Here is a 57,296-nt window from a genome sequence, read left to right on the forward strand (position 1 = left end):
GTAAATTGAACTACATCTCCACTATTAAAATAGAAATCGCTTAACGTTGATGCATACGCTCCAAAAGTAATATCCTGATCTTGTATCTGTGAACCATTGCTGGCCGATGGAATCGAAAAGGTGCGATTATACTGGCCGGTGTTGATGTCGGCGCAGCCCTTCGATGTAGCCGCCGCCGCAAAAGCGGGCATCAAGGCGAACATAAAAGCAAAAAGCGCGATTAAAGGGCGGCTTGGATGCCCTGCGGCGCGTCGTCGGCCGAGTTCGCGCATGCGATTGCGATGAGCAAAGGTACCAAGTGCAGATCGCATGCATCCGGCGAAGGCACGAAATCGCCCCCGCTCAGTCCGAAACTGCCCCATTATTTCCCCCGCCCGCGAATCGCTTACTTTGAGAAGATCTTAGCTGATTTTTGTAATATGTAATAATAAAGAAATTGCTTCAGGACAGATGCTTGCGTGTCCTGGAGATCGATCGTGTTTTTAGATGGTGATGCCCCTGATCGATAACCGGCGTTCTGCATTAAGGTAGGATCGCGATATACGCCGAGGGCGATGATCGCTCCCTGTTCAAGATGCCAAATGAAATCACGCGTGCGGGTTCGCCCAGATCGTCAGGCGAAATCTGTATATTATTTCACATGCGGCGTAATGATTGCGCGCTTTGATACGGCCCACGCCCTCTTTCGCGCTTCGGCACAAAAGCGCGGTGAGAGGGTGTTCATCGAGAATGGCAGCGTCGCTCGAACAGGTGACCACAAGCGGGCGTTGAAAGATCGGACATTGCCGACCTTTCCCACTGCGCCGAGCCGGACCGACGACGCTCCAGGCGGGCTTTGATCCGTCGCCGGAGTGTAGATTTCTAAGTGGTGATGGCGGCCGGCTGCGGTGTGCAGATCGCGAGAAAGCCACCAGCCATAAAGGTCGCCATATACTCCTTTACCGACACAAAGTCGTCCGACCGGCTGATGCCACCCGATAGCTTGTCGATCCGCCCGGTGCGCGCGAGCGTCAGCATCAGCGCGCCGGTGACGAAATGATAACCCCAGAAAATCTTGCTTTCCTCGCACTCGGGGAGCGCTTGCTTGAGCAGTCCGATCAGCCGCAGAACGACCGGGTCGAAATGCGTGTCCATCAGCTCGGCCCCCCATTCCGGCGTGTTGGCGACCTGCGCGCCGAGTTTCGCATAGTTACGCCAGCCCTCGCCGCCATCGATATAGAGGTCGAGATCGGTATCCAGAAATGCGCGCAGCGCGCCCTCGACGGTCGGCTTGCCCGCGGCGGCGGACTCGTAATCGTCAAGCGCCTTCATCCGGCGCTCGCTGGTTACCACCGCACGGCGCGCGAATACTGCGTCGAACAACGCCTTCTTGTCGGCGAAATAATAATTGAGCAGCGTGTGATGGACGCCGACTCGCTTGGCGACCTCCTTCAGTGTCACGCCGTGCAGGCCGTGTTTGGAGAATAGCTCTTCGGCCGTATCGAGGATCAACTCCATCGTTTCGGCGCGTTGCTCGGCCCGGCGCGGGCGACGCTGTACGGGTATATCCTGGGTCACGACAATGTCCTTCCCGACTCCCGACGCGAGCGTCAAGCAGCGATCGCCGCTTGTTGATCATTCACACACGAGAGAGTGACTTATTGACAGGAGAGCCGCTGATCCGCATCATCGCGACAACGACGAAAACACGTCGACGGAGAGGGTTTATGGAAGTTCCGGCCTCGGATGCCGCGACGCGGGCGATCGGTTGGCCGGGCGGGGCGTTCAGGCGCGGATTGGTCCTGTTCGTGCTGACCTTTGTCTATGTCCTGAACTTCCTCGATCGGCAGTTGATCGGAATCCTTGCCAAGCCGATCCAGGATTCGCTGCAGATCACCGACGGCCAGCTTGGATTGCTCGGCGGTTTGTATTTCGCTCTTTTCTATTGCTTCATTGCGATCCCCGTCGGTTGGTTCGCGGACCGCACCAACCGCGTCACCGTGGTGTCACTGGCCTGCGCAATCTGGAGCGGTGCTACGATTGCCTGTGGATTGGCGGTGACCTTCCCGCAGCTGGTGTTGGCGCGCATGACAGTGGGATTCGGCGAGGCCGGCGGAGTGCCGCCGTCTTATGCGATAATTACCGACACCTTTCCAAAGGGACGGCGCGCGACGGCGCTCAGCATCTATAACCTCGGTCCACCGATCGGCGCGGCGATCGGCATCGCATTCGGTGCGTCGGTCGCTGCAGCGTTTGATTGGCGCGATGCGTTTATCGCGATCGGCGCGATCGGCATTGTCACCGCGATCGCTGTGCGGTTGCTGATCCGCGAGCCGACGCGGGGGGCGCTCGACGATGCGCTGCCCGGGGGGCATGTCACGGTGCCGTTCTGGGGAACGGTCGGTGCGTTCTTCGCCAACCCGGTGCTGCTGCTTGTCTCCATCGGGAGCGGGGCAACGCAGTTTGTCACTTATGGTCTTGGCAACTTCGCGGTGCTGTTCCTGATCCGCGAAAAGGGCATGACACTGGGGGAGGTCGCGCTGTGGTACGCCATCGCAGTGGCGATCGGCATGGGCGGCGGCATGCTGGCCTCCGGGCGCGTGATCGATCGCCTGCTGCCACGCTCGCGCCAAGTCTATGCGATCGGGCCGGCTGTTTCGCTGGCGATCGCATTGCCCTTCTATGTCGCGTTCCTCTGGACACCGGGCTGGCCAGTGGCGTTGGTGCTGCTGACTGTGGTGATGCTGCTCAACTATTTCTACCTCTCGGCTGCGGTCGCACTGGTGCAGGAAGAGGTGCGCCCCGACCAACGCGTGCTGTCCGGAGCACTGTTGCTGCTGGTGATGAATTTCATCGGGCTGGGGCTCGGTCCTACCTATGTCGGCGCGGCGAGCGACTGGTTTACCGCACACGGCTCCGCGCATGGATTGCAGGCGGCGCTCTACACCCTCGCGCCCGCCTATCTCGTCGCAATCGCCCTGTTCCTGTGGCTCGCCCGCGTGTTGCGTGTGCGTGGCAGCCTACCCAGAAAGGACATAGCATGAAGCTGCTGATCCATTCGCTCGCGCTGCTCGGCGTGGCCGGTGCCTCCGCGTCTGCGGCGCAAGCCCCTTCCACCCCGATCGTCACCGCGCCTGCCGGGAAGCTGCAGGGCGTCGTGGAGGACGGGGTTCAGGTGTTCAAGGGCATCCCCTATGCCGCTCCGCCGGTGCAGGCGCTGCGCTGGCACCCCCCTGTGCCGCTGCCGCGGTGGAGCGGCGTGCGCGCTGCCGATGCTTTCGGCCCAGCCTGTGTCCAGCCACAGGCGAAGACTGCGTCCATCTACAGCGGCGACCCAATGCCCGTCAGTGAAGATTGTCTGACGCTTAATATTTGGGCCCCCGCTAACGCCAGCGATGCGCCCGTGTTTTTCTGGATCCATGGCGGCGCATTGGTGGCCGGGTCAGGGCGCGAGCCGCTCTATGATGGCAAGCGGATGGCCGAGCGCGGGGTGATCGTGGTGTCGATCAACTATCGTCTCGGCGTGCTCGGCTGGCTGGCGCATCCCGCGCTCAGCCACGAATCGGCCGCTCACGTCTCGGGCAATTACGGACTGCTTGACCAGATCGCAGCGCTCAAATGGGTGCGTGCCAATATCGCTGCGTTCGGTGGCGATCCCGCCAAGGTTACGATCGCGGGCGAATCCGCAGGTGGGCTGAGTGCGATGTACCTGCTCGAATCGCCCCTCGCGCGGGGGTTGTTCGCGCGAGCGATCGTCGAAAGCGGCTATATGATCTCGATGCCGCAGCTCAAGAAGGCGGTTTACGGTGCGCCTTCGGCCGAAGGGGCAGGGGAGCTGCTTGCCGCCGCGCTGCAGGCACCCGATCTTGCGACACTACGCGGAATGGACGCGCAGACTCTGACCAACAGCGCCGCTGCAATGGGATACGGCCCCTGGGGAACCGTCGACGGACTGGTGCTGCCCGAGCAGATGGTCTCAACGTTCGCTGCAGGGAAGCAGGCACCCGTTCCCGTGCTCGCTGGCTTCAACCAGGGCGAGATCCGCTCGCTGACGGTGCTCGCGCCCAAAGCCCCTGCGACCGCCGCCGACTATGAGAAGGGCATCCGGGAGCGCTATGGCGATCTCGCCGACACGTTCCTCACCTTGTACCCGGCCGCCACCTATAAGGAGAGTATCCTGGCGACGACTCGCGATGCGCTCTATGGCTGGACTGCCGAGCGGCTCGCGCGGATGCAGACTGCGCTCGGCCAGCCGGCTTATCTCTATCTGTTCGATCACGGCTATCCCGCTGCAGATCAAGCCGGGCTCCACGCCTTTCATGCGAGCGAATTGCCGTTCGTATTCGGCACCTTCGACCGCACCCCGCCACGCTGGCCGCGCGTGCCGGAGACACCGGCAGAGCGCGCCGTGTCCGACGCATTGCTCGATTACTGGACAAGCTTCACGCGTGACGGCCGACCCGTGGCCGCGAACGGGCCGATATGGCAACCCTTTGGCACCGGCCAAGCCTATCTCCACGTCGCCGACGTGCCGCGCGCCGAGGCGAAACCGATGCCGGGCATGTACGCGTTCAACGAGACCGTGATGTGCCGCCGCAAAGCGACGGGCACGATTGGCTGGAACTGGAATGTCGGGCTGGCCGCACCGAAGCTGCCGGCCGCAGGGGCGGGGTGCCCCTGACGGTGAGCAGCGCCAAATGGGAGATGCGCCGGAGGGCGGGTGAAAGGGGGCAATTACCGCCCGACGTGAGTCGTGCTGATCTGCCCCGCAGCAAAGTCCGCGCTTAGCCGGAGCTTGTCGATCTTGCCCGTTGCGGCGAGCGGCATCGCCTCGACCTCGGCGACCTGGTCGGGGATCCAGAAATCGGCGACCTTGCCGCGCAACATTCCGATCAGGCTGTCGGGGGTTCCGCTCGCGTCGGCAGTTTCGACAACCAGCAGCGGACGCTCGCCCCATCTGGCGTCAGGTCGCGCGATCACTGCAACGTGACGCACGGCCGGATGTCCGCCGACAATCGCCTCAATCTCGGTCGGGTTGATCCATTCGCCGCCCGACTTGATCAGATCCTTGGCACGCCCGCAGATGGTGAGGTTGCCGTCGGCGTCGATCATCGCCAGGTCGCCGGTATCGAAAAATCCCTCTTCGTCCAACGCGTCGCTCTCGGCTCGAAAATAGCGGTCGAGAACGCTTGCGCCGCGGACCTTGAGATGTCCCATCGCCTCGCGCTGCGAAGGAAGGGCCGCACCATCGGCATCGGTCAATTTGAGATCGACCCCAAGCGGCGGTCGCCCCGATGCACCGCGGCCTTGCCCGGTGGGATAGGGCGGCGCGATCGTCCCGGTCGGCGACAGTTCGGTCATTCCCCAACTCGTCTGGACATAGACCCCGAGCCGCTGCTCGATGCGATTGATCAGCGCATCGGGACAATTCGAGCCGCCGATCAGAATGCGCTTGAGATCGGGTAACTCGCCACCGGTGCGTTCGAGATGGTCGACAAGCCCGAGCCAGACGGTCTGCACCCCGACCGCGATTGTCACGCCCTCGTCGCGCATCAGGGTCGCCAGGCTCGCTCCGTCGATCGCTCGCCCGGGCAAGACCAGCTTGGTGCCCGCCGCAGGCGCGGCAAACGGTAGGCCCCAGCCATTGGCATGAAACATCGGCACGCAGAGCAGCAGCACATCCTGCGCGGTTAGCGCGATCGAATCTGCCTGGAGGGTGCGCAGCGTGTGGAGGTAGTTGGAGCGATGCGTGTAGAGGACGCCCTTCGGCCGCCCGGTCGTGCCGGAAGTATAGCACAGCCCGGCCGCAACGTTCTCGTCAAAGTCCCCCCATGCGCTCGCGGCACCATGTTGGTCGAGGAGACGTTCATAGTCCCACAGCTGTGCCCGATGGTCGCCGAGCGTCTCGCCCGGCAGCAGCGCAGCGTCGATTGCCACGACGTGTTCGATCGCCGGGCACAACTGCAGTAATGCTCGTGACAGCGGCAGCAGATCCGCTGCAACGACAAGGACCCGGTCCTCGGCTTCCTCGATCATCGTGGCAAGGTGCTGTACGGTCAGCCGCGGATTGAGCGTATGGCACACCAGCCCCGCGCCCATCGCTGCGTAATAGACCTCAAAATGTGCCTGGGTGTTCCACGCGAGCGTGGCGATGCGGTCGCCGAACCGCAAGCCGAGCGAGGCCAGCGCGCCCGACATGCGGTTGCTGCGCGCGCGCAGATCGGCGTAGCCGGTCCGGCGCGACACGCGCCCGGCATCGGCTTCCACCACTTCGCGCGTGCCAAACCACTTTGCGGCATGATCCAGGAATTTGTCGACTGTCAGGCCGTAGCTTTGCATGATGCCTTCGTGGTTGGCGGGATGGGCAACGGCCACCGCCCGCGCGGGCGGTGGCCGCCGTTGCGTCAGAAGGTTTTCAGCACCTTGACGCCATACTGACGCGGCGGTCCGGCGAAATCGAGCCCGCTGTTGAGCGCTGCAACATAGTGTTGATCGGTCAAATTGGTGCCGTAAGCCGTTACCGTCCAGGTCTTGTGCTGCCATGCCACCTGCGCGCCGAGAATGTTGCGCGCGTCGAGCCGGTCGCCCTGCGCGGCGTTCTCGAACAGCGTCGCCCATTGCGCCGCGATATGCCCGAAATTGACGCGCGGAGTGAGCGTGTCGCCGTTGGCGAAACGATGCTCGTACGACGCACCGAGATTGAAGGTGAGGTTGGGCGCATAGGTCTGCTCGCGCCCCTTGAGGTTAAGGCAGGTTGCAGTGGCGGGTCCGGTGGTCGGCGAACACGGCGCAAACGACCCGCCGGTGCGCGTGTCGAGCGCATAAAACTGCGCCAGCTCGCTGTGCAGGGCGTTGATCCCGGCGTCGAAGGTAAAGTTGCCCGCCTTCAGATCGGCCTCGGCCTCGAACCCGTAGATCTTGGTCGTGCCCGGCACGTTGATCTCGAAACCGAACACCGGTAGCGTCGGATAGCCGACGATCACCTGGAAATTCTGGTAATCGTTGTAGAATCCGTCGATCGTCGTGTGGATGCGGCCGCCTGCGAAATTGGCCTTCCAGCCGGCTTCGTACGAGCGCACCTTTTCGGGTTGGAAGGGCGGGGTGGCGAGGCCCGAGCCGACCGGCACGTTGATTCCGCCCGGGCGGAAGCCGGTCGCGACGAAGCCGTAGAGATAGTTGTTGCGGTCGATCACCCAGCCGAGCGACGCCTTGTACGAGAAATTGTCCGATGTGATGTGCTGGTCGTCGCGGAGCCGTAGCCCGTTCTGGTTGATGTCGACATGATTGGTCGACTGGCTGGCGGTGTAGCGTCCGCCGAGATCCAGCGTCAGCCGTGGGGTGATCTTGAAGCCGACTTGCCCGAACACCGCGAGCGAGCGCTCAGGGTTACGCCCCTGCAGCGTGTATTGCGCGGCGGTCGTGCCGAGCGGCTGCCCCGCCGCCGGAGCGTCGATCACGAACTGGTAGGGCGGCAGCCAGAAATAGGTGTTCCACAGCCCGAAGGCACCGATCAGCCAGGTCAGGCGCTGGTTATCGGGTGAGATGAGGTTGAATTCCTGGCTGAACTGCGTTTCGGTGGTGGTGTCGAAGAAGATGTAATTCTTCCGTGCCGGCGCGGTTGGCGTGGCGGCGACGTTGGCGGTCGCATTGGTGCCGTCGAGATCTGCGCGGTATAGCGTGTTGCCGTTCTGGAAGCCGGTGATCGAGCGGAATTTGATGCCGCCGACGAATTCATAGTCGATCTTGAGCACGGTGCGGACGAACTTGTCGCGTGCTTCCTGCGGCATGTTGGCGCTGATGTCGAACAGGTCGCGGTAGTTGGGATTGGCGACGGTGCCGCCGGCCAGCGTCAGCGTCTTGAAGCGATTGGTGAAGGGGTCGGCCGGATAGGCCCCCATGTCGAGATAATCGAGATCGGTCTTGGACAGGATCGACAGTCGATCGGTCGGTTTCCACAGGAAGCTTATCCGCCCTGCGATCGAGCGTACGCTGCCGTTATTGCCGGTATAGGGTGCCCCGCCCGGCCCGGTGATGTGATAGAACCCGTCGCGCCGTTCGCCCGAAAAGGCGACGCGCGCGGCAAAGGTGTCGCTGATCGGCAGGTTGACCGCCCCCTGTCCGCTCAGGTCGTTATAGTTGCCGTAGCTCGCGGCGAAATAACCGTGCGTACCGCCGCCGATGATCGGATCGTTGGTGTTGGCGAAGACCGCGCCGCCCGTTGCGTTTTGGCCAACCGACGTCCCCTGCGGCCCGCGCAGGATCTGGATATTGGCGATGTCGAAATACGGCTCTTCCTGGAAATAGCCAGGGAAGGTGGGCACGCCGTCGCGATAGGTGATGACGCCGGTGGTGGTTTGCGAATTGTGCTCGGCCTTGCCGATGCCGCGCACATTGAACTCGAGGCCCTGCCCGAAATTGTTGACGACCACGCTCGGCACCGCGAACTGCAGTGCGTCGATGTTGACGACGCCCTTGTTGGCGAGGTCGCTGCCGCTCAGGACCGAAGCCGCGATTGGAGTCTGCGATAGCTTGTCGTTGCGACGGAGCGCGGTGACGACGATGTCCTGGCTGCTGTCGGTCGCCGCCGCTGGCTGGACGTCGCCCGTCTGCGTGGTGGCGGTCTGGGCGATCGCCGCACTTCCCGATGTGAATGCTAACGCCGATGCGCTTAGCAACAATGCAAAGCTCTTCATAAACCTCCCCATCCTCACCCACACACGCTCTCCGGCGCGATGGGGTCTGGATGCCCCAGTTTTCGATCCGAATCAACACTCATTCTCTACAGAGTGAATTAAAGATCTGGTCCAGTCGGAGATCGCAGGGCAGCCCTTCCCACTTGACGCGGCTGCATCCGGCATGGGGCGCGTGGAGGGTGAGCGGCCGCAGCGAGCGCCGTGCCGGACACTGCGACCGCGTCAGAGGATAACCCGGGGGGCATTCCCCTGTGCTGGCTCTGCTTTTTGTAGGGAGGGCGGTGGCGACCGCCGGGGTTCGTCGCGATGGCACTCGATTTCGGAGCGCCCGAAAAGCGGCAGATACTCGAACTAAGCGCGCTCCATCACACCGCGACGTCGGCCTTGATCGGACCGTGCGGCATATACCCTTCGACCTGAAAATCCTCGATCCGATAGCTGTCGATATCAGCGGGTTTGCGGAGGAGGCGCATGGTCGGGAACGGGCGCGGATCGCGGGATATCTGTTCGCGCGCCTGATCCAGATGGTTCAGATACAGATGGACGTCACCGCCCATCCAGACGAGCTCTCCCGGGCGGAGATCGGCCTGTTGGGCAAGCATCAGCTGCAGCGCGGCGGCACCCGTGAAATTGAAGGCGGCCCCCAGCAACAGGTCGCACGACCTTTGGTAAAGGCCGCAGTTCAGCCGCCCGTCGGAGGTTACGTGGAATTGATAGACCATGTGGCACGGCGGCAACGCCATCTGATCGAGCTCCGCCACGTTCCAGGCATGAAACAGCATCCTGCGGCTGGCCGGATTGTGCTTCAGCGTCTCGACAAGGCTGGCGATCTGATCATGCACGCGCCCGTCCGCGCCTTGCCAACGGCGCCATTGCTTCCCGTAAATCGGGCCCAGGTCTCCCCATTGCGCGGCAAAGGCATCGTCGTTCAGTACACGCTGCTCAAACTCGGTCTGAGAAATGTCGTGTCCGGTGGAGCGCCGGTACTGCGCGAGCGGCCAATCGGTCCATATCTTCACATTCTCGCGCAGCAACGACTGCAGGCTGGTATCCCCGGTCAGGAACCACAGCATCTCCTTCACCGCCGTCTTCCAGTAGACGCGTTTGGTGGTGAGGATCGGCACGCTTCCGTCGGAAAGATCGAACCGGATCATCGCGCCGAACAGCGAGCGCGTCCCGACCCCGGTCCGGTCGACGCGCTGGTCGCCATGGTCGAGAATCTGCTGAAGCAAGTCGAGATATTGGTGTTCGGGGTGCCGCATGCTCATGCCTTCATACCCGCAAGTTGGTTCATCGTGTCGTTCGCTGTTGCAGCGTCTTTTCGATCGGGTCGAGCGGGTTTTGCATCAGGCTCGGTGTAGCGCGCCGCCGGGTGATGCGGTAGCGCGAAGTAGGCTGGCATAACGGCGGATCAGGTCATCCGGCAGGGTTTGATCGCCGCCGGTTCGGGGCGAGGCCCCTCCGCCCGGAACGCGGCGAGATACCCGCCCGCCGAGGGCATGTCGTAGCGTGCGACCTGGGTGTAGCCGACTGCAGCAAATTCGCATTTGAGCAAGGCAGGCGGCGTGCCGTGGTTTTGCGTCAGGCGATTGGCATCGACCACGATGACCAGCCCATCGCTCTTGAGCGACGGGCGCATCCGCCACAGAAATTCATAAGGTTGCGCGATCTCATGGTACATATGCACCATCAGCACACGGTCGAAACTGGCGTCGGGCAAGCGTGGATCGTCGGGCGCGCCGAGCCGCACGCTGACATTCTCCAGCCGCTCGCGCGACACGCGCAGCGCCAGCGTATCGCGCACCTCGGCCACGATGTCCTCGGCCAGCACGCGCCCTGTCTTGCCGACGCGGTTGGCGGCGCGGATCGTGTAATAGCCTTCGCCCGCGCCGATATCGGCGACGGTCATGCCGGGCTTGATCCCGGCCTTGGTCATCACGTCGCCGGCCTCGTTCAGCCGGTCGCGATCCTCTTCGGTCGACCAGCGCGGCGAGCTGATCTTGGCGACCGGGCGATCGGCGGCGGGGAAGGGGCCTGCCTCCTGCGTATGATCGGGCACGCGGGGCTTGCCGCCGTCGCACGCGGCGAGCAGCAGGACGGTGGCCAGGGTCAGCGCGCGGGCACCGTGCAGACGCACTAGTCCACGTCCTCCACCTCGACCGTCTCACCCGTTACGCGCTGCGAGAGCGCGGCGGCCATGAACGCATCGAGATCGCCATCGAGCACGTCGGACGGGCTCGATGAGGTCACGCCGGTGCGCAGGTCCTTCACCATCTGGTATGGCTGCAGCACGTACGAACGGATCTGGTGGCCCCAGCCGATATCGGTCTTGCCTGCATTCTCGGCATTGGCGGCGGCTTCGCGAATCGCGAGTTCGCGCTCGTACAGCCGGGCGCGGAGCTGGTTATAGGCTTCGGCCTTGTTCTTGTGCTGGCTGCGCTGGTTCTGGCACTGCACGACGATGCCCGTCGGGATGTGCGTGATGCGCACCGCCGAATCGGTGGTGTTGATGTGCTGCCCGCCAGCGCCCGATGCACGGTAGGTGTCGATGCGCAGGTCGCTTTCGTTATACTCGACCTCGATATTGTCATCGACCACCGGATACACCCACACGCTCGCAAAGGAGGTGTGGCGGCGGGCGGCGCTGTCATAGGGGCTGATGCGCACCAGGCGGTGGACGCCGCTTTCGGTCTTGGCATAGCCGTACGCGTTCTCGCCTTTCAGCAGCAGCGTCGCCGACTTGATTCCGGCCTGTTCGCCCGAATGCTGGTCGATCAGTTCGACCTTCAGCCCGTGGCGCTCGCCCCAGCGCGAATACATGCGGCTGAGCATCCCGGCCCAATCCTGGCTTTCGGTCCCGCCCGCGCCCGCATTGACCTCGATATAGGTGTCGTTGCCATCGGCTTCGCCCGCCAGCAGCGCCTTGATCTTGTCGCTTTCGGCCCGGCGCGCGAGATCGGCGAGCGCGGCGAGGCCGTCAGTCTCCATCTCGGTATCGCCCTCGGCCTCGGCCATTTCGATCAACTCCGCCGTATCGTCGAGCTCGCTCTGGATCGCGCGCGTGGCGGTGATCGCTTCATCTAAACGACGCCGCTCGCGCATAACCGCCTGCGCCGCCTTGGGATCGTTCCACAAAGTTTGATCCTCGACGCGCGCGTTGAGTTCATCGAGCCGACGCAGCGCGCGGTCCCAGTCGAGGAAGCGGCGGAGCAGCGCGAGCGCGTCCTTGATCGAGTCGATATGAGCCTGCGCTTCAGCGCGCATGGGAGAACCTTCCAGAAAAATATCGTGCCGTGTCTCCCATGTGCGGGAGAACGATAGTGTGCCTGCCGTATATGAGGTTGGCGCGCCGCTAGTAAATACCGCCCTGTCGTTGCAGGAAATCGCTGTCGCGGCGCGTGTCCTTCGGTGCCTGGGCGTCGGCGCGTGCTTTGGCGGCAGCGGCGGCGGCCGCAGCGGCCGGGTCGGGAACGATCACGTCGCGGTGGACGACGCGGCGTGGCTCGCTTTCGGGTTTGAAGGCTTCCCAGATGACCGACGCCTTGGGATCGTCGGTCGGCCAGGTGCCGAACACAGGCTTGCCGCTCGCGCGGTCGATGCGGACCATGCGGATGCCGGCGGGGGCGCGGAACGGAATTTTGGGCAGCCCCTCATAGGCCTTGACCGCGAACGCCTTGAAAATCGGCGCGGCGAGCGTGCCGCCCTGCGCCGCGCCGCCCAGCGAATGCGGCTGGTCGTAGCCGATATACAGGCCGCCGATCATTTGCGGGGTGCCGCCGATGAACCATACGTCGGTTGGCCCGGTATTGGTGCCGGTCTTGCCGAACATCGGCCGGTCGAGGTCGCGCAGCACGGTGGCAGTGCCGCGCTGGATGACGCCCTCGGCGATATGGACCATCTGATACGCGCTCATCGCATCGACGATCTGCTTGCCGCGCGAGACCGGGCGCGGCATCGGCTTGCCGTTCCAGTCGGGCGCGTTGCAGCGGTCGCACGGGTGCCAGTTTTCGGGGAAGATCACCTTGCCGTGGCGGTCCTGCACGAAATCGATCAGCGTCGCGGGGTGCGAGCGGCCCTGATTGGCGAGGATGGCATAAGCGTTGACCATGCGCGACACGGTCGTCACCCCTGCGCCGAGCGAATAGGACAGATACGGTTCGTATTTGCCGACGCCGATCCGGTCCATCAGCGACACGATCCGCGGCATCCCCGTCGTGGCGGCGGCGCGCACCGTCATCAGGTTGCGCGACTGCTCGACGCCCCAGCGCATGGTATGCGCGCCCGACCCGCCGACATTGCCGAAATTCTTGAAGCATTTCTGGCCCAGCCGCGCGCCCTGATAAACGCAGAACGGGCCGTCGACGATGATCGAGGCAGGGGTCATCCCGCCCTCCAGCGCCGCAGCATAGACGATCGGCTTGATCGTCGATCCCGGCTGCCGCATCGCCTGCGTCGCGCGATTGAAGGCCTGCGCCCGGAAATCGAACCCGCCCTGCATGGCCAGCACGCGCCCGGTCTGCGGTTCCTCGACCACGAACGCGCCCGAGATTTTGGGCACCGAGCGCAAAGCAAACGCCCCACCTTCGGGCGCAACCGCGATAATGTCGCCGGGTTTCAGCGCGGCGAAAGCGGTGCCGCCCTCGCCCCGCACCGGCATTTGCGCGGCGTCTCGGGGCAAGACGCCGGTGCTGCCGTCGGAAAAGCCGATCGTCGCCTCGCTTGCGCCGACTGCAGTCACGATCGCCGCGCGCCAATTGTCGTAATCGAGCCCGATATTGGTGTTGAGCAGCGTTGTCTGCCAGGTGTCGCCCACAATGTCCTTATGGTCGATCGGTCCGGACCAGCCGCGGCCATGATCGAAGCGCAGCAAGCCCTCACGCAATGCGGTCTGCGCATAGTCCTGCAGGCGGTTGTCGAGCGAGGTGCGCACCCACAGGCCACCGGCATAGATGCTGTACGGGCCGTCTTTTTCGTCCTCGCCGAACTTGTCCTTCAACTGGCGGCGGACTTCCTCGACGAAATAGCCGCTGCCTGCGGTTTCGGTCTTGGGCGTCTGGCGCGGCACGGTGCCGAGCGGTTCGGCCATCGCTTCGTCATGCTGCGCCTGGGTGATGAAACCGTTCTTGAGCATTTCGCGCAGCACATAAGCGCGGCGGCCCAGTGCGCGGTCGGCATGGCGGACCGGGTCGTAATTGGACGGTCCCTTGGGCAAGATCGCCAGATACGCCATTTGCGCGAGATCGAGCTGGTTCAGATCCTTGCCGAAATAGGCATAACTCGCCGCCTCGACGCCGAACGCGTTGCGACCGAGCGCGATCTGGTTGAGGTACAGTTCGAGGATCTGTTTCTTGGTGAGCGTGTCCTCGATCCGGTACGCGAGGATCGCTTCCTTGATCTTGCGGCTGTAGCTGGTCTCGTTGCCGATCAGCAGGTTCTTGGCGACTTGCTGCGTGATGGTCGAGGCCCCGGCCGGGCGCTTGTGGCTGCTCAGATTGTTGACCGCGGCGCTCGCGATGCCGAGATAATCGACGCCGTGATGCTCGAAAAAGGTCTTGTCCTCGGCGGCCAGAAACGCGCGCACCAGCAGCGGCGGATATTCGTCGTAACTGAGTTCGACCCGGCGTTCGCGCGCATAACTGTGGATCGGCGTGCCATCGACGCCGCGCACATTGGTCGGCAGTGGCGGCTCATAGGTGCGCAATTTGTCGACCGAGGGCAGATCGGCGGCGAACAGGAAGTAAAACACCGTATAGGCGATGACGAACAGCACGCCCAATGCGGCGAGCGCCTTGACCCACCACCGGCCCCAGGCATTTCGAAGGTATCCCCGGAAGCCGCCAATGTCGCGGCGGATGCGGAAATTCACGGTGGAATCAGAAGCGGCCATATGGGTGTCAGGCTCTAGCAACTTTCCCGCGCGTTGCCAGCCGCCTTAACTGCGCGCGGTGCGAGGCCGGGAAAGGTCAGTTCGACGCCATCCGCCGTGCGAAGTGCACCTCGACCGCGCGTTCGATGCTTTGCGCGATCTTGCGGCGGCCGTCGGCGCTGTCGATAAAGTCGGCGTCGCGCGGGTTGGAGATATAGCCGGTCTCGAACAGGATCGAGGGCATGTCGGGCGCTTTCAGCACCATCAGCGAGGCCATGCGGTGGAAATTGGGTTTCACCGGGATCAGCGGCTGCGCCTCGCGGCCGAGCAGCCGCGCGAAATTGGCCGAGGAGTTCATCGTCTCGCGCTGGGTGAGGTCGATCAGGATCGAGGAGATGTCGGCGGACGTGGCCGCGAGATTGACCCCGGCGATGACGTCGGCCTTGTTCTCGCGCGCCGCCAGCTTGGCCGATTCCTTGTCGGACGCGACTTCGGACAGGGTGTAGACCGATGCCCCGCTGGCGCTGCCGGAGCCGACGCTGTCGCAATGGATCGAGATGAACAGGTCGCCGCGCAATTTGCGCGCGATGCCATAGCGTTCCTGCAACACGAGGAAACGGTCGTCCTCACGCGTCAGCGCCACACGGACCCGGCCCGATTTGACCAGTTCGTCGCGGATCGCCTTGGCGATTTTCAGCGTCACGTCCTTCTCGCGGCGACCGTCGATCGGCGAAATCGCACCCGGATCGACTCCGCCGTGTCCGGCGTCGATCACCACCAGCGGACGGCTGTCATCCTCGCCATAGATGCGCGGCAATCCGGGCGTGCGCGGCGCAGGCGGGATCGGCACCGATACGGCATAGGTTGCGGGGGCTTGGACGATCCCCATGTTGAACGGCGGCAGGAAATGCAGTCGGCGTTCGCCCGCCGCGCGCGCAAAGGTGACGTCATCGACGGTCTGCAGTTCGAGCGTCAGTTCGCGTCCGTCGCGACCGAACACGCCTTCGGTGACGAGGGCCGGGCGTGCAAGGTCGAACACGACGCGCGTGCCGTTGGCACCGTGCGCGCCCTGGCGCACGCTGGACACAGGCCCGCCTGCGGCGATCTTGCCGCCGGGGGTCGCGCCCTGCAGATCAAGCGCGATCCGCTGCGGTGCGGCCAGCACGAAGCTCGACGCATCGGCGATCGGCTGATCGAACCGCACAACGATCCGGTCGTGCTGGACCTCGACGCGCTCGACCGACGCCGCCCAACCGGGAGCGCCGACGAACCAGCAGGCCAGCAAGGCGAAAACGAACGACACGCGTCCGTAATGCCGTCGCGACCGCGGCGCGGTAAAGCGAAAAGGGGCTGCCAAAGGGCGGGAGGTCGCGCTCATTCGTCTGGACTAGGCCGGAGACGACAAAACAGCCTTTCGGGGTGCGGTTAATTTCGTCGTAGGCATAGAATTGCCGGTCGGGCGGCAAAAACGTGCCGGTTGCTGCGCGCGAGCGGGGGTGCTAGGCATCAAACAGTTCCTGATCGCGGCCTAGTATCGACCGCGGCGAGGGCCATCTGGCCGCCCCTCATGTTCCTTGGGCGCGGCTTATCCAGGTTGACGTTCGCATGATGTATGTATTCCGCCCCTCGCACCGCCCGGTTTCCACCGGCGGGATCGCGAGCGCGCGGAATGCCCAAGGCCGGAAGGCGGGGCGTGCAGGGCGAGCAGAGGCAGTTTTCGTAAACCACCATGTGATCGAGCCAGGCGATACTCTCGCCGGATCGGCCACTTTCATTGATCGCGCGCGGCCAGCGCCACGGCGCCCAGCGCCCTTTGGCTCTGCGCCGCGCGACCGGAGAATAATACATGACCACGCGTATGCTGATCGACGCACGGCACCGGGAGGAAACCCGCGTTGCTGTCGTCAAGGGAAACCGAATCGAAGAGTTTGATTTCGAGTCCGCCGAGCGCAAGCAGCTCAAAGGCAATATCTATCTGGCCAAGGTGACGCGCGTTGAGCCGTCGCTGCAGGCGGCGTTCATCGATTACGGCGGCAATCGCCACGGCTTTTTGGCGTTCAGCGAAATCCACCCCGATTATTACCAGATCCCCAAGGAAGACCGCGACGCGCTGTTGCGCGAAGAGGCCGAGCATGCGGCGGAAGAAGCCGCGTTGCGCGCCCAGCAGGAGGCCGAGGACGATCTTCACGACGACGAGCATGAAGACGACGGCTTCGAACGCGATTCGGTCGCCGACGATGCCTCGATCGAGCGTTTCGAGGATGATGGCGGTGCCGAACCCGACGTAGAAGTCGTCGCCGAGGGCGAAAGCCGTGGTGGGGAAGGGCGCGGCCGTCGTCGCAAGCGCACCGCATCGGACGATGCCGCCGACGATCTGCGCGAGCGCCGCACCAATTTGCGGCATCGCTACAAGATCCAGGACGTCATCCGCCGCCGCCAGGTGTTGCTCGTTCAGGTCGTCAAGGAAGAGCGCGGCAATAAGGGCGCGGCGCTGACGACGTATCTGTCGCTTGCTGGCCGCTATTGCGTGTTGATGCCCAACACGTCGCATGGCGGCGGGATCAGCCGCAAGATTTCGAATGCGGGCGACCGCAAGCGGCTGAAGTCGATCATGGCCGACATGAAGCTGCCCCCCTCAATGGGGTGCATCGTGCGCACCGCCGGGCTGCAGCGCACTCGCGTTGAGATCAAGCGCGACTTCGATTATCTGGCGCGGCTGTGGGACGGGATTCGCGAGACGACGCTGTCCTCCTCGGCCCCCGCTTTGGTCTATGGCGACAGCGACCTGATGAAGCGCGCGATCCGCGACATCTACAATCGTGACATCGACGAAGTGATCGTCGAGGGCGAGGAAGGCTATCGCCACGCCAAGGACTTCATGAAGCTGCTGATGCCGAGCCATGCGCGCAAGGTGAAGCATTACAGCGACCCCGTGCCGCTGTTCCAGCGTGCGGGCGTCGAGGAGCAATTGTCGGCGATGTACCACCCGGTGGTGCAGCTCAAATCGGGCGGGTATCTCGTCATCAACCCGACCGAAGCCTTGGTGTCGATCGACATCAACTCGGGACGGTCGACGCGCGAACATTCGATCGAGCAAACCGCGACCGCGACCAATCTCGAGGCCGCCGCCGAAATCGCGCGCCAGTTGCGCTTGCGCGACATGGCCGGACTGGTCGTGATCGATTTTATCGACATGGACAACGGCTCGAACGTCCGCAAGGTCGAGAAGGCGATGAAGGAAGCGCTCAAGAACGATCGCGCGCGCATCCAGATCGGTCGCATTTCGTCCTTCGGCCTGATGGAAATGAGCCGCCAGCGTTTGCGCACCGGCGTGCTCGAAGCGTCGACCCGGCCATGCCCGCATTGCGAGGGAACCGGCTTCGTCCGCACCGCCTCCTCTTCGGGTCTGTCGGCATTGCGCCTGCTGGAAGATGAAGCCGCACAGGGGCGCGGATCGCAGCTGCTGCTGCGCGCCAGCCAGGAAGCGGCCTTCTATCTGCTGAACCGCAAGCGCGCGGAACTGGCCGAGATCGAGGAACGCTATGGCGTGATGATCGAAGTCGCGCCCGACGGTGAGCAGGAAGGCGCGCGCATGTCGGTCGAAGTGTCCGGCCCGCCGCCTGCTTACACGCCGCGCTTCGAAGCGCCGATCCAGGAGATCGAGGAAGATTTCGTCGAGGACGAGATCGAAGACGAAATCGAGGACGAGGTCGAGGAAGAGGAGCAGCCGCGCGCTGCCCGCGAACCGCGCGAGCGCGGCGAACGGCCCGAGCGTAGCGAAGAAGACGGTGGCTCGCGTCGCCGTCGGCGCCGTCGCGGCCGTCGCGGTCGCAACCGGCCCGAGGGTGAGGGTGCCGCCGAGGGCGAAGCCGTCGTCGACGGCGGTGGTGACGAGGACGCGTCGGAGCAGGATGCCGAGCGCGAAGACGCCGAGACCCCGGCCGCAGTGTCGTCCGAAGAGGGCGAAGGCAGCGAAGGCGGCCGTCGTCGCCGTGGCCGTCGCGGTCGCCGTGGCGGTCGTCGCAGCGAGGGCGAGCAGGCGGTTGTCGAAGCGGCCGATGGCGAGGCTCCCGTAGTCGACGCTGCGCTGGTCGAAGCCGAGCCGGTCGCGGTCGAAGCGGAAGCCGAGCCCGAGGTTGAGGCCCCGAAGAAGGGACGTCGTCGTCCGCGTGCGCGCGATGCCGCGCCAAAGGCGGCTCCGGTAGCCGAAGCGGTGGTGGAAGCCGAACCGGCTGTCGAAGCTGCAAGCGAGGTCGAACCGGCCGCGAAACCGAAGCGCGCCCGGCGTGCCAAGGCCAAGGCGGTTGAGGCGGCCGAACCGGCGGAAGCCGCACCCGTCGTGGAAGCTCCGGTGGAGGACACCCCCAAGCCAAAGGCAAAGCGTACCCGCAAGGCCAAGGCCGCAGCCGTGGAAGCGGTTGAAGTGGAAACGCCCCCGGTAGAAGAAGCCCCGGTAGCGCAGAGCGTCGCACCAGTGGCGGAGCCTGCTGCTCCGGCACCCGATGCACCGCAGGACGAGGCTTCGTCTGCGGCGGCAGCGAGCGACGCGGCACCGCGCGCGATCGATCCCGATCCGGGCGAAGCCGGCAGCCCGCGTCGTGGCTGGTGGCAGCGTACCTTCGGGGCGTGACCAACGACCGGCCCCTCGCCTGTGGGCGAGGGGCCGGTTGGTTTGCCTTACCGCTCCGCCCTTTCACCGCACCGCAAGGCCGGTTGCCCCGGCCGGAAAACTCGGCGATAGGTCGGGCATGAAGCGGCTCTTCGCGGGACTCGCGGCCTCCCTCCTGATCTGGGCCCAACCGGCTGCGGCGCAGTCGATCCTGCGCGATGCCGAAACCGAAGCGATGTTCAACGACATGTCGCGCCCGCTGATCCTGGCGGCGGGCCTGTCGCCCAACAATGTGCGGGTCGTGCTGATCAACGACGATTCGATCAACGCCTTCACCGCCGGCGGTCAAACAATTTACGTCAATTCCGGGCTGATCCAGGCGGCGGACAACGCCAATCAAGTGCAGGGCGTGATTGCGCATGAACTGGGCCATGTCGCCGATGGCCATGTCGTATTGATCGATGCGGGCGCGCGTCCTGCAATGGGCATTTCGATCCTCAGCATGGTGCTCGGCATCGCGGCGATCGCGGCGGGTGCGCCCGAGGCGGGGGCGGGCATTCTGTCGGCAGGCACCACTGCCGCCGAAGGAAAATTCCTGGCCTTCTCGCGCGTGCAGGAATCGACCGCCGATGCGACGGGGGCAAAATTCCTGCGGGAATCGGGCATCAGCGGCAAGGGGATGCTGAGCTTCTTCAAGAAGCTGGCCAATGAAGAATATGCCTATGGGTTGAAGAACATCGATCCGTTCGCGCAGAGCCACCCCTTGTCGGGCGAGCGCATCGCCAACTTGACGGCGGACGTGACGTCGTCGCCCTTCTACAACGCCAAGCCCGACCTTGCGCTGGACGATCGTTTCAAGCGCGTGAAGGCCAAATTGCTTGGCTATGTCGCCGACCCCAAGACCACGCTGAACGTCTATCCCGAGCAAGACCAGAGTGTGTACGCCCATTATGCGCGCGCTTACGCCTGGCATAAAGCGGGCTATCCCGAAAAGGCCGACGCGGAGGCAGCGGCATTGCTGAAGGCGGATCCGCACGACCCCTATTTCCTGGAAATTCAGGGGCAGATCCTGCTCGAAGCGGGCAAGCCCCGGCAAGCGCTGGCCCCGTTGCGCGAGGCAACCGACCTGTCGCGCAACGCCCCGCTGATCGCGACCACCTTCGGCCATGCGCTAATCGCGACCGAGGACAGGGCCAATTATCCCGAGGCGATCAAGGTGCTGCGCCAGGCGGTGGCGCGCGACGACGACAATCCCTTCGCCTGGTATCAATTGGGCACGGCGTATGAGGCCTCGGGCGATCAGCCGCGCGCCTTGCTCGCCACTGCCGAGCAAGCGAGCCTGACCGGCGATCACCGGACCGCTGCCTATAGCGCGCGCGGCGCAATGCAGGGGCTGCCGCCCAATAGCGTCGACTGGATCCGCGCGCAGGACATTGCCCTCTCGGCGCAGAACGAGATGGACGACAACCCCAAGAAATATAAGAAGCGACGCTGATGCGCCTGAGCTGGACTGTTTTTGCGACCGCGCTGATCGCGGCGCTCCTTGGCGCGGCGGCGTTTGCCGGGATCGAACGGCTGGCCCCCGCAGCGGCCGGGGAGCGCGCGCGCGTCGAAGGCGTGGTGCATGACTATGTTCTGGCGCATCCCGAAATCATTCCCGAAGCGCTCGACCGGCTGCGCGACCGCGCCCATGCTGACACCATCGCCAGCAATCACGATGCGATCCTCAAACCGTTTGGCAGCGCCTGGGCGGGCAATCCGGCGGGCGATGTCACCCTGGTCGAATATTTCGATTATAATTGCGGCTATTGCCGGGCGAGCCTGCCCGCGATTGCGGCGTTGCTGAAGAGCGATCCCAAGATTCGCATCGTCTACCGCGAATTTCCCATCCTGGCGCAAAGCAGCGTCGACGCCGCGCGGATGAGCCTGGCGGCCGCAGACCAGGGCAAGTTCCAGCAATTCCACGATGCGCTCTATGCCGGTGGGCAAGTGTCGCCACAGACCATCGCGGCAGCGGCGAAGACCGCTGGCGTCGATCAGGCGCGCGCGGCCGCCTTTGCCCCCAAGGCGGACGCCGAAATCGCGCAAAATCAAACGATCGCGCGCTCGCTCGGGCTGACGGGCACGCCAAGCTGGGTGATCGGCAGCAAGGTCGTGTCCTCCGCCTTGCCGCTGGAGGAATTGCAGAAAGCGGTCGCCGAGGCGCGCGCGGGGAAATAACCGCCGACCGCTTGTTGCAGCGCAGCGGGCCCCCTACCTAGCGCGCAGGAACGGGGGCTTCATGGACGTTGTTTTATCGGTTGCCGGGGTCTCGAAGGTCTATGCCTCGGGCCAGCGCGCGCTCGAGCCAGTCAATCTCGATATTCGGCGTGGCGAAATCTTCGCATTGCTCGGGCCAAACGGTGCGGGCAAGACGACGCTGATCTCGATCATCTGCGGCATCGTCACGCCGTCCACCGGCACGGTTACCGTGCTCGGGCACGATGCGCAGAAGGACTTCCGCAGCGCACGCCGCGCGATCGGGCTGGTGCCGCAGGAATTGTCGGTCGACATGTTCGAGACGGTGCTCGCCACCGTCAAGTTCAGCCGCCGCCTGTTCGGCCGCGCGCCCGACAATGCCTATGTCGAGCAAGTGCTGCGCGACTTGTCGCTATGGGACAAGCGCGACGCCAAAATCCGCGAGCTGTCGGGCGGCATGAAGCGGCGCGTGCTGATCGCCAAGGCGCTGAGCCACGAACCCGACATCCTGTTCCTCGACGAGCCCACCGCCGGGGTCGACGTCGCATTGCGCCGCGACATGTGGAAGCTCGTCCACCGCCTGCGCGCCAAGGGCACCACCATCATCCTGACCACGCATTATATCGAAGAGGCCGAGGAAATGGCCGACCGCGTCGGCGTGATCGACAAGGGCCGTATCATCCTGGTCGAGGACAAGGCCGCGCTGATGAAGAAGCTCGGCAAGCGCCGTATGGCGATCACGCTGCAAACGCCGATGGTGTCGTTGCCGTCCGGGCTGGATGGCTGGTCGGTCGCGCTCGACGACGAGGGGAAGACGCTGGTCTACACTTTCGATTCCGAAAACGAGCATATTCCGATCCTGCTCGCCAAGCTGGGTGAGCTTGGCATCGGCTATAGCGATCTCGAAACGCATAAGAGCTCGCTCGAGGACATTTTCGTCGACCTCGTCGAGCGGAAGGACGCGGCATGAGCGACCAAACACACCTTGTTTCCGGTCTTGCTGAGCCTCTCGAAGCACCGCTCGCCACCAGCGCGACGGTCGTTGCGGGCAATGCTTCGACAAGCTCAGCACGAACGGTTGTGGGGAGGGTAGGCGCGTGAGCAATTTGAGCGCCGCCGCAAGCAAGGCTCCCGCGATCAACCTCCACGGCATCTGGGCAATCTACCGCTTCGAGATGGCGCGCGCGTTGCGCACGCTGTGGCAGAGCCTGGTCACCCCGGTCATCACCACCTCGCTCTATTTCGTCGTGTTCGGCGGCGCGATCGGCTCCAAGATCAGCACCGTCGGGGGCGTCGGTTATGGCAGCTTCATCGTGCCCGGCCTCATCATGCTGTCGCTGCTGACGCAGAGCATCTCCAATGCCTCGATCGGCATCTATTTTCCGAAATTCACCGGCACGGTGTTCGAATTGCTGTCCGCGCCCGTATCGGCGATGGAGATGGTGGTCGGCTATGTCGGCGCGGCGGCGACCAAGTCGATCGTGCTCGGGCTCATCATTCTGGCGACTGCGGCGTTGTTCGTGCCGCTGCAGATCGTCCACCCCTTTGCGATGCTCGCCTTTCTGGTGTTGACCAGTGTGGCATTCAGCCTGTTCGGCTTCATCATCGGGGTGTGGGCCAAGGGATTCGAACAGCTATCGTTCGTACCCGCCTTGCTCATCACCCCGCTCACCTTCCTCGGCGGGGCGTTCTACTCGATCGACATGCTGCCACAGCCATGGCGCACGGTCAGCCTGTTCAACCCGGTCGTCTATCTGGTCAGCGGCTTTCGCTGGGCGTTTTTCGACAAAGGCGATGTGTCGGTGGGCGTAAGCCTCGGCGTGACGGCGGTGTTCCTGGTCGCGTGCCTCGGCGTGATCTCGTGGATCTTCAAGACCGGCTGGCGGATGAAGAACTGACCGCGCGGACGATTGCGGACGGAACAATGCGGCGCGCGCTGCGCTAACGCCGCATCGGGCGCGCTTGCCGTGCCTGTTTCCAAATCTTTCGGAGACAATGATGACCAAGACGGCATTGGTAGTGGGCGCGAGCGGGATTGTCGGCAGCGCGACGGCGACCTTGCTGGTCGATCGTGGCTGGCGCGTACACGGCCTCGCGCGGCGGCCCACGCAGCAGGACGGTGTGCTGCCCGTCGCCGCCGACCTGCAGGATGCCGCCGCGACGCAAGCCGCGCTGGCCGATCTGCGCCCGGATGCGGTGTTCATCACCACCTGGCTGCGGCAGGATAGCGAAGCCGAGAACATCCGCGTCAACGCCGCGATGGTGCGCCATCTGCTGGACGCGCTGCGCGGTGCCACCGGGCCGCGCCACGTCGCCTTGGTCACCGGGCTCAAACATTATCTCGGGCCGTTCGAGGCCTATGGCAAAGGCGCGCTGCCGCAAACGCCGTTCCGCGAGGAGCAAGGGCGGCTCGACGTCGACAATTTCTATTATGCGCAGGAAGACGAAGTGTTCGCCGCCGCCGCGCGCGACGGCTTCACCTGGAGCGTGCACCGCCCGCATACCGTGATCGGCAAGGCCGTCGGCAATGCCATGAACATGGGCACGACGCTGGCGGTCTATGCGACGCTGTGCCGCGAACTTGGGCGGCCGTTCCGCTTTCCGGGCTCCGCTGCGCAATGGAACTCGCTGACCGACATGACCGACGCGCGCCAGCTCGCGCGGCAATTGCTGTGGGCGGCGGAGACCCCCGCGGCGGCCGATCAGGACTTCAACATCGTCAATGGCGACGTCTTCCGCTGGAGCTGGATGTGGGGACGGATCGCCGAATGGTTCGGTCTCGAACCCGCACCGTTCGACGGCACCGTGCTGCCGCTGGAACAGCAAATGGCGGACGATGCAGCGGTGTGGCGCAGCATTGCGGAGCGCGATGGGCTGGCCGAACCCGATCTGGCGCGGCTGGCCTCGCCCTGGCATACCGATGCCGATCTCGGGCGGCCGATCGAAGTGGTCACCGACATGTCGAAGAGTCGACGGATGGGGTTTCTGGCCTATCAGCCGACCGACGATGCGTTTTTCGACTTGTTCCGCGAGTTGCGAGCCGCGCGGTTGATTCCGTGAGGATAGGGGCGGGCGGTAGCGGTCGCGAAGGGGATCAGGCAGCCCGGTTCTTTGGAAACATCGTCCGATCGCCGCGCCCGGCCAGCAAGCCCGCGATCGAAATATCCTCGTCCAGCCTTTCCCAATGCAGGCCGTATTGGCTGATCTGAACCTCACCGAGATCGGCGGGGCTGGCACCCAACAGGCACGGAAACCAGGCGAGCGGGACGCCGAGCGTGCGACCGTCCTCAAGCTCGACCCACATCTGGTCGGCATCGAAGCGAACTTGGGTGGCCTTAGGCGAAATAGTCATGCCATACGCTTTCGATCTCGGCGCTGCGTTCGGCGACGATGCGGCTGAGCATCGCCAGCGTCCGCGCGTTGAAGCCGCTATTGTACGCCACATTCACTTCGGGCTGAAGCCAGAACTTGGCTTCAGCCCCGTCCTTGAAGACGTGGACATGAACCGGCTCGAGCGGATCGCCTTCGTTGGAGTAGAAGAAGAACCGGTAGCCGTTGTGGCGGAAAACGACGGGCATCGAATGATCTAAGGCCCCGGTGAGACGATGTGATAGGTACCCTCTCACCCTTAAATCCCAACTTCGAAGTTATTCTATCCGCCTTTTTTCGGTGGCGGGGGCGGCATTGTCGGGGCTGCCGACTTCGTTACCGAACTGTGCATCGCGTCTCCGAAATTGGGACGCGGCGGCGGTGGGGGAGGAGGTGGCGGTGGGGGAGGAGGTGGCGGTGGCGGAGGCGGAGGAGGGGGCGGTGGTGGCGGATTTGGCATGGCTTTTCACTCCTGCTTCATCGACGGCAAAAATGCCCAACATTATCAGTGCTAACGCAAAAGTACCGAACGAAGCAAACTGGCATCCCCTAACCCAGTAATTTGCCTTCGGTTCGGCGAAAGTGATTATTTGCTTTGTGTAAAATTTTTCAACGAGGTCCAGCTGAGCCTTGTACGCCATTGACGAGAAAATATTTTCCAAAAGCCCACATACCAAAGCCAAGATAAATAATATAATAGCAGCGGCTAATATAGGAATCAGATTGGGCTCGATTGCGACGCTCGTTTGTACTAAGAATCCCGCGATAAGTGCTACAAGAGTCGCTGTAATTTGAACTACAGTCTTAATTAGATTATCTTCAGCCTCGCGGCGAGCTTTAGTTAGCTCGGTTCGTTCGGCCATCATGGTCTTGTAACACTCGCCCGGATCGCGACCATCCAGCGGATGCGCCGATATACTCGGGGGTGCTTTCTTCGGAAATAAGGAGAAGAGCTTGAACACGCTTACTCCGCCGCAACCCCAGCGCGCGAAAACATATCCCCGCCGTCGCCCGCATCCTCATTCGCAACGGCAGCCCCAACCCCGACCTTCGCCTTCTGGCGCTTGTCGAAGCCGTCCCACACTTCGTTCCAATTGCCGCGCGTCGCGGCCTTGGAATATTCGGTGGCGCGCTGTTCGAAGAAGTTGGCGTGTTCCACCCCGTTGAGCATCGGCGCGAGCCAGGGGAGGGGGTGTTCGTCGATCATGTAGATCGGCTTCATGCCCAATTGCCCCAGCCGCCAATCGGCGATGTAGCGGATGTACTTTTTGATTTCCTTGGGCGTCATGCCGTTGACCGGGCCCATTTCGAAGGCGAGGTCGATGAAATTGTCCTCCAGCCGCACGGTGTGCTGGCACATGTCCATAATGTCGCTGCGCACCGATTTGGTCAGGCAGTCGCGCTCCTTGGTGAAGGTGTGGAACAGCTTGATGATGCCCTCGCAATGCAGCGATTCATCGCGGATCGACCAGGTGACGATCTGCCCCATGCCCTTCATCTTGTTGAAGCGCGGGAAGTTCATCAGCATGGCGAAGCTGGCGAAGAGCTGCAGCCCCTCGGTAAAGCCGCCGAACATGGCGAGCGTCTTGGCGATGTCCTCGTCCGAATCGACGCCGAAGGTCTGCAGATAATCATGCTTGTCCTTCATCTCGCTATATTCGAGGAAGGCGCCATATTCGCTCTCGGGCATGCCGATCGTGTCGAGCAGATGGCTGTAGGCGGCGATGTGCACCGTCTCCATGTTGCTGAACGCGGCCAGCATCATCTTGATCTCGGTCGGCTTGAAGATGCGGCCGTATTTCTCGTGATAGCAATCCTGCACCTCGACATCGGCCTGGGTGAAGAAGCGGAAAATCTGCGTCAGCAAATTGCGTTCATGGTCGCTGAGCTTCTGCGCCCAGTCGCGGCAATCCTCGCCCAACGGCACTTCCTCGGGCATCCAGTGGATTTGCTGCTGGCGCTTCCAGAAATCGAACGCCCAGGGGTATTCGAACGGCTTGTACTGCTTGCGGGCTTCGGTGAGGGACATGGGGTTACTCCGGTACGTTCGATTTTGAGGGGTTAAAGCTTTGAAATTCGAAAAGGGAATGCGTTCACGCCGCCAGACTCCAACGCCACATCGCGGTCGCCGACATGGCGAGCGCGGCACCGAGCGCCAGACCCATCGTGCCGATCATGCGGTAGGCATAGACCTTGCTCTCGCTCGCCGGGCGCAGCAGCGCGAGCAGCAGCGCAAGGCCGATCGCGGTGAACAGTGCCGAGACGGCATACATGATGGCGATCGATGCGGTCACCGGCGGATCCGCCGCTCGACATAGACGGTGCGCGAGCGGTTCGCGCCGACGCCCAAGAATACCACGCCGATGAAATAGCCGAAATCATACCAGCCGCCCTGATTGGGCACGGCGTAGATCGCGACCTCGGGCATAAACAGCGACAACACCCAGGCGACCGGGAAGATGAAGCCATGCCACACGCCGAGCAGGAAGCCCGGCGTATCGGGCGTGTGCTGCACGGCACTCGCCACCTGATGCGCGCAGGCGGCGAGCAGCAGCGCGGCGGCGAGGATGGAAAAAGTGCGTGCGCGTGATGATCGGATCATACAAGCCTCCGTGCATCCAAAGCGCTAGGCATGCGTTTGGAACACGCAACCGTAACGAAGGAGCTACCCAAATGGTCGACGCATCGCAGATCAAGGAACATGCCGAAGTCATCGGCGCCGACGGCGTCCATGTCGGCACGGTAGACCACGTCCAGGGCGGCCGCATCAAGCTGACCAAGAAGGATTCGGGCGCGCTGATCAACGAAGGGCATAGCGCCCATGAAGGGCACCACCACTTCATCTCGCTCGGCCTGGTCGCCGATGTCGAGAATGGTGTCGTACGCCTGAGCGCGAACGCCGACGTCGCCGTGACGTTCGAAGAAGAGAAGTAAGGTCATTTCTCCCTCTCCCTTTGGGAGAGGGAGGGAGGCCCGAAGGGCCGGAAGGGTGAGGGTGCGTCGACCGCGGTCGGCGCGCCCTTTTTCTTGCGCTCACCCTCACCCTTCCCATGCTGCGCATGGGCCCCTTCCCTCTCCCGCAGGGAGAGGGAGATTTGCGCGATGACGCCGTCCGTGTTGGTCATGACGTCATTGTTCCAGAAGCGCAGCACGCGATAGCCTTCGTCTTCGATGTGACGCGTACGTGCAGCGTCGTAGCTTTGCGCTTCGCTATGCTGCCCGCCGTCCACTTCAATCACCAGTTTCGCTCCAAAGCTCAGCAGGTCGGCAAAATACGGGCCGACCGGGACTTGCCGCCGCCATTTCAGCGCCGGAAATGCTTCGCGCAGCGCGCGGAAGAGGCGCTTTTCGGCCTCCGTCGCAGTGCGGCGGAGGTCACGGGCGCGCGCCACGGTGCCGGAGGGCTGGTTGTGGTAGAGGCGCATCACCCTCACCCTTCCGCGGCTGCGCCGCTCCTCCCTCTCCCACAGGGAGAGGGAGTATCACCTCACTGGCACGCCAGGCATTCATCGTAATCGGTCGTCGCAAATTCATATTGCGGCTTTTCGATCGTGTTGTCCGCCTCGACCCCGCCCGCGAAACCAGCGCGCTGCACCGATTTGGAGCGGAGATAGTAAAGCGACTTGATGCCCAATTCCCACGCGCGGAAGTGCAGCATCAGCAGATCCCACTTCTCGACATCGGCCGGGATGAACAGGTTGAGGCTGGTCGACTGGTCGATGAACGGCGTGCGATCGGCCTGGAGCTCGATCAGCCAGCGCTGGTCGATCTCGAAGCTGGTCTTGAAACAGTCCTTCTCCTCCTGGTCGAGGAAGTCGAGATGCTGCACCGACCCGCCTTGCTCGAGGATCGAATTCCACACCGCGTCGCTATTCTTCGATTTCTCGTTGAGCAGCTTTTCGAGATACGGGTTCTTGATCGAGAAGGAGCCCGACAGCGTCTTGTGCGTGTAGATGTTGGCCGGGATCGGCTCGATGCACGCGCTGGTGCCGCCGCAGATGATGCTGATCGACGCGGTCGGCGCGATCGCCATCTTGCAGGAAAAGCGCTCCATCACGCCCATGTCGGCGGCGTCGGGGCAGGGCCCGCGCTCGGTCGCCAAATGCATCGAGGCTTCGTCGACCTGCGCCTTGATGTGCTTGAACATGCGCAGGTTCCACGACTTGGCCATCGCGCCCTCGAACGGCAGCCCGCGCGCCTGCAGGAAGGAGTGGAAGCCCATCACGCCGAGGCCGACCGACCGCTCGCGCATCGCCGAATAGGCCGCGCGCTCCATGCCCGGCTCGGCACGGTCGATGAAATCCTGCAGGACATTGTCGAGGAAGCGCATCACGTCCTCGATAAAGCCCTTCTCGTCCTTCCACTGGTCCCAGGTTTCCAGGTTGAGCGACGACAGGCAGCACACCGCAGTGCGTTCGTGGCCGAGATGGTCCTTGCCCGTCGGCAGCGTGATCTCGCTGCACAGGTTCGAGGTCGACACCTTGAGCCCGAGGTCGCGGTGATGCTTGGGCATGCCCTTGTTCACATGGTCGGCGAAGACGATGTACGGCTCACCGGTGGCAAGGCGGGTTTCGACCAGCTTCTGGAACAGGCTGCGCGCATCGACGGTGGCGCGGACCGAGCCGTCCTTGGGGCTGGTGAGGTTCCATTCGCCGCCCGTGCGCACCGCTTCCATAAAGGCGTCGGTGATCAGCACGCCGTGGTGCAGGTTGAGCGCCTTGCGGTTGAAATCGCCCGAGGGTTTGCGGATTTCGAGGAATTCCTCGATCTCGGGGTGCGACACGTCGAGATAGCAGGCCGCCGAACCGCGCCGCAGCGAGCCCTGCGAGATGGCGAGCGTCAGCGAATCCATCACCCGCACGAACGGAATGATGCCGCTGGTCTTGCCGTTGAGGCCGACCGGCTCGCCAATGCCGCGCACATTGCCCCAATAGGTGCCGATGCCGCCGCCGCGCGACGCCAGCCAGACATTCTCGTTCCAGGTGTCGACGATGCCGCCAAGGCTGTCGGGCACCGAATTGAGGAAGCACGAGATCGGCAAGCCGCGCCCGGTGCCGCCATTGGACAGCACCGGCGTGGCCGGCATGAACCACAGCCGCGAGATATAACCGTACAGGCGCTGGGCATGGCCCGCATCATCGGCATAGGCCGAGGCAACGCGCACGAACAGATCCTGGAAATTCTCGCCGGGGAGCAGATAGCGGTCGCGCAGCGTTTCCTTGCCGAAATCGGTCAGCAGCGCATCGCGCGAATGATCGACCTCGACCGGATAGAGCTGCGCCTTCACTTCCTTGGAGTCACCGCGCGCGGAGAGCTTGCGCTGGGCACCGCTGGTGTCTTCGACTGGAGCGCTTGCCAGCGCCTCGATTGCGTCTGTAGCCATGTCCGTACTCGCTTCCCCGGTATTCCGAAAATCCATCTGCCGCGTCCCTGCCAACTCGTTCAAAACTCTGCGATCAGGGTCAGCCGCGTTTCCGATCCGTTCGAATCGGCGGGCGAACCCCAATACTACCATGTCGCGGGCGACCTGCGAGAACAAAAGTAGACCTGTCCCATGGAGACACCATGGGTCGGGCCGTCTCCGCAATATGGGGTTGCGGCTTGTGTTCTACCAGCGCTTGGGTTCGCCCCCGAACTCAACCCCTACAGATTGTGCCGGATCGCGCGAGCACGCAATACGGTAAATGACGAATTAGAGACTCCGTTCGTCGCTATTTTGAGTCGGTTCGCAGCAGGACCATATCGGTCCTACCACGCGACGCGCGGTCAAAGCTGCCCTTGCTGAAAGGCAAGAGACCGAAGCGGGAACATGACATTTTTTTTAGGCGTCGGAAGAAGGCGATGTCGGCAGCGTAACGATCGCTGCGAGGCCACCAAGTGCCGCCGACTCGAGCGTCAGCGTCCCCCCATAGAGGGTCGCCAACTCGTTCGCGATCGACAGCCCGAAGCCGTGGCCGTCGCCGCGTTCGTCGAGACGCTGGCCCGCCGCCAGCGCAGCGACGCGCGCGTCGGGCGGGATGCCCGCGCCATCGTCCTCCACGCTCAGCCGCACGAATCGGCCATCGGCGGTGCGAGCGGCGGTCACCGCGATGCGGCTGGCCGCCCAGCGCCAGCCATTGTCGAGCAGATTGCCGAGCAGTTCGTCCAGATCCTGCCGATCGACCGCGACGTTCAACGTCGGGTCGATCGCGACGGCTGCAGTGACCGGGCGATCGGCATGAATGCGGGCGAGCGCGTCGGCCAGATCGGCCAGCACCGGGGCGAGCGGCGTCGCCACGCGCATCGCTCCGCCAGGCGTCGCAGCGCGCGCCCGGCCGAGATGGTGGCGGACCGCGTGATCGATGCGGGCGACTTGCGCACGCAGCGTGCCATCGGGATCACGCGGCGGCAGTGCGAGCGCGAGCGTGGCGAGGGGTGTCTTCAGCCCGTGTGCGAGGTTGGCGACATGGCCGCGCGCATTGGCCAGCGCGGCGGCATTTTCGGCGAGCAACGCGTTGATCTCGCGGGCAAGCGGGGCAAGTTCGCTCGGCTGCGTGTCGGGCAGTGCGGTCGCGGCACCGCTGCGAATCGCGGCAAGGCTCTCGCGCATCCTGGCGAGCGGGCGCAGGCCGATGCGGAGCTGAACCAGCGTGGCGATAGTGAGCGCGCCGCCAAGCAGCAGCAGCGAAGCGAGCAACGGTGCCATCGCCGCACGGAGGGGACGATCGACGATCGCGCGCGGGGCCGAGGCGGTGATGCGCACCGGCCCGCCGGGTGTAGCCAGCGTCAGGCTGCGGGCGTGGCGTGGCCCGTCTCGATCGCGCCAGTCGAGCGCGCGGGCATGGGCATCGCGCCGCTCGGCAAAAGGGGGCGGATCCAAGCGCGGACCAGGCGGCGGGTGCATCGCGTCGAGATCGGGCGGGGCGGGGGAGGCGATAGTCTTGCCCTGCGTATCGATCCGCCAGCCCCAGCCGCCGCGCGGGTCGTCATAGGGCGCGGCCAGCACCAGGCGGCCGCGGTCGACCGAGCCGTCCGGCCGTACCGCCTGCGCCAGCACCGCGATTTGCGCGTCGAGCCGCTCGTCGAGCCCGTGCATCACGAAGCGATCGAGCACCGCCCCGATGCTGAGCGCGGCAAAGGCCAGCGCGGCGAGCGTGGCAAACAGCGCGGTGACCAGCAAGCGGCCGTAGAGCGAGCGGGGGAGGAGAGTTCGCATCATGCGTCGCCGGGGTGGAGCAAGAGGATTGATGGCAGCCTCATCCCTCTACCACCCGATAGCCGCGCCCGCGCACGGTTTCGATCAGTTCGGCTCCGATCTTCTTGCGCAGTCGGCCGACGATCACCTCGAGCGAGTTGGAATCGGGGTCGGCATCGCCTTCATAGACATGGTCGAGCAAGTCGAGCCGGTCGACCACCACGCCCTTGCGCAGCATCAACGTCGACAGCACACGCCATTCGAGCGCGGTCAGCCGCAGCGGCAGGCCGTCCAGCTCGACCTGTCCGGTCTGCGCATCGAAGGTTACGGGGCCGCACACGATCCGCGCGGCGGCATGGCCGGTTGCGCGGCGCACCAGCGCGCGCAGCCGCATGACAAGTTCCTCGACGCGGAACGGTTTGGTCAGATAGTCATCGGCCCCGGCGCGGAAGCCGGCGACCTTTTCCGACCAGCCATCGCGCGCGGTAAGGATCAGCACGGGCAGCGCGCGCCCGGCGGCGCGCCATTCCTCCAATACGGTGATGCCCGATTTGATCGGCAAGCCGAGATCGAGCACCGCCACGTCATAGCTGCCGGTGTCGCCGAGATGCGCGCCATCTTCGCCATTGGCGGCGATGTCGACCGCGAAATTCTCGGTACGCAACGCCTTGGCGATGCCCTCGGCCAGTGCGGTGTCGTCTTCGACCAGCAAGATACGCATGTCTGTGTCCTTTGCCCGGCGGCTAAGCCCGGTCGCTAAACCCAGGCTGAACCGGCGGGTTCAGCGCGGTGGTGGGACGCATCGCTAGAAAGCGCAACACCAACCCAAGCAGGAGCAAGCACAATGACCGACCAAATCGAAGGCCCCACCCCGCAGCCCGATTTCAGCGCGCTGGAGCCGCAGGCCCCACGCCGCAAACTGCCGCTGCGCACCTCGCTGATCGCCGCCGCCTTTCTCGCCGTCGGCCTGGGCGGTGGTGCGACGGTTGCGTGCATGAATGGCCCGACGGTCGAACTCGCGCCGGTCAAGCCGGTGGCGATCAAGACCCTGAGCGACGATGGTGGGGTGATCAGCGTGCGCGGCACCGTTGCCGAAGTCTTCGGCCCGATGGCCGTGCTTGCCGATGCAAGCGGGCGTGCCTTGGTCGAGATCGGGCGGGAGGGCGATGGCACGGGCTTGCTCGCTCCCGGCCAGACGGTGACGGTGCAGGGCCATTATCGCCACGGCATGATCCGCGCATCGTTCGTTGTCGGTGCCGATGGCAAGGTGACGGCATTGCGGCCGATGGGCCCGCCGCGCGGCGGGCCTGGCGGGCCCGAGGGCTTCCGGCACGGTCCGCGTGGTCCCGAGGGTCGCGAGCCGGGCCGCGACGATGCGCCGCCCCCGCCGCCGCCCGCAGCGGCTCCGGCCGCCACCGGCAACAGCGTGGGCTGAACCGAACCGCGCCGTTCCGGCCGCGCCAGGGCAGGCGATCAACCCGCCTTGCGCGCCGGAATGGCGGGTGTCGCAGCGGCGAGCCGGTCAAGGTCGAAGGCTTCGAGAAATTCGAGACCGGCCTTGCCGTCCGCCGCCCAGCGCAAGCGCGCCGGGAGCATCTGGCCTTCCAGCAACTCGATCTGGACGTCGATTTCGCCCGCGCCTTCCTCGACATCGATTCCTTCGATCATCGCGCCGCTGGCGGAAATGTTGCGGATCCGCACGTCGCCGACCACGTCGCCCGATCGAATGCGCGCCTTGCGCAGCAGCGAGGTTCGGGGCGAACGGCTGTTGCGGAAGCCGCTGGCGGTGGCGGTGTCGCCCGCCAGCGCCAGATGCGCCCGCACATCGGCGGCGCAGGCGGGCTTGCCATAGACATAGCCTTGGATGTGGCTGCAGCCGAGGTCGACGATCAGCGCGATCTCGTCCTGCGTTTCCACGCCCTCGGCAGTGGTCTCCATGCCCAGCGTGTCGGCCAGCGTGACGATCGCCTTGATGATCGCGGCGTTGCGATTGCCCGCGATTGCCGCCCCGCGCACGAAGCTCTGGTCGATCTTGATCTTGTCGAAGGGGGCCTTGCGTAAATAGCCAAGCGACGAATAGCCGGTGCCGAAATCGTCAAGCGCCAGCCGCACGCCGCACCCCTTCAACGCCTTGAACATCTGTTCGGTCGCCGCGCTTTCATCGACGAACACGCCTTCGGTGATTTCGAGTTCGAGCCGGTCGGGCTTGATCCCCGATGTCGCGAGCGCCGAGGTGACGATGGTGGACAAAGCGGGGTTGGCAAACTGGATCGGCGACACATTGACCGCGACGCGGATGTCATGCGGCCATTCCGCTGCTTCCATGCACGCAGTGCGCAACACCCATTCCCCGATCGTTTCGATCAACCCGCACTCTTCCGCGACCGGGATGAATTCGCTCGGGCTGACCAGCCCGCGCGTCGGGTGTTGCCAGCGCAACAGTGCCTCAAAACCGACAATGCGTTGGGTGCGGGTGCTGACCACCGGCTGGTATGCGACGAAAAACTGGTCGGCGGCGAGCGCCCCGCGCAAATCGTCCTCAAGCTGTTTGCGGCTTTGCGCGCCGATCAGCAACTCGCTGCGGAAGAAGCGGTGCACGCCGCGGCCGTCGCCCTTGGCGGCATAGAGCGCGAGATCGGCGTTGCGGACAAGTGTCTCGGCATCGGTGCCGTCGGTCGGCGCGATCGCCACGCCGATCGAGCAGCCGATGCTGATCGCCGAACCATTGATGCTATAGGGTTGCGAAAGTTCGCTGATCACCCGCCGCGCGAGTTCGGCCAGCGCCTCGCGGTCGGGCGCGAAGGGGATGATGACCTTGAATTCGTCGCCGCCGAGTCGTCCGACCAGCCCGACCTCCCCGATCGTGCGTTGCAGTCGCAAGGCGACTTTCTTGAGCAGCGCGTCCCCGGTCTGGTGGCCCAGCGTATCGTTGACGCTTTTGAATCGGTCCAGATCGAGCAGGAAGAGCGCGGTCTTGCGCGGCACGGAGCCTGGCTGATGGAGGGTCTGTTCGAGCGAGAGCCGCAAACGCTGACGGTTGGCAAGCCCGGTCAGGCTGTCGAACAGCGCCAGGCGGGTGATTTCCGCATCGACGCGGCGGCGCTCGGTCAAATCGCTGCCGCTGCCGACAAAACCCAGAAAACGCCCGTCCGCATCGGATATCGGGCGGCCCGAAATCGACCACCAGCGGTCTAGCGTCGTGTCGTTCGCCGGCCGGACCGAATAGTTGGAAAAGGCGGTGCGCGAGGCGAGATGAAAGGCGAGCGTTCGCTCGGTTTCGGGCGAAGCGCTATCCATGCGGAACAGCTTGTTCAGCAATTGTCCAAGCGCGGGGGCATCGGGGCGATCGAGGCCGCGCGCCACCTTGTCGGAAAGATACAGCACGTGACCGTCGGCGTCGGTTTGCCAGAACCAGCCATTGGTATGCGCTTCGAATTCATGGATCAGCAATTGCGCCCGCTGACTTCGTGGTTCGGAAAGGTCGGCATCGCGAATCCGGCGCGACGATTGCGCGCGCGCCCAGGCCGCTGCGGTTACGCCGATGACCATGAAGGTGCCCGATGCGATCAATATAAGAAGGGTTCCGAAGTTCATACGCCCCCGGGTAAGGGGGCATCCTTTCTGAATTCCTTGTATCGCGGCGACCTCACCCAAAATGAGTATGCGGCGGCGGGGCGACGGACGCGGTCACCCCCCGCGCTTGGCGTGGCCGCAACATCGGCTTAAGGCGCGGCGCAAGACAGGAGTTCATCATGACCACCATCATCCGCGAAGCCGATCTGATCGAGAGCGTGGCCGACGCGCTGCAGTTCATCTCTTTCTATCACCCGATGGATTATATCCGTGCGCTCGGCGAAGCGTATGAGGCCGAGCAGGGCCCCGCCGCCAAGGATGCGATCGCGCAGATCCTGACCAACAGCCGGATGTGCGCCGAGGGGCACCGCCCGATCTGCCAGGATACCGGCATCGTCAACGTCTTCATCAAATGGGGCATGGATTGCCGGTTTGATGACACCAGCCGATCGCTGCAGGAGATTGTCGATGAAGGCGTGCGGCTGGCGTATCTGAACCCCGACAACAAATTGCGCGCCTCGGTGCTGACCGACCCCGCTTTCACGCGCCGCAACACCAAGGACAATACGCCGTGCGTGCTGCACGTCGAGATGGTGCCGGGTAGCCGCGTCTCGGTCGATGTCGCGGCCAAGGGTGGCGGCAGCGAGAACAAGTCCAAGTTCAAGATGATGAACCCGTCCGACTCGATCGTCGATTGGGTGATCGAGATGCTGCCGCAAATGGGGGCTGGCTGGTGCCCGCCGGGCATGCTCGGCATCGGCATCGGCGGGACTGCGGAGCATTGCGTTCTGCTCGCCAAGCAAGCGCTGATGGAGCCGATCGATATGGGGCCGCTGAAGGCGCGTGGGGCCAAGACCGACATCGAACGCTTGCGCATCGAGATTTTCGACAAGGTCAACGCGCTCGGCATCGGTGCGCAGGGGCTGGGTGGCTTGTCGACCATCCTCGACGTCAAGATTCTCGACGCGCCGTGCCATGCCGCGGGCAAGCCCGTGGCGATGATCCCCAATTGCGCCGCCACGCGCCACGCGCATTTCGTGCTCGACGGCTCCGGCCCGGCCTTCCTCGAAGCGCCCAAGCTCGACGAATGGCCCAAGGTCGACTGGAAGCCCGACAGCGCCGCGATCCGCGTCGATCTCGACACGCTGACGCCCGAGGTGGTGCAGGGCTGGAAGCAGGGCGACCGGCTGTTGCTCAACGGCAAGATGCTCACTGGCCGCGATGCCGCGCACAAGCGCATCAAGGACATGCTCGACGCGGGCGAGCCGCTGCCGGTCGAATTCAAGGGCCGCGTGATCTATTATGTCGGCCCGGTCGATCCGGTCGGCGAGGAAGTGGTCGGCCCGGCTGGCCCGACCACCGCGACGCGGATGGACAAGTTCACGCGCATGATGCTCGATCAGGGCCTGCTGGCGATGGTCGGCAAGGCCGAGCGCGGCCCCGATGCGACCAAGGCGATCGCCGAGGGCAAGAGCGCCTATCTGATGGCGGTCGGCGGGGCGGCTTATCTCGTCGCGCGCGCGATCAAGGGCTCGAAGGTCGTCGGCTTTGCCGATCTCGGCATGGAGGCGATCTATGAATTCGACGTGGTCGATTTCCCGGTGACGGTGGCGGTCGATTCGACCGGCGCCAACGTCCACCAGCTCGCGCCGTTGGTGTGGAAGGAAAAGATCGCGCGCGAGGGGTTGCTGGTGTGATTGGCGATCGGGTTTGATCGCTCCGATCTGGCTCCCCGCCGCGCTGATCGGCGGGGCGCTGCAGGCGTGGCGAACGGCGGTGCAACGGCGTGTGTCGCGCACGCTCTCGATCAACGCCGCCGGCTTGGTGCGCTATCTCTACGGCCTGCCGGTCGCGGTTTTGTTGGTGATAGCCTATGAAGCGGTGTTTGCGCGCACGCCGTTTCCGGCGTTGGGCGTGTGGTTCGTGCCCTTCTGCCTCGGCGGGGGACTGGCGCAGATCATCGCCACCAATTTGTTGCTGATGGCGTTTGGCGAGCGCAATTTCGTCGTCGGCACGGCCTATTCCAAGACCGAGGCGGTGCAGAGCGCGCTGCTGTCGGTGTTTCTGCTCGGCGATCATCTGAGCCTGCCGACCTGGGTCGGCATCGGCTTCGGCGTCGCCGGGGTGATGGTCCTTTCAACTGGCGGCAAGCGGATGGCAGCGGGAGCGTTTCTCCGTGCGCTCGGGCAACCGGCGGCGCGCTATGGCATCGCCTCCGGCTTCATGTTCGCATTGACCACGATCGGTATTCGCGCGGCAACGCAGGCGGTGGCCACGCCAGACCATATCCGGGCCGCGCTGATCGTGCTCGCCACGACCGTTGCGGCGCAGACGGTGGCACAGGGGGCGTATCTCCTGCTGCGGGAACGAGATCAGGTCGTGCGCGTCTTTTCGGAATGGCGCGTGGCAGGGCAGGTCGGGTTGATGTCTTCGGTCGCGTCGGCGTGCTGGTTCACCGGGTTTGCCTCGGCACCGGTGGCGCTGGTGCGGATCGTCGGCCAGATCGAAGTTGCCTTCACGATGGCGTTTGCCCATTTTTATCTCGGCGAGAAGACAAGTCGGAGCGAAATCTTAGGGCTCATATTGGTGGCGACCGGCGTCGTCTTCGCGCTGGTCGGCAGCCTGTGAGGCGCGCAGGCTTGCGCCGCGCAGGGTCATCCCACAAGGAACGGTGATGCGAGTATTACGTCTCCTGGGCATCACGATCCTGTGGATCGTCATCGTCCTGTGCCTTGCGGTCACGATCATCCCGCGCTTTCTGGATGCGCGTTATTATGCGGGCCTCCCCACCGGGCACTATAACGGCGAGCGCTTCTTCAATCCTGACGGGGCCGAGGACGACATCGCCCCGCCCAACGGTGGGCGCGGGAATTTCCTGTGGCGCTACCTCACCAATAGCGACGGGCGACCGAAATGGCCCGATCATGTCGCCGTCCACCCGATAGCGCCGCCCGCGCGGGTCGAGGGTGCGCGGATGGTCGCGACCTGGGTTGGCCATGCCACCGTGCTGGTGCAGACGCAGGGGCTCAACATCCTGACCGATCCGGTGTGGAGCCGCACCGCCGGGCCGCTCGGCGTCGGCCCCGCGCGCGTCGCCGCGCCGGGGATCGCGTTCGATGCGCTCCCCAAAATCGACCTCGTGCTCGTCAGCCATGACCATTATGATCATATGGACCTGACCACGCTCAAGCGGCTGTGGGAGCGTGACCGTCCGCTGATCGTCACCAGCCTCGGCAATGACAGCGTGATCGGCCAAGCGGGCGTGCCATCGCGCGCGCTCGATTGGGGCGGGCGGACCAGCATCAAGCCCGGCGTCGACATCATCGTCACGCGCAACCACCATTGGGGCAGCCGCTGGTTCTCCGATCGCAACCGCGCTCTGTGGTCGAGCTTTGTCGTGCGCTTGCCCGGCGGCAATCTGTTCTTCGCGGGCGATACCGGGCCGGGTGACCTCAATTGGGCGAACGAGGCGGCGGCCTATGGCCCGGTGCGGCTTGCGCTGCTGCCGATCGGCGCGTTCCGCTTCGCGCCGGGGCAAATGGTCGCGGGCAGCCATATCGGGCCGATCGACGCCGCCGAGGCGTATCGTCGGCTGGGCGCGTCGAGCGGGATCGGGATCCATTGGGGCACGTTCCGTTTGTCCTTTGAAGGCTATGACACGCCGCCGCGGTTGCTCGCGGCGGTGGCGCAAGTCGCGGGCGTACACGGCTTCGGCACGGTGGCGCTCGGGCGGCCGACCGAGATCGCACCCTATCGCGCGCCCGCGCCCGTCGCGCCGATCGAGCGTGCGGCGATGGAGGGCCTGCTCCCCAAGGCAGCCTTGGCGCTGCCGTAAGGACAAACAGGCGCGGAGCCGGCGTGCCCTGCGCCTGTTTCAATGGCGGCTTGGGAGGTCTGGCACACGATGCTAAGACCCCGCCCCGGGGAGAATCGGGACGTGGCGTCGAAGGGGAGTGTATACCGCTACGAGGCGACGCTGGACCGGGCCGGGCTGGCGCTGGCCGCCGGTGGGTTGGTCGGCGGCGTGTTCGCGGCCGTGCTGGTGGTGATCGGCAGCGGTGCCGCGCCGCTCGAGCTGCTGGCCGGATTTGTCGTCGGTGCGGTGATTACGGCGATGGCGGCGGTGGCGATTGGTGGCCCGGTCTGGCTGCTATGCCACGCTTTTGGCCAACGCGGACCGTGGATGGCGATTCTGGTCGGCGCGCTGGCCGGGTTCGCGCTGTTCCTCGGCGGGCAGACCTATGGCTTTGGCGTGTTCGCGATGCCGGTCACCGACACGCAGACCCTGCTGTTCCGCTGGATCAGCGCGGTGGCCACGAGCCTGATTCTGGCGCTGGTGGCAGCACTGATCGGCTGGACGATGTGGCGCGTGGCATATCGGCGGGTGGCGTGAGCGCCGCTTCACAACATGCGCGAATCGCAAAAAGGGTCGATAGGATGGCGGACAAATTCGAAAAGCTTGATCCGATTTTCGAACACATCGGCCTCGCATTGGGCCGGATCGTGGGTGGCGACCCCGATAAAACCTATCTCTACGCCGAGCTGCAGGAGGGTGTGGTCGGTGCCGGAGTCTTTAAGGACGAAGGAAACCACGTCCGCTATTTCGACCCAAGTCGCGCGTTGATCGATTTGCTCGTCGAGGCGTAGGAAACGGAAGAGCCGAGCAAGCGCTGGGAAGTGATCGAGTATGAGGTGCTCGGGACGAAATTCAACGCAGTGTTCAAGTTCCCGGACGAGCTGAACCCCGATGACTATGAAGACGAGCGTCGAGACGTGGCTCTCCACGCTCGCTATGGCGACAAGCCAGTGATCTATCCGCCGATCCCATATCCCACTCGCCCGCTTTAAGGGGCGAGAAGACGCACCGGATCCCATAGCGCGCGGGTCCGGTGCGTCCCTTCGCGTTTACGGCTTGGCCGGTCCGACCGGTGCCGGGCCCGTCGCGGGCGCTTCGGGCGGGGTGACGTCGGTTGGCTTGCACTCGCCGTTGCGCGTCGATTTGACGTGCATTTCCATCGTGCCTTCCTGCGTGCCATTGGCGGCGAAGCCTTCGGTCTTCATCGTCATGTCCTGTGCCGTCGCCGAATTGGTGCCGGTCATCGTCATCTTTACGGTGCCGCCATTGGGCTGCTTGCAGGTCGCGTCGATCGCGATGCTGGCCCCGGTCACGTCCTTCTTGGCGAAGGTGCAATTCTGGCCGCGCGCGGACATCTGTTCCATCGCCTTGCCCATGTCTTCCTTCGCGGCCGCAGCCGGGGTGAGGCACACCGACATGGTGCTCATCGCATCGAACATCTTCTGCATCTGCGTCTTGGTTTCGGGGGTTGCGCCCTTGCCTTCGAACTTCACGATGTCGATCTTCTGCGACCAGCTCCCCGCCTGGCGCTTGACCGGCGCGTCGGGGGAACAGGCGCTCGCGGCGAGCGGCAGCGCGAGCAGCGCCATGATACGGAAAGTCATGTGGAAAGAGTCCCCCGGGGATGTGCGCTGCGGGCGCCGGTGTGTGATTGTGTATGGCGCATTCCTTCCCATATTGACGAGCTATGGCAATCCAGATTCGCACCACGCTCGACGAACCTGAAACCGGCGTCAGCTTCGTGCCGCACCGCCCGGCGCGCCCGCCCAAGGCGGAAGGGGGCAAGCCGTTCAAGCTCGTCTCCGAATATCAGGCAGCGGGCGACCAGCCGACCGCCATCGCCGAGCTCGTCGCGCAAACGCAAGCGGGCGAGCGCGATCAGGTGCTGCTGGGCGTCACCGGCTCGGGCAAAACCTTCACCATGGCCAAGGTGATCGAGGCGGTGCAGCGCCCCGCTTTGATCCTCGCGCCCAACAAGATCCTGGCGGCGCAGCTTTATGGGGAGATGAAGTCGTTCTTCCCGGAAAATGCGGTCGAATATTTCGTCAGTTATTACGATTACTATCAGCCCGAGGCCTATGTCGCGCGCTCGGACACCTACATCGAGAAGGAAAGCTCGACCAACGAGGCGATCGACCGGATGCGCCACGCCGCGACCCGCTCGCTGCTCGAACGCGACGACGTGATCATTGTCGCCTCGGTGTCGTGCCTTTACGGCATCGGTTCGGTCGAAACCTATTCAGCGATGATCTTCGACCTCAAAAAGGGCCAGACCGTCGACCAGCGCGAAATCGTGCGCAAGCTCGTCGCGCTGCAGTATAAGCGCAACGATGCCGCCTTCCAGCGCGGCAATTTCCGCGTGCGCGGCGATGCGCTGGAGGTGTTCCCCTCGCATTATGACGACACCGCCTGGCGCGTGTCGTTCTTCGGCGATGAAATCGAGGATATCGTCGAGTTCGATCCGCTGACCGGCAAGAAGGTGGCGAGCCTCGACACGATCCGCATCTACGCCAATTCGCATTATGTGACGCCGGGGCCGACGCTCAAACAGGCGATGGAGGCGATCAAGTTCGAGCTGCAGGAGCGGCTCAAGGAACTGGTGCCGGAGGGCAAATTGTTAGAGGCGCAGCGGCTCGAGCAGCGCACCAATTTCGATCTGGAGATGATCGCTGCCACCGGTTCGTGCGCCGGCATCGAGAATTACTCGCGCTTCCTCACCGGCCGCATGCCGGGCGAGCCGCCGCCCACTTTGTTCGAATATCTGCCCGAAAATGCATTGCTGTTCGTCGATGAGAGCCACCAGACGATCGGCCAGATCAACGGCATGTCGCGCGGCGATCACCGCCGCAAGCTGACGCTCGCCGAATATGGCTTCCGCTTGCCGAGCGCGATCGACAACCGCCCGCTGCGCTTCAACGAATGGGACGCGATGCGACCGCAGACGACCTATGTCTCGGCGACGCCGGGTGCCTGGGAGATGGAGCGAACTGGCGGCGTGTTCGCCGAACAGGTGATCCGTCCGACCGGGCTGATCGACCCGCCGATCGAGATCAAGCCGGTCGAGGAGCAAGTGCAGGATCTGATCGTCGAAGCGAAGAAGACCGCCGAGGCGGGCTATCGCACGCTGGTGACGACGCTGACCAAGCGCATGGCCGAGGATCTGACCGAGTTCATGCACGAGGCGGGCGTCCGCGTCCGCTATATGCACAGCGATGTCGAGACGCTGGAGCGCATCGAACTGATCCGCGATTTGCGGCTCGGGGTGTATGATGTGCTGATCGGCATCAACCTGCTGCGCGAGGGATTGGATATTCCCGAATGCGGGCTGGTCGCGATCCTCGATGCCGACAAGGAAGGGTTCCTCCGCTCGGAAACCTCGCTGATCCAGACGATTGGTCGTGCCGCGCGCAACGTCGATGGGCGCGTGATCCTCTATGCCGACCGCATCACGGGCTCGATGGAGCGCGCGATGAACGAAACCAACCGCCGCCGCGAAAAGCAGCGCGCCTATAACGAGGCGCACGGCATCACCCCGACGACGATCAAGCGCAACATCGGCGACATCATCCAGGATGTGTCGAGCCGCGATCAGGTGACGGTGGAGATCGATGAGGACCGGCCGCACATGGTCGGCCATAATCTGCGTGCCTATATCGAGGACCTCGAAAAGAAGATGCGCGCGGCCGCAGCGGATCTGGAGTTCGAAACCGCAGGCCGCCTGCGCGACGAGATCCGGCAGTTGGAGCAGGAAGAGCTTGGATTGCCGGTCGACCAGCAAAAAGCCCCGGTGATGGGCCGCTCGAATGAGGGTAAACCGGGCACGCGCAAGACGCGCTACGGCAAGAGCCAGAAGATGCGCGCGGGGATGGCGGGGAGTTCGCGGCGGGGGCGTTGACTCCACGGAACGGATAGGGCTAATAGTGCTCTTGGTTCTTTGGAGTCTCCGTGATGCAAATTGACGTCAGCTTAGACGTTTTCAAGGCGTTGACCGCGCGGCTTGAATATGATGGTCAGACATTTAGCGACCTGATTAGCGAGCTTTTGTCGGCGGATTCTCCGATTGAGGTAGAAGGTGAGCCTGAACACGGCGGTGCAATGGCTGGCCAAATTTTTCTTAAGCAGGCTGAAAAGGGCGGGTTCGCCTCGCGCAGGCTCTGGCTGCCACATGGAACGGTACTGAGGGCTCGCTATAAGCAAAAAGAGTATCGCGCTCGGATTGATAACAACGCTTGGCGCGATGAAGCTGACAACTTGCATACCAGTCCTTCCGAAGCCGCGAAGGCGATCACCGGGACAAACGTGAATGGACTGCGCTTCTGGGAAGCGATGCTTCCCGGTGAGCGTCATTGGGTGCGCTTGGAAGCGCTATCGGCCTTATGATCCGCACCTTCGCCGATCCCGAAACTGAGCACGTTTGGAACCGTGAATGGAGCCGCAAGCTGCCGCCCGATATCCAGCAGCGCGCGATGCGGAGGCTCACGCTTCTGGATGCAGCGCTGTCGCTCGACGAGCTCGGAAACCTGCGCGGCAACCGTCTGCATGCGCTGAAGGATGATCGCGCGGGCCAGCATAGCATTTCAATTAATGACCAATGGCGTATATGCTTCGTTTGGAAGGACGGAGACGCATATGACGTCGAAATTGCAGACTATCACTAATCCCGACTGGCTCGACAACGAGCATGCCGGGCAGATGCTGGTCACAGAGTTTCTCGAACCCGAAGCGCTGAGCGTTGAGCAGCTTGCCGGTGATATCGGGGTGGCACCGGAGCGGATTGCCGAGGTTATTGAAGGTGCGCGTCCGGTCGATGCAGAACTCGACCTGCGCTTCGCGCGCTATTTCGGCATGTCCGAAGGCTTTTTTCTGCGTCTGCAGGATCGCTACGAGATCGTCGAGGCCAAGCGCGCGCTCAACGGCGCGCTCGACCGCATCGTCCCGCGCGCGGCTTAACCCAGCGACAGATCCTCGCCCGCCACATCATAATATTTCGACACCCGGTCGGCATAGGCCTGGTCGAATTCGGGCGGGTTCGCCGCCCAGCTTGGGCCGCCTTCCAGGACGCGGCGGTCGATCGTCACGATATAGGTGTCGTTGACCGGGTCGAACTGCAGCAGCGAAAAAGGCAGCGGATAATAAGCGCGCCCCATGCCGAGAAACCCGCCGATCGTCAGCACGGCATACAGGGTATGCCCGGTGCGCTTGTTGACCATCATCGCATACACGCTGCCGATCTTGTCGCCATCGCGGCTCCGCACCTGCATCGCATCGGTCTTGTTCGATTGCAGCAGCAATTGCGTGGGTTCGGTCTGGGACATGGTGGTTCCTTTGATGCGCAACCGAAACGGCGCAATGGCCCCGAGAGTTCCCTCAATCCTCCAAGATCAGGCTGGTGCGCCGCGTTTCGGGCAGCAGCCAGAAACACACGCTGGTCAGCGCGAGCATCGCGCTGACATACCAGTAGAACGCGCTTTCGATGTGCCAGCCCTTCAGGCTCAGCGCGACATATTCAGCGGTGCCCCCAAACGCCGCATTGCCGATCGCATAAGGAAAGGCGACGCCGAGCGCGCGGATGTGCGCCGGGAACAGCTCGGCCTTCACCAGCGCGCTGATCGAGGTATAGGCGGCGAGCAGCAACAGCGGCACCAGCACGATCGCAAACGCCGCACCCGGCGTGCGCACGCTTTCCAATGCGCTGAACACCGGCACCGAGACGATCGCGCCCCCCACGCCGAACAGCAGCAGCATCGGCTTGCGCCCAACGCGATCGGCCAGCGCCCCGAACAGCGGCTGCACCAGCATGAACACCACCAGCGCGGCGGTCATGATCGCGGTCGCGGTCTGCACCGAAAAGCCGACGGTGTTGGCGAGGAATTTCTGCATGTAGGTGGTGTAGGCATAGAAAGCCAAGCTGCCGCCGGCGGTGATCGCGCCGACCAGCAGGAACTCGCGTGGATGCGCGCGCCACAAGGCCGCCATGCCCGAGGCTGGGCGATCCGCCGACAGTGCCTGGAAGGACGCGGTCTCGGCCAGCCCACGCCGCAGCACATAAACGCCCAGCGCCAGCGCTGCGGCCAGCACAAAGGCGATGCGCCAGCCGAAACTGTCCATCTGCGCTTTCGTAAAGACGGCCTGCAGCAGCAGCGTCACCGCCAGCGCGCTCAGCATCCCGCCGATCAGCGTGACATATTGGAAGCTCGACCAGAAACCGCGGTGCCGCCGCGTCGCCATTTCGGACAGATAGGTCGCGCTCGCGCCATATTCGCCGCCGACCGACAGGCCCTGCAGCAATCGCGCGACCAGCAGCAGGATCGGCGCGGCCAGGCCGATCGTGGCATAAGTCGGGGTAAACGCGATCATCAGCGAACCCGCGCACATCAACGCGACCGACACCGCCAGCCCAGCCTTACGCCCACGCCGATCGGCATAACGGCCCATCACATAGGCACCGATCGGTCGCATGAAAAAGCCGACCGCGAACACCGCCGAGGTGTTCAGCAATTGCGCGGTGGGATCGCCCTTGGGGAAGAAAGAGGCCGAGAAATACAGCGACAGCGCGGAATACGCATACCAGTCATACCATTCGACCAGATTGCCGGCCGATCCGCCGATGATGGCGCGCAGTCGCTTCGCTTCAAGTGCCATGCGTCTCTCCCTGCCGGGCACCAGAGGCGAAATCACGACGGGGTGCAAGACCGGCGGTTGAGCGCAGCGGTTGCTTCGCGCATACAGCGCGGCATGCGCAAATTTTTCGTTCGCTCCGCTGTTCTTGCTATCGCGCTGGTGGTGAGTGGCTGCGTCAGCCCGCCCGCGTCGTTGCCGCCACAGCCGGTGGCGGTGCCGCGTCCGGTGCCTTTGCCGCCGTCCCCGGTCGTGCCGCAATCGCTCGACTGGCGCGATTGGGCGGTGACCCCCGGCGATTGGAGCTATCGCACCGATGCCACCGGTTCGGTGGCGGCCTTTGGGCGATCCGGGGGGAGTGCGTTGCTGACGCTGCGCTGTGATCGCGGGGCCAATATCGTGTCGCTGTCGCGCCCGGGCGCAAGCGCCGCACCGCTGCTGGTGCGGACCAGCAGCCTCGCACGGACGTTGACCGCGCGCGCTGCCGATGCCGCTCAGGCGACGGTCGCGCTGGAACCCCGCGACCCGCTGCTCGACGCGATGGCGTTCAGCCGCGGTCGTTTCCTCGTCGAGCAAGCCGGCGCGACAACGTTGGTGGTGCCCGCTTGGGCTGAAATTGGCCGCGTAGTCGAGGATTGCCGCCGCTGAGCAGCGGTTTCGATCGCCGTTGGACGCGCATTTGGTGCGCTTCAGGGAGGCGAAAGAGAATCGTCGAAATCGAGGAACATTACAAGACTTGTTTCGCAAATTTATATGATTCAAACACGAGTCGTGACCAGTCCTGGTTACGCTGTTTTAACTAGCGAAAGGAGGTGATCCGATGTCTCATGGTTCAGCAATGGGGTCGGTTCAGTTCGTTCGGGGGACGCACCGCTAAGCTTTTCGGGGCAACCCGTTCGATGGCAGGGGCGGGGGGTATCTTCCCCCAGACAACGCCTTCCTCCATCGGAGCTTATGCGGTCCGCATGGTCTCCCAAGCTGGAGCTTCCGGCCGCTGACCATGTCAGGAGGTTGCCGGGGTGCCGTGAGGCCCCCGGCAGCCTCTTTTCATTTTGGGTAATGCCGAGGGGCGTGTGTCCCGTAATGGCCCTCCAAATCGTATATCTTAACGCGACCGAAACGATAATTTTCGCTAGATGCTGCGCTGCAACGTGTTGCGTGTGAGTCGGTAAAGGCGTGAATATGGCTATCGTTGTTGGTATAATCGCCTGTGTAATTGCGTTCGCGGTTTGGGAGGTGTTGCAGCTGCTCAAGCAGCGTCGCGCTGCCGTCAGGCGGGGTAAGCGCAGGCAACGCAACCTCGCTTATCAACAAGCGTGGGACGCCGTGTTCGGGCGTGGCGGACAGCGCCGCCTGACGGTCCAACCACCCGAGGCCGACAAAGAGTGATCTATAGAGTGAGCGCTTGCCGCGTCGCCTGAGCGACGGCATGATCCAGGGTGCGTTCGGTTGGATCGCGGCCCTGGAGAAACTGATGCGGATCCCTATCGCTTCGTTGGTGCTGTGTGCGTTTGCTGTCGCACCGGCGACCGCCCAGGTTTCGAAGGAGGCGTTGCCAACGATCGAAGAGGTTTCGATCGAGCAGTTGCAGGCGATGATGGCGCACGGGACGGGCAGCGCCGCAATCACGCAGGCGTATCTGGCGCGGATTGCGGCGATGGACCGCAGTGGACCGAAACTCCGCGCGGTGATCGCGATCAACCCCGATGCGCTGGCGCAGGCGCGCGCGAGCGACGCGCGGCGTAAGGCGGGCAAGGTGCTGGGCCCGCTCGATGGCGTGCCCGTACTGATCAAGGACAATATCGAGACCAAGGATCCGATCGCAACCACCGCGGGCAGCCTGGCGCTGAAGGACAATGTCGGCTTGCGCGACGCGCCGCTGGTGGCGGGGCTGCGGCGGCAGGGCGCGGTGATCCTGGGCAAGACCAATCTCAGCGAATGGGCCAATATCCGCTCGAGCAATTCGATCAGCGGGTGGAGTGCGGTCGGTGGGTTGGTGCGCAACCCCTATGCGCTGGACCGGACCGCGTGCGGCTCGTCGAGTGGATCGGGCGCGGCGGTCGCGGCCAGCTTTGCGGCGGCGGCGGTTGGAACGGAAACCGACGGATCGGTGGTGTGCCCCTCCTCGATGAACGGGCTGGTCGGCCTCAAACCCACGCTAGGTCTGGTCAGCCGCACCTATGTCGTGCCGATCAGCCACAGCCAGGATACGCCGGGGCCGATGGCGCGCAGCGTACGCGACGTGGCGATCCTGTTCGACGCGATGGTCGGCTACGATCCCGCCGATGCAGCGAGTATCAATATCGCCTATGCGATCGCGCACAGTTATGCGGGCGACCTGGCGCGCGCGTCGCTGAAGGGCGTGCGGGTGGCGGTGCTCCATCCCGAGATGCCCGATCTTCTCAAGACCAAATATGAGGCCGCGCTCGCCGTGCTGAAGGCGCAGGGCGCGGTGCTGGTCGATGTCGAAGCACCGAAACTATCCGGGGTCGGCGAGGCCGAGTCGCTGGTGCTGCACACCGAATTGAAGGCAGATCTGAACGCCTATCTGAAGACGACGCCGGCTGCGGTAAAAACGCGCACGCTGGCCGATGTGATCGCCTTCGATACTGCCACTGCTGCGACCGAAATGCCGTTCTTCGCGCAGGAAACCTTTGAAGCGGCGGAGAAGACGCGCGGCCTCGCCGACCCCGAATATCTCGGTGCGCGCGCGAAATCGCTGCGGCTGGCGGGCAAGGAGGGCATTGATGCGATGCTCGCCAAGGCGCAGGCGACGATCCTGGTGGAGCCGACTTACGGTATGCCGTGGCTGTCCGATACGGTCTATGGCGATCAGTTCAGCGGCCCAAGTGCCAGCGAGCTGCCCGCGATCGCTGGCTATCCGCACCTGACGGTGCCGATGGGCCTGGTACGCGGCGTGCCGGTCGGGCTGTCCTTCATCGCGACGGCGATGGGGGATTCGACGGTGCTGCAGGCTGGCTATGTCTATGAACAGGCGGCCAAAGCACGGGTTGCGCCCACCTATGCCGCGACCAACGATGCCGGGCCGGGGCTTGATGGCGCGCGTTAACGCCTAGCGTTCCAGCAATTCCGGGCGGATGTGGATCGCGGTCAGCGACATGCGCACTTCGATCAGGAACGACACCAGCGCCGAGATCAGCAATCCCATCGCCAGGATGAAGGATAGCGCGACGATGGTACCGATGTGGAGCTTGATCAGCACCGCGACGAACAGCAAGGCCACCACCAGGCACGTCATTACCGCGCTCGACACCGCCATCACCAATGCCGCGTTGATTACCGACATGCGGCGGTCGAGCAGCCGCAATTCCCAGACGTGGCGGTCATGTTCGGGCCCGACCGAGCGGGGGTGAAGGTCCTCCACCGCGCGGGCGCGATCGACCACCCGGGAAAGCCGTCCGGCCAGCACGTTGAGCAAGGCACCGATTCCGGCCAGCATGAACACCGGGGATAGCGAAAGCTGGATCGTCTGCGCGATCGTGTTGACAGCGGGGATCGAGAACATCGTTCGACATTGGGGGGTGTCGCCGCGCGACGCAAGCGGTGCTCTGCACCGAATGGTAACCCAGTTGCGCTAACGCCGTGCGCCATGACCAAGCCGATGCTGCTCGCGGAGTTCACGCGCCTGCCGTCGCCGACCCGGGCGAGCGTGCTCGATGGCCTGTCGGGCGCGATCGATGCAGTGGCGGAAGCCGCCCCTGCCGCGCAACGTTTCCTGCGCTATCAATGGTATGCGGCGGCGCTGGAGGCTTATGGCGGCGCGGCGCGCACGATTGTGGTGGAAGACGACGACGAACCGGTGATCGCTCTGCCGTTTGTCGGTGTCGGGCCGACGTTGGCGCGCGTCGCGATGGTGCCGGGCTGTTATTGGCCGTTCCGCGGCTTTCCCATGCACGCGCGGGTTGGCACCCGCGCGGTCGATGCGCTGCTTGACACGCTCGGGCGCTCGGTCAACGCGCTGCGGATCGGGCCGGTCTGCGACGGCGATCCGACGATCGAGGCGTTGCTCGCGCGGGCCCGGGTGAAAGGGTGGGCGGCGCTCGACCGCTTCGTCGCCGACAGTTTCGTGCTCGATTTGACGCAGGACGATTGGCCGCGCGGATCGACGCTGCGCAAGAATCGCTTCCATGAAAAGCATTTGGCCGAACATGGTGTGCTCGACTGGCGCTTTGTCGGCGCTGGAGAGTGGGAACTTGCCTTCGATGCCTTCGCGCAGGTCGAGGGACGGAGCTGGATCAGGGCGAAGACTGACGGGCGCGATGCCAAGTTCACCCGCACCGGCCATGGCCGGTTCTGGCGCGGGGCAGCGCGCGATCCGATCCTGGCGGGAATGATGTCGGCGGCGCTGCTGACCATCAAGGGTGTGCCCAGCGCCTTCTCCTTCGATCTCGATTGCGGCCCGACGCGCTACGCCATCGCCAACAGCTATGACCCTGCTGTCGCCAGACATTCGCCGGGCAAGCTGCTCGCGTATCGCAATCTCGTGCATGCACGGGGAGCGGGGATTCGAATGGTCGATTGGGGCGCGGGCGACAGCGGATACAAACAAACGCTGGGTGCCGTGCAAGGTCCGGCGTTGCGCGATTGGCTGCTGGTGCGGCCCGGTGTCCCGGCGGCGTTGGCGCGGCTGTTGAAAGGGCGTTGGGCCGCCAGCGGGCAGGGGTGATGGATCCCCGGCGCTGCGCACTGCGTTGAACACGGATGGACGAACTGGCCGATCTTCAGGCACGGATGGAAGCAGCGGCGGCGGCGCTGGATTTCGAGGAAGCGCGGAGGCTGCGCGACCGCATCAGCTTGCTCCGCGGCGGTGCGGATGCCGCTGCAGCGGCATCGGCCGACACCGCAGGTCTGACGCGGCAACAGCCGGGCGCAATGGGGCTCGGTTCCAGTCAGCAGCGCGTCAGCCCACCGCCCGGATGGACGCCGCCGCGTAAGCCCGATCCGATGACGCAAGGACGATCGCGCAAGCGGTGATGCCGGACGAGTCGGTGTACTGACAGCCGCCTTTTCGAAACGAGAAGACTGGACCCAATACGGTTTCCCGAAGATTGCGTCGTGAGAGGTAACCGCACTCCCTCCCACGTCTCCTTTGCGAATATACGCAGGCTTTCTCGTAAAAATTCAGCGATGTAGTTGAAATATACAGTCGGCGATCGTGGTACAAGAAAAGTCATGAGGACATAGACGGCGTATCGTCCCACTCCTCCTATTTGCGTTGTGGGCGTATAGAATATAAGTGATATGGCGTTAAGGTTAATATTGTGCGGTCGCAAATCTTCCGGTCCAGTGTGGCGTTGGTCAGGACTAAAAATGAAATCCGCAATTTCCAGGTCTAGGTTTGCAGCCGCGCTACCCGGGTTATGCGTTTTTTTGGGCGTGCTCTGCGGAAGCCTCCTATGGCAGATCTGGGCCGAGGTGTCGGGTAAGGCTCCCCCGCTATCGTTTTCACTGGGCATTGGCGTCGCATCGCTTATTCTTGTCGGTCTACGATATTGGCCGGTGGTGGCAATCGCGGCGATCGGGACAACGGTGTTCGCCGAACCGGTGCATCCCGTTCTGCAAAATGTCGCGCATGGTGCGGGTCTCACGCTTGGTGCGGTCATCTCCGCATTCCTTATCGAGCGGTGGCGGATCAGGCCAAGTGACCTTCTGGATCCAAAGTCGGTGTGGCGGACCTTGGCGGCGGTCGTCGCGGGGACGTTCGCGGGTGCAGTGTCGGCGACTACGGTGGTAATGCTCGTCGGCGGGCCTGGTACTTTTGCGGCGGGCGTCGAGGATCGTGCGGCGCGTTTTGGATTGGGCTTAATTCTCGCGACGCCGCTGGTCTTGTCATGGGCAGCGCCTCCTGCGGAGCGCTGGACGCGCGTCGCGTGGTTTAACTTCGTTGCGTTGATGGTGCTTTGCGCCGCCGTCGCTGCGGCCATCAATTTCGGTTCGGGGACTGCTTCCTTCGCGTGGGTTATGTTTCCGCTCATCATCGCCGCCTTGCGCTTTCATTTGCGCGGAGCTGCCACATCGATGGTGCTTGTCGCGGTCATCACGCTGTGGGCCGCCGGACAAAATTCTTTCCAAGCCGTGGGGGAGCTGGCCAGTGGCCAGGTGCGCCTGGCGCAGTTGCTGGTCGCCGTGACCGCCGCGACCATGTTTGTCCTCGCCGCGACCGCCGACAAGCGTCGCGAACAGGAGCGCGCTCGGGATGCGGAGCAACGCTATCGCGCCATTTTCGAACAGGCCGGTGTCGGCGTGGCGGTCCTGTCGGCCGATGGCGAGTATCTCGCGGCGAACGAGCGCTATCTCGAGATCGCGGGATATGGCCGCGATGAGCTGCTTGGAAGCCACTATACCGCGATTCTCGACGACACCGAGGCAAGCGCGAGCCGAAACGTTCTCGCCCAACTTTCGGGTGGCACACCCCCCATCATATCGCGCGATCTGAATATCCGAACCAAGGGTGGCGAAAAGCGGTGGATTCGGGCGACGTCGAGCAAGATTGTCGGGGCTGCGGGCGCGGTCGATCAGGTCGTGACCGTGGTCGAGGATATCTCGGAGCGCGTAAAGGCAGAGGTTGCGCTTTCGGAGAGTGAAAAGCGTTTCCGCCTGGCCCAGCAATATGCGGGCGTCGGTGTGTTCGACATCAACCTGACCGAAGAAAGCGCACTGCATTCGCCGGAAAGTGCGGCACTGTTTGGAGTGCCCTGGCATCCCGGCGCATACAGACTTTCGGAATTTGTCGACCGCATCGGTCAGTCGCAATTGCACGAGATGCGGGCAAAATTGTTCCGGTCCGCGGTCGACGAAGCCCCGTTCGAAATGTCCCTGCGCGTCTCCATGCCGGATCGCCGCATTCGCTGGATCCGTTTGCACGGCCGATACGATCCTTATGAGGAGCGACCTCGTCTTCTCGGCCTGGTCATCGATATCACCAGCGACGTTGAAGCGAAGGCGCAATTGCGCGAAGCAAATGAGAAGTTCCTGCGCGTTACCCGCTTGAGCGCGATGGGTGCGATGGCCTCGACCCTGGCGCATGAGTTGAATCAGCCGCTATCGGCCATCACCAATTATGTCGAAGCGGGACGCTACAAGCTCTGCGACGCTGAAGCGGTCGACGGGAAGCTGCTCGCGATCCTCGATTCCGCGCGTGATCAAGCGCTGCGCGCGGGCGAAATCATCCGCAAGATGCGGGCCTTTGCCGTAAGTGGCGAGGTCGTGTTCGAACGGGTGTCCCTGGGGCCGGTCCTCGCGGCGGCGTGCGCTGGTGTGCAGCAACTCAAAATGGCCGATGATGTGACCCTCATTTGCCATCCCGTGCGGCCCGACCTCTTGGTGGTTGGCGATCCGGTGCAGCTCGAGCAAGTGATGTCGAATCTGGTCCGCAACGCTGTCGAGGCAACCAAGGGGGTGGCGCGTCGGGAAATCGTGGTGTCCACCGATATCCGTCAGCGCGACGTATTGATCACAGTGTCCGACAACGGGTGCGGTCTTCCCCAGGGGATGCTCGAAAACCTGTTTGCACCGTTTCGGACGAGCAAATCGAACGGTGCCGGCCTGGGACTGGGCCTACCGATTTGCCGAACTATCGTCGAGGCGCATGGCGGCAAATTGTGGGCGGAAAACAATCCGCAGGGTGGCGCGACCTTCAGCCTTGTCCTGCTCTTGGAAGAGGGCTGGGCGCATCTCGGGAAAGGCGAGATCGCGTCCGAGCCATACGGGCAACGCGACGACCGGGCCGCCTAGAGCCGCAGATTGCGGAAGGACCGTCCTGTTTTCGCGTGAATGTCGCGTTGTTGTAAGAATGCCGTCCTAAGCGCGCTCCGAGCCGTTTGGAGCATAGGTTGAGCTGGCTGCGTGACATCGATCGCTGGTTCATGGCCGAGGTGCTGCCGCACGCAGCCGCTTACCGGGCCAAGGCGGCGCATTTTTGCGGTCGTGACGATGCCGATGATCTGGTGCAGGAAGCCTATGCGCGCGTCCTGAAGACGCCGGACTTTCGGGCGATCGTCAGCGCGCGCGGGTTCGTCCTCACGATCGTGCACAATCTCGCGCTGGAGCGGCTGCGGCGGGCGAACGTGGTGCGGATCGAACTGTTGGCATCGCTGGACATGCTTGATGTGGCGGATCCCGCACCCGACGCCTTTGCGGTTGCAGCCGGGCGTTCCGACTTGCGACGCCTGCTCCAGCTGATCGATGACTTGCCGCCGCAATGCGCGCGCGTCCTGCACATGCGCAAAATTCAGGGCATGCCCCCGATTGCAATCGCCGAGGCGCTTTCAATATCTGTCTCGACGGTGGAAAAGCATATCGCTAAGGGGCTTGCCCTCGTAACAAAGGCCCGTCGCGACAGCGAAACCCAGGTGGAGGAAGTTTGTCCGGCCTTTCCGAAATCCCGCAGCGGCACGCTGACCTGACCGACGAGGCGGCCGCCTGGCTGGCCGCGCTGGACGCGGGATCGGCGGACATAGCGGCATTCGAGGCCTGGCGTGACGCGGATATCCGCCATGCCGTTGCCTTCGTCGAGGTGGCCGGCACGTGGCGCGACATGGACGCTTTGCGCCTGGCAAACGGGGACATGCAACGCGGCAACGTCGCCGAACCGATCGCCGCGGAGCGACTGAGCCGACGCCACCTCCTGCGCGCTGCTGCCTCGGTTGCGGTTGTAGTGGTCGTCGGCGGCGGCTTCGCATACCGCGCCGCTGCCCGCGCTTCGGCAACGACTGCCGTCGGCCAGCGCAAGACCGTCGCCGCTGCACCCGGCCTGTCGCTCGATCTCAACACCGACACGAGTGTCTCCTGGAAAGACGGCATGCCTGCGCGGGCCTGGCTGGAACGGGGCGAGATCGCAGTGCGCCTGGCTGCGTCGCACCGGCTGGAGTTATTGACGCCCGGCGGCCGGTTTCTGCTCGAACCGGGCGCGTACAATGCTCGGGTGCGCGGTGCTGGCTGCGAACTGGCGATCCTCGCCGGCGGCGGTACGTTCGAGGGTACTGGGCGGCGCATCGGCTTGGGCACGGTCGCGCTGGCGAACGCAGGCCAGTTGGCGCTGCGCGATGCGCCCGATCTCGGTCCGATCAGCGCATGGCAGCACGACACGCTGGTGCTGAACGGGCAAAGCCTCGATTACGCGGTGTCGGAGATGAACCGCTATCTGCCCGAGAAAATCGTGATCGGTGATCCCGATCTGTCGCGCCTGCGCCTCGGCGGCACTTTCGCCACCACCGACCCCGCCGAATTTCTGCAGGCGCTGCGCACGTCGTTCGGTGTACGGGCGACCACGGGTGCGAACGGCGGCATCGTTCTCACCCGGATTTGAACTTTTTTTACACGGCGAATGGCGGTTCGTCCGCGCTGATCCATCCTTGCCCCGACAATCGCATAGAGTGTGGGGACTTCCATGATACGATATTTGACGACGACCGCCATCGTGGCGGTCGCGATGACCAGTGCTGCATCCGCGCAGGCCGAGCCGGCGCGCATCCGCTTCGATATCAGGTCGTCCGATACGGCCACCGCGCTGAACGGCTTTGCGCGGCAGGCCGGTGTGCACCTTGTCTTTCCGTACGACGCGGTTGTCGGTCGCCGTGTTGCCGCGCTGCACGGCAGCTTCACCCGCGACGAGGCGCTGCGTCGCTTGATTGCGGGGCAGGGACTGGTGATTGCGGAGCAAACCGCCTCGATGATCTCGCTGAAGGTCGCGCCGGTCGAACCTCCAAAGGAAACCGCAAGCACGACCGGAGCGGACATCGTTGTGCTGGGGCAGGGCCAGTCTCGCCAGGTGCAGACCGTCTCCGCCAAGGCGATGGAAAAGACGACGGCGGGCTCGTCGCCGCTGCGCTCGCTCAGTCGACTGCCGGGCGTCAATTTCGACTCGTCCGACGCGCGCGGCACCTATGAGGCGGCGACCCAGCTTTCGATCCGCGGCTTCCTGACCGATCAGATGGGGTACACGCTCGACGGCGTCCCGCTCGGCAATATGCAGTATCGCAACAATAACGGCCTTTCGATCAACCGCGCGCTGCTGACCGAGAACAACGGCGCTGCCACGCTCTCCCAGGGCAGCGGCGCGCTGGGCACGGCGTCGACCAGCAATATCGGCGGCACGGTGGACTTCACGTCGATCGACCCGACCGCACGCTTCGGTGTCGATCTCGAGGCGAGCTACGGCAGTGCCAATTCATGGCGCACCTTCGTTCGCCTCAACAGCGGCGATCTGCCATGGGGCGGACGACTGGCGCTCTCCTATGCGCACGACCGGCAAGGCAAATGGAAGGGCTGGGGCAAGCAGGTTCAGGACCAGATCAACGCCAAATACGTCCAGCCGCTGGGCGATAGCGTGACCTCGACCACCTTTCTCGACCTGATCGACCGGCGCGAAGACGATTATAACGACACCTCGCTGGCGCGGCTGAAGACCTATGGCTGGGATTTCGACAATATCCCGACTTTCGCGCTCGCCGAACAACTCGCCACGATCACCCAGAATGGCGGCACACCGCCCGCGCCTTATGTGAACGCGGACGACAGCGTGTATCAGGGTGGCGGCGTTCGGCGAGATCTGCTCGCGTACGAAAAGTTAGGCTATCAGCTTTCGCCGCGGCTGTCGGGCTTCACCACCGGCTATATTCACCTCGACAAGGGCATCGGCACCTGGGCCGATCCCTATGATCCCACGCCCGCAGCCTATGGCGGCTCGCCGATTTCGGTTTCGGCAAACCGTTACGACATCGATCGCAAGGGCATCCTCTCGCGCCTGACGTTCAAGACCGGTGACCACAAAATCGAGGGCGGCGTGTGGTATGAGCGCAACGCGTTCAACCAGGCGAACTATCTCTACGGACTTCAGGCGGGCGTCGCGCCGCAGGAGTTTCAAAAGTTCTACACCAACCCATTCCGCACGACTTATTCGAACCAATATACCACCGACACCGTGCAACTCGACATCAGTGACACCTGGCAGGCGACGGACCATCTTCGCCTGAACGCGGGCGTGAAGGGTGTCGTTTCCACCAATCACGCGCACAGCATCGTCAGCACCAAGCCGATCGACGGTTCGATCAAGGCGGAGAACTGGTTCCTGCCGACCGCCGGCCTTCTCTACACGCTGGACGGCCACAACGAACTTTTCGCGGATTACACCCGCAATATGGCCGCGTTCGTCGCGTCCACATCGAGCGGCCCCTTTTCCAGCAGCTCGCAAGCCGGTTTCAACTATATCCGCAGCGACCTGAAACCGGAGATGACCAACACGTTCGAGGCCGGTTACCGCTTCCATGATCGCGATCTGCAGCTTTCGCTGACCGGCTATT

General features: G+C 63.9%; 53 protein-coding genes (1 of these 53 running past the window's edge). 29 read left to right on the forward strand and 24 right to left on the reverse strand.

Annotated features, from left to right (window positions below):
• Positions 1-272 (reverse strand): hypothetical protein (locus tag EJC47_RS15315; RefSeq protein WP_185867690.1); only part of this gene is annotated, 272 nt, incomplete at its 3' end.
• 589 nt (positions 273-861) lie between these two features.
• Complete coding sequence (locus tag EJC47_RS15320; RefSeq protein ID WP_260591606.1) at positions 862-1,557, reverse strand: TetR/AcrR family transcriptional regulator; 696 nt, start codon at positions 1,555-1,557, stop codon at positions 862-864.
• 149 nt (positions 1,558-1,706) lie between these two features.
• Here EJC47_RS15320 and EJC47_RS15325 point away from each other — a divergent pair, with 149 nt between their 5' ends.
• Positions 1,707-3,023 (forward strand): spinster family MFS transporter, encoded by a 1,317-nt coding sequence (locus EJC47_RS15325; protein WP_126848795.1) that lies wholly within the window; start codon positions 1,707-1,709, stop codon positions 3,021-3,023.
• Positions 3,020-4,660 carry a carboxylesterase/lipase family protein gene (locus EJC47_RS15330; RefSeq protein ID WP_126848796.1) on the forward strand — a complete coding sequence of 547 codons (1,641 nt, stop codon included), beginning with the start codon at positions 3,020-3,022 and terminating at the stop codon, positions 4,658-4,660. Before EJC47_RS15325 ends, EJC47_RS15330 begins: the two co-directional genes overlap by 4 nt.
• 53 nt (positions 4,661-4,713) lie before the next feature.
• Here EJC47_RS15330 and EJC47_RS15335 read toward each other — a convergent pair whose 3' ends face one another.
• The 7 genes from EJC47_RS15335 to EJC47_RS15365 all read right to left on the reverse strand — a co-directional run bounded on the left by EJC47_RS15335 (position 4,714) and on the right by EJC47_RS15365 (position 15,841).
• Positions 4,714-6,318, reverse strand: a complete 1,605-nt coding sequence (locus EJC47_RS15335) for an AMP-binding protein (protein WP_126848846.1) — start codon at positions 6,316-6,318, stop codon at positions 4,714-4,716.
• A gap of 65 nt (positions 6,319-6,383) precedes the next feature.
• Positions 6,384-8,672 (reverse strand): TonB-dependent receptor, encoded by a 2,289-nt coding sequence (locus tag EJC47_RS15340; protein WP_126848797.1) that lies wholly within the window; start codon positions 8,670-8,672, stop codon positions 6,384-6,386.
• A gap of 365 nt (positions 8,673-9,037) precedes the next feature.
• Positions 9,038-9,934: a thymidylate synthase gene (locus tag EJC47_RS15345; protein ID WP_033963181.1), complete on the reverse strand. Its 897-nt coding sequence runs from the start codon at positions 9,932-9,934 to the stop codon at positions 9,038-9,040.
• A gap of 149 nt (positions 9,935-10,083) precedes the next feature.
• Positions 10,084-10,809: a class I SAM-dependent methyltransferase gene (locus EJC47_RS15350; protein WP_126848798.1), complete on the reverse strand. Its 726-nt coding sequence runs from the start codon at positions 10,807-10,809 to the stop codon at positions 10,084-10,086.
• Positions 10,809-11,936 carry a peptide chain release factor 2 gene (gene prfB / locus EJC47_RS15355; protein WP_029622979.1) on the reverse strand — a complete coding sequence of 376 codons (1,128 nt, stop codon included), beginning with the start codon at positions 11,934-11,936 and terminating at the stop codon, positions 10,809-10,811. The genes EJC47_RS15350 and prfB overlap by 1 nt, the downstream gene beginning before the upstream one ends.
• Before the next feature lie 88 nt (positions 11,937-12,024).
• The gene (locus EJC47_RS15360) at positions 12,025-14,559 is read right to left on the reverse strand and encodes a penicillin-binding protein 1A (protein WP_126848799.1); all 2,535 of its coding nucleotides are present in this window, start codon (positions 14,557-14,559) and stop codon (positions 12,025-12,027) included.
• 76 nt (positions 14,560-14,635) lie between these two features.
• Positions 14,636-15,841 carry an N-acetylmuramoyl-L-alanine amidase gene (locus tag EJC47_RS15365; RefSeq protein WP_126848800.1) on the reverse strand — a complete coding sequence of 402 codons (1,206 nt, stop codon included), beginning with the start codon at positions 15,839-15,841 and terminating at the stop codon, positions 14,636-14,638.
• Positions 15,842-16,384: 543 nt separating this feature from the next.
• Between EJC47_RS15365 and EJC47_RS15370 the strand changes: the two genes are divergently transcribed.
• From EJC47_RS15370 to EJC47_RS15395, 6 genes are all read left to right on the forward strand, one after another.
• The gene (locus EJC47_RS15370) at positions 16,385-19,168 is read left to right on the forward strand and encodes an Rne/Rng family ribonuclease (protein WP_260591607.1); all 2,784 of its coding nucleotides are present in this window, start codon (positions 16,385-16,387) and stop codon (positions 19,166-19,168) included.
• Positions 19,169-19,286: 118 nt separating this feature from the next.
• Positions 19,287-20,642 (forward strand): M48 family metalloprotease, encoded by a 1,356-nt coding sequence (locus tag EJC47_RS15375; protein ID WP_033963088.1) that lies wholly within the window; start codon positions 19,287-19,289, stop codon positions 20,640-20,642.
• On the forward strand, positions 20,642-21,367 hold the full coding sequence (locus EJC47_RS15380; RefSeq protein ID WP_126848801.1) for a DsbA family protein: 726 nt from the start codon (positions 20,642-20,644) through the stop codon (positions 21,365-21,367). Before EJC47_RS15375 ends, EJC47_RS15380 begins: the two co-directional genes overlap by 1 nt.
• Before the next feature lie 61 nt (positions 21,368-21,428).
• The gene (locus tag EJC47_RS15385; RefSeq protein ID WP_126848802.1) at positions 21,429-22,355 is read left to right on the forward strand and encodes an ABC transporter ATP-binding protein; all 927 of its coding nucleotides are present in this window, start codon (positions 21,429-21,431) and stop codon (positions 22,353-22,355) included.
• Positions 22,356-22,491: 136 nt separating this feature from the next.
• Positions 22,492-23,283: an ABC transporter permease gene (locus tag EJC47_RS15390; RefSeq protein WP_409574489.1), complete on the forward strand. Its 792-nt coding sequence runs from the start codon at positions 22,492-22,494 to the stop codon at positions 23,281-23,283.
• A gap of 100 nt (positions 23,284-23,383) precedes the next feature.
• Complete coding sequence (locus tag EJC47_RS15395; protein WP_126848803.1) at positions 23,384-24,445, forward strand: SDR family oxidoreductase; 1,062 nt, start codon at positions 23,384-23,386, stop codon at positions 24,443-24,445.
• A 34-nt stretch (positions 24,446-24,479) separates the two neighbouring features.
• Here the strand turns inward: EJC47_RS15395 and EJC47_RS15400 are convergent, their stop codons facing one another.
• The 6 genes from EJC47_RS15400 to EJC47_RS15425 form a co-directional block, all read right to left on the reverse strand.
• Positions 24,480-24,737, reverse strand: a complete 258-nt coding sequence (locus EJC47_RS15400; protein WP_126848804.1) for a DUF2442 domain-containing protein — start codon at positions 24,735-24,737, stop codon at positions 24,480-24,482.
• Positions 24,721-24,963: a DUF4160 domain-containing protein gene (locus EJC47_RS15405; RefSeq protein WP_126848805.1), complete on the reverse strand. Its 243-nt coding sequence runs from the start codon at positions 24,961-24,963 to the stop codon at positions 24,721-24,723. The genes EJC47_RS15400 and EJC47_RS15405 overlap by 17 nt, the downstream gene beginning before the upstream one ends.
• 69 nt (positions 24,964-25,032) lie before the next feature.
• The gene (locus EJC47_RS21515; RefSeq protein WP_312845350.1) at positions 25,033-25,716 is read right to left on the reverse strand and encodes a hypothetical protein; all 684 of its coding nucleotides are present in this window, start codon (positions 25,714-25,716) and stop codon (positions 25,033-25,035) included.
• Between the two features lie 2 nt (positions 25,717-25,718).
• Entirely contained in the window at positions 25,719-26,783 is a 1,065-nt protein-coding gene (locus tag EJC47_RS15415) for a ribonucleotide-diphosphate reductase subunit beta (RefSeq protein WP_126848806.1), read from the reverse strand.
• Between the two features lie 64 nt (positions 26,784-26,847).
• On the reverse strand, positions 26,848-27,048 hold the full coding sequence (locus tag EJC47_RS15420; RefSeq protein WP_033965527.1) for a hypothetical protein: 201 nt from the start codon (positions 27,046-27,048) through the stop codon (positions 26,848-26,850).
• Positions 27,045-27,356: a hypothetical protein gene (locus tag EJC47_RS15425; RefSeq protein WP_126848807.1), complete on the reverse strand. Its 312-nt coding sequence runs from the start codon at positions 27,354-27,356 to the stop codon at positions 27,045-27,047. The genes EJC47_RS15420 and EJC47_RS15425 overlap by 4 nt, the downstream gene beginning before the upstream one ends.
• 71 nt (positions 27,357-27,427) lie before the next feature.
• On the opposite strand from EJC47_RS15425, the gene EJC47_RS15430 reads away from it, so the two are divergent.
• Positions 27,428-27,688 (forward strand): DUF2171 domain-containing protein, encoded by a 261-nt coding sequence (locus EJC47_RS15430; protein WP_010407407.1) that lies wholly within the window; start codon positions 27,428-27,430, stop codon positions 27,686-27,688.
• Between the two features lie 2 nt (positions 27,689-27,690).
• Here EJC47_RS15430 and EJC47_RS15435 read toward each other — a convergent pair whose 3' ends face one another.
• From EJC47_RS15435 to EJC47_RS15450, 4 genes are all read right to left on the reverse strand, one after another.
• Positions 27,691-28,179, reverse strand: a complete 489-nt coding sequence (locus tag EJC47_RS15435; RefSeq protein ID WP_126848808.1) for an endonuclease domain-containing protein — start codon at positions 28,177-28,179, stop codon at positions 27,691-27,693.
• A 62-nt stretch (positions 28,180-28,241) separates the two neighbouring features.
• Positions 28,242-30,173, reverse strand: coding sequence for a ribonucleoside-diphosphate reductase subunit alpha (locus tag EJC47_RS15440; protein ID WP_126848809.1), 1,932 nt, complete (start codon positions 30,171-30,173; stop codon positions 28,242-28,244).
• 402 nt (positions 30,174-30,575) lie between these two features.
• Positions 30,576-31,949: a sensor histidine kinase gene (locus EJC47_RS15445; RefSeq protein WP_126848810.1), complete on the reverse strand. Its 1,374-nt coding sequence runs from the start codon at positions 31,947-31,949 to the stop codon at positions 30,576-30,578.
• A gap of 40 nt (positions 31,950-31,989) precedes the next feature.
• Positions 31,990-32,649, reverse strand: a complete 660-nt coding sequence (locus EJC47_RS15450) for a response regulator (RefSeq protein WP_126848811.1) — start codon at positions 32,647-32,649, stop codon at positions 31,990-31,992.
• Between the two features lie 123 nt (positions 32,650-32,772).
• Between EJC47_RS15450 and EJC47_RS15455 the strand changes: the two genes are divergently transcribed.
• Positions 32,773-33,363, forward strand: a complete 591-nt coding sequence (locus tag EJC47_RS15455; protein WP_126848812.1) for a hypothetical protein — start codon at positions 32,773-32,775, stop codon at positions 33,361-33,363.
• A 38-nt stretch (positions 33,364-33,401) separates the two neighbouring features.
• Here EJC47_RS15455 and EJC47_RS15460 read toward each other — a convergent pair whose 3' ends face one another.
• Positions 33,402-35,522 (reverse strand): EAL domain-containing protein, encoded by a 2,121-nt coding sequence (locus tag EJC47_RS15460; protein ID WP_126848813.1) that lies wholly within the window; start codon positions 35,520-35,522, stop codon positions 33,402-33,404.
• Positions 35,523-35,680: 158 nt separating this feature from the next.
• Between EJC47_RS15460 and EJC47_RS15465 the strand changes: the two genes are divergently transcribed.
• The 6 genes from EJC47_RS15465 (at position 35,681) to EJC47_RS21405 (ending at position 40,349) form a co-directional block, all read left to right on the forward strand.
• Positions 35,681-37,198 carry a fumarate hydratase gene (locus EJC47_RS15465; protein WP_126848814.1) on the forward strand — a complete coding sequence of 506 codons (1,518 nt, stop codon included), beginning with the start codon at positions 35,681-35,683 and terminating at the stop codon, positions 37,196-37,198.
• A gap of 13 nt (positions 37,199-37,211) precedes the next feature.
• The gene (locus tag EJC47_RS15470; RefSeq protein ID WP_126848815.1) at positions 37,212-38,129 is read left to right on the forward strand and encodes an EamA family transporter; all 918 of its coding nucleotides are present in this window, start codon (positions 37,212-37,214) and stop codon (positions 38,127-38,129) included.
• Positions 38,130-38,175: 46 nt separating this feature from the next.
• Entirely contained in the window at positions 38,176-39,336 is a 1,161-nt protein-coding gene (locus EJC47_RS15475) for an MBL fold metallo-hydrolase (protein WP_126848816.1), read from the forward strand.
• 102 nt (positions 39,337-39,438) lie between these two features.
• Positions 39,439-39,894, forward strand: coding sequence for a hypothetical protein (locus tag EJC47_RS15480; RefSeq protein WP_126848817.1), 456 nt, complete (start codon positions 39,439-39,441; stop codon positions 39,892-39,894).
• A 44-nt stretch (positions 39,895-39,938) separates the two neighbouring features.
• Complete coding sequence (locus EJC47_RS21400) at positions 39,939-40,148, forward strand: hypothetical protein (RefSeq protein WP_260591608.1); 210 nt, start codon at positions 39,939-39,941, stop codon at positions 40,146-40,148.
• 30 nt (positions 40,149-40,178) lie between these two features.
• Positions 40,179-40,349, forward strand: a complete 171-nt coding sequence (locus EJC47_RS21405) for a hypothetical protein (protein WP_260591609.1) — start codon at positions 40,179-40,181, stop codon at positions 40,347-40,349.
• A 57-nt stretch (positions 40,350-40,406) separates the two neighbouring features.
• On the opposite strand, the gene EJC47_RS15490 is transcribed toward EJC47_RS21405, so the two are convergent.
• Complete coding sequence (locus tag EJC47_RS15490; RefSeq protein ID WP_126848818.1) at positions 40,407-40,961, reverse strand: DUF3617 domain-containing protein; 555 nt, start codon at positions 40,959-40,961, stop codon at positions 40,407-40,409.
• Between the two features lie 83 nt (positions 40,962-41,044).
• On the opposite strand from EJC47_RS15490, the gene uvrB reads away from it, so the two are divergent.
• The 4 genes from uvrB to EJC47_RS15510 are packed head-to-tail and all read left to right on the forward strand — an operon-like array spanning position 41,045 to position 44,307.
• Complete coding sequence (gene uvrB, locus EJC47_RS15495; protein WP_126848819.1) at positions 41,045-43,252, forward strand: excinuclease ABC subunit UvrB; 2,208 nt, start codon at positions 41,045-41,047, stop codon at positions 43,250-43,252.
• Between the two features lie 53 nt (positions 43,253-43,305).
• A complete protein-coding gene (locus EJC47_RS15500) occupies positions 43,306-43,737 on the forward strand; it encodes a DUF2924 domain-containing protein (protein ID WP_126848820.1) in 432 nt (143 codons plus the stop codon).
• Positions 43,734-44,015: a type II toxin-antitoxin system RelE/ParE family toxin gene (locus EJC47_RS15505; protein ID WP_126848821.1), complete on the forward strand. Its 282-nt coding sequence runs from the start codon at positions 43,734-43,736 to the stop codon at positions 44,013-44,015. The genes EJC47_RS15500 and EJC47_RS15505 overlap by 4 nt, the downstream gene beginning before the upstream one ends.
• Positions 43,987-44,307 (forward strand): HigA family addiction module antitoxin, encoded by a 321-nt coding sequence (locus EJC47_RS15510; protein ID WP_126848822.1) that lies wholly within the window; start codon positions 43,987-43,989, stop codon positions 44,305-44,307. Before EJC47_RS15505 ends, EJC47_RS15510 begins: the two co-directional genes overlap by 29 nt.
• On the opposite strand, the gene EJC47_RS15515 is transcribed toward EJC47_RS15510, so the two are convergent.
• On the reverse strand, positions 44,304-44,672 hold the full coding sequence (locus EJC47_RS15515; protein ID WP_126848823.1) for a PRC-barrel domain-containing protein: 369 nt from the start codon (positions 44,670-44,672) through the stop codon (positions 44,304-44,306). The genes EJC47_RS15510 and EJC47_RS15515 overlap by 4 nt on opposite strands.
• A gap of 52 nt (positions 44,673-44,724) precedes the next feature.
• Positions 44,725-45,999: an MFS transporter gene (locus EJC47_RS15520; RefSeq protein ID WP_126848824.1), complete on the reverse strand. Its 1,275-nt coding sequence runs from the start codon at positions 45,997-45,999 to the stop codon at positions 44,725-44,727.
• A gap of 93 nt (positions 46,000-46,092) precedes the next feature.
• Between EJC47_RS15520 and EJC47_RS15525 the strand changes: the two genes are divergently transcribed.
• From EJC47_RS15525 to EJC47_RS15530, 3 genes are all read left to right on the forward strand, one after another.
• Positions 46,093-46,623 (forward strand): hypothetical protein, encoded by a 531-nt coding sequence (locus EJC47_RS15525; protein WP_126848825.1) that lies wholly within the window; start codon positions 46,093-46,095, stop codon positions 46,621-46,623.
• 534 nt (positions 46,624-47,157) lie between these two features.
• Positions 47,158-47,364 (forward strand): hypothetical protein, encoded by a 207-nt coding sequence (locus EJC47_RS21055; RefSeq protein ID WP_185867691.1) that lies wholly within the window; start codon positions 47,158-47,160, stop codon positions 47,362-47,364.
• 85 nt (positions 47,365-47,449) lie between these two features.
• A complete protein-coding gene (locus EJC47_RS15530) occupies positions 47,450-49,045 on the forward strand; it encodes an amidase (RefSeq protein WP_126848826.1) in 1,596 nt (531 codons plus the stop codon).
• 3 nt (positions 49,046-49,048) lie between these two features.
• On the opposite strand, the gene EJC47_RS15535 is transcribed toward EJC47_RS15530, so the two are convergent.
• Positions 49,049-49,501 carry a DUF2721 domain-containing protein gene (locus EJC47_RS15535; protein ID WP_033965490.1) on the reverse strand — a complete coding sequence of 151 codons (453 nt, stop codon included), beginning with the start codon at positions 49,499-49,501 and terminating at the stop codon, positions 49,049-49,051.
• 84 nt (positions 49,502-49,585) lie between these two features.
• Between EJC47_RS15535 and EJC47_RS15540 the strand changes: the two genes are divergently transcribed.
• The 6 genes from EJC47_RS15540 to EJC47_RS15565 form a co-directional block, all read left to right on the forward strand.
• Positions 49,586-50,662 (forward strand): GNAT family N-acetyltransferase, encoded by a 1,077-nt coding sequence (locus tag EJC47_RS15540; RefSeq protein WP_126848827.1) that lies wholly within the window; start codon positions 49,586-49,588, stop codon positions 50,660-50,662.
• A 35-nt stretch (positions 50,663-50,697) separates the two neighbouring features.
• The gene (locus EJC47_RS15545; protein WP_033965491.1) at positions 50,698-50,970 is read left to right on the forward strand and encodes a UvrB/UvrC motif-containing protein; all 273 of its coding nucleotides are present in this window, start codon (positions 50,698-50,700) and stop codon (positions 50,968-50,970) included.
• A gap of 336 nt (positions 50,971-51,306) precedes the next feature.
• Entirely contained in the window at positions 51,307-53,730 is a 2,424-nt protein-coding gene (locus EJC47_RS15550) for an ATP-binding protein (RefSeq protein ID WP_260591610.1), read from the forward strand.
• Positions 53,731-53,828: 98 nt separating this feature from the next.
• Positions 53,829-54,401 carry an RNA polymerase sigma factor gene (locus EJC47_RS15555; RefSeq protein ID WP_033965496.1) on the forward strand — a complete coding sequence of 191 codons (573 nt, stop codon included), beginning with the start codon at positions 53,829-53,831 and terminating at the stop codon, positions 54,399-54,401.
• Positions 54,359-55,303 (forward strand): DUF4880 domain-containing protein, encoded by a 945-nt coding sequence (locus tag EJC47_RS15560; RefSeq protein WP_126848829.1) that lies wholly within the window; start codon positions 54,359-54,361, stop codon positions 55,301-55,303. Before EJC47_RS15555 ends, EJC47_RS15560 begins: the two co-directional genes overlap by 43 nt.
• Before the next feature lie 81 nt (positions 55,304-55,384).
• Positions 55,385-57,296, forward strand: partial view of a TonB-dependent receptor domain-containing protein gene (locus EJC47_RS15565; RefSeq protein WP_126848830.1) — the 5' portion only. Its footprint extends 569 nt past the window's final position; the window shows 1,912 of its 2,481 coding nt (coding positions 1-1,912); the start codon lies at positions 55,385-55,387; its stop codon lies off the right edge, out of view.

The sequence above is a fragment of the Sphingomonas sp. TF3 genome (genome assembly GCF_003985085.1).
GTDB lineage: Bacteria > Pseudomonadota > Alphaproteobacteria > Sphingomonadales > Sphingomonadaceae > Sphingomonas.

What these genes read in the sequence shown, in the direction of transcription:
- EJC47_RS15325 (WP_126848795.1), top strand. Translation starts at nt 1,707, where the DNA reads ATGGAAGTTCCGGCCTCGGATGCCGCGACGCGGGCGATCGGTTGGCCG.
- EJC47_RS15330 (WP_126848796.1), top strand. Translation starts at nt 3,020, where the DNA reads ATGAAGCTGCTGATCCATTCGCTCGCGCTGCTCGGCGTGGCCGGTGCC.
- EJC47_RS15335 (WP_126848846.1), bottom strand. Translation starts at nt 6,318, where the DNA reads ATGCAAAGCTACGGCCTGACAGTCGACAAATTCCTGGATCATGCCGCA.
- EJC47_RS15340 (WP_126848797.1), bottom strand. Translation starts at nt 8,672, where the DNA reads ATGAAGAGCTTTGCATTGTTGCTAAGCGCATCGGCGTTAGCATTCACA.
- EJC47_RS15345 (WP_033963181.1), bottom strand. Translation starts at nt 9,934, where the DNA reads ATGCGGCACCCCGAACACCAATATCTCGACTTGCTTCAGCAGATTCTC.
- prfB (WP_029622979.1), bottom strand. Translation starts at nt 11,936, where the DNA reads ATGCGCGCTGAAGCGCAGGCTCATATCGACTCGATCAAGGACGCGCTC.
- EJC47_RS15360 (WP_126848799.1), bottom strand. Translation starts at nt 14,559, where the DNA reads ATGGCCGCTTCTGATTCCACCGTGAATTTCCGCATCCGCCGCGACATT.
- EJC47_RS15370 (WP_260591607.1), top strand. Translation starts at nt 16,385, where the DNA reads ATGACCACGCGTATGCTGATCGACGCACGGCACCGGGAGGAAACCCGC.
- EJC47_RS15375 (WP_033963088.1), top strand. Translation starts at nt 19,287, where the DNA reads ATGAAGCGGCTCTTCGCGGGACTCGCGGCCTCCCTCCTGATCTGGGCC.
- EJC47_RS15380 (WP_126848801.1), top strand. Translation starts at nt 20,642, where the DNA reads ATGCGCCTGAGCTGGACTGTTTTTGCGACCGCGCTGATCGCGGCGCTC.
- EJC47_RS15385 (WP_126848802.1), top strand. Translation starts at nt 21,429, where the DNA reads ATGGACGTTGTTTTATCGGTTGCCGGGGTCTCGAAGGTCTATGCCTCG.
- EJC47_RS15395 (WP_126848803.1), top strand. Translation starts at nt 23,384, where the DNA reads ATGACCAAGACGGCATTGGTAGTGGGCGCGAGCGGGATTGTCGGCAGC.
- EJC47_RS15400 (WP_126848804.1), bottom strand. Translation starts at nt 24,737, where the DNA reads ATGACTATTTCGCCTAAGGCCACCCAAGTTCGCTTCGATGCCGACCAG.
- EJC47_RS15405 (WP_126848805.1), bottom strand. Translation starts at nt 24,963, where the DNA reads ATGCCCGTCGTTTTCCGCCACAACGGCTACCGGTTCTTCTTCTACTCC.
- EJC47_RS15415 (WP_126848806.1), bottom strand. Translation starts at nt 26,783, where the DNA reads ATGTCCCTCACCGAAGCCCGCAAGCAGTACAAGCCGTTCGAATACCCC.
- EJC47_RS15425 (WP_126848807.1), bottom strand. Translation starts at nt 27,356, where the DNA reads ATGATCCGATCATCACGCGCACGCACTTTTTCCATCCTCGCCGCCGCG.
- EJC47_RS15430 (WP_010407407.1), top strand. Translation starts at nt 27,428, where the DNA reads ATGGTCGACGCATCGCAGATCAAGGAACATGCCGAAGTCATCGGCGCC.
- EJC47_RS15435 (WP_126848808.1), bottom strand. Translation starts at nt 28,179, where the DNA reads ATGCGCCTCTACCACAACCAGCCCTCCGGCACCGTGGCGCGCGCCCGT.
- EJC47_RS15440 (WP_126848809.1), bottom strand. Translation starts at nt 30,173, where the DNA reads ATGGATTTTCGGAATACCGGGGAAGCGAGTACGGACATGGCTACAGAC.
- EJC47_RS15445 (WP_126848810.1), bottom strand. Translation starts at nt 31,949, where the DNA reads ATGCGAACTCTCCTCCCCCGCTCGCTCTACGGCCGCTTGCTGGTCACC.
- EJC47_RS15450 (WP_126848811.1), bottom strand. Translation starts at nt 32,649, where the DNA reads ATGCGTATCTTGCTGGTCGAAGACGACACCGCACTGGCCGAGGGCATC.
- EJC47_RS15455 (WP_126848812.1), top strand. Translation starts at nt 32,773, where the DNA reads ATGACCGACCAAATCGAAGGCCCCACCCCGCAGCCCGATTTCAGCGCG.
- EJC47_RS15460 (WP_126848813.1), bottom strand. Translation starts at nt 35,522, where the DNA reads ATGAACTTCGGAACCCTTCTTATATTGATCGCATCGGGCACCTTCATG.
- EJC47_RS15465 (WP_126848814.1), top strand. Translation starts at nt 35,681, where the DNA reads ATGACCACCATCATCCGCGAAGCCGATCTGATCGAGAGCGTGGCCGAC.
- EJC47_RS15475 (WP_126848816.1), top strand. Translation starts at nt 38,176, where the DNA reads ATGCGAGTATTACGTCTCCTGGGCATCACGATCCTGTGGATCGTCATC.
- EJC47_RS21400 (WP_260591608.1), top strand. Translation starts at nt 39,939, where the DNA reads ATGGCGGACAAATTCGAAAAGCTTGATCCGATTTTCGAACACATCGGC.
- EJC47_RS15490 (WP_126848818.1), bottom strand. Translation starts at nt 40,961, where the DNA reads ATGACTTTCCGTATCATGGCGCTGCTCGCGCTGCCGCTCGCCGCGAGC.
- uvrB (WP_126848819.1), top strand. Translation starts at nt 41,045, where the DNA reads ATGGCAATCCAGATTCGCACCACGCTCGACGAACCTGAAACCGGCGTC.
- EJC47_RS15500 (WP_126848820.1), top strand. Translation starts at nt 43,306, where the DNA reads ATGCAAATTGACGTCAGCTTAGACGTTTTCAAGGCGTTGACCGCGCGG.
- EJC47_RS15505 (WP_126848821.1), top strand. Translation starts at nt 43,734, where the DNA reads ATGATCCGCACCTTCGCCGATCCCGAAACTGAGCACGTTTGGAACCGT.
- EJC47_RS15510 (WP_126848822.1), top strand. Translation starts at nt 43,987, where the DNA reads ATGACGTCGAAATTGCAGACTATCACTAATCCCGACTGGCTCGACAAC.
- EJC47_RS15515 (WP_126848823.1), bottom strand. Translation starts at nt 44,672, where the DNA reads ATGTCCCAGACCGAACCCACGCAATTGCTGCTGCAATCGAACAAGACC.
- EJC47_RS15520 (WP_126848824.1), bottom strand. Translation starts at nt 45,999, where the DNA reads ATGGCACTTGAAGCGAAGCGACTGCGCGCCATCATCGGCGGATCGGCC.
- EJC47_RS15525 (WP_126848825.1), top strand. Translation starts at nt 46,093, where the DNA reads ATGCGCAAATTTTTCGTTCGCTCCGCTGTTCTTGCTATCGCGCTGGTG.
- EJC47_RS21055 (WP_185867691.1), top strand. Translation starts at nt 47,158, where the DNA reads ATGGCTATCGTTGTTGGTATAATCGCCTGTGTAATTGCGTTCGCGGTT.
- EJC47_RS15530 (WP_126848826.1), top strand. Translation starts at nt 47,450, where the DNA reads ATGCGGATCCCTATCGCTTCGTTGGTGCTGTGTGCGTTTGCTGTCGCA.
- EJC47_RS15535 (WP_033965490.1), bottom strand. Translation starts at nt 49,501, where the DNA reads ATGTTCTCGATCCCCGCTGTCAACACGATCGCGCAGACGATCCAGCTT.
- EJC47_RS15540 (WP_126848827.1), top strand. Translation starts at nt 49,586, where the DNA reads ATGACCAAGCCGATGCTGCTCGCGGAGTTCACGCGCCTGCCGTCGCCG.
- EJC47_RS15545 (WP_033965491.1), top strand. Translation starts at nt 50,698, where the DNA reads ATGGACGAACTGGCCGATCTTCAGGCACGGATGGAAGCAGCGGCGGCG.
- EJC47_RS15550 (WP_260591610.1), top strand. Translation starts at nt 51,307, where the DNA reads ATGAAATCCGCAATTTCCAGGTCTAGGTTTGCAGCCGCGCTACCCGGG.